The 56,175-nt window shown below is 72.6% G+C and carries 53 protein-coding genes (2 of these 53 running past the window's edge); 31 read left to right on the top strand and 22 right to left on the bottom strand.

Going from position 1 to position 56,175, the window contains the following annotated elements:
- The 4 genes from ABZ780_RS28660 to thiC all read left to right on the top strand — a co-directional run.
- On the top strand, window positions 1–232 hold the final stretch of the coding sequence (locus ABZ780_RS28660) for a thiazole synthase (protein WP_357488050.1). The gene continues 548 nt to the left of window position 1, outside the view; only the last 232 of its 780 coding nucleotides appear in the window; its start codon lies off the left edge, out of view; the stop codon is at window positions 230–232.
- Window positions 233–312: 80 nt separating this feature from the next.
- Window positions 313–954, top strand: a complete 642-nt coding sequence (locus ABZ780_RS28655; RefSeq protein WP_357488054.1) for a thiamine phosphate synthase — start codon at window positions 313–315, stop codon at window positions 952–954.
- Entirely contained in the window at window positions 951–1,736 is a 786-nt protein-coding gene (gene thiD / locus ABZ780_RS28650; RefSeq protein WP_357488049.1) for a bifunctional hydroxymethylpyrimidine kinase/phosphomethylpyrimidine kinase, read from the top strand. Before ABZ780_RS28655 ends, thiD begins: the two co-directional genes overlap by 4 nt.
- A 17-nt stretch (window positions 1,737–1,753) precedes the next feature.
- Window positions 1,754–3,346, top strand: a complete 1,593-nt coding sequence (gene thiC / locus ABZ780_RS28645) for a phosphomethylpyrimidine synthase ThiC (RefSeq protein ID WP_357488048.1) — start codon at window positions 1,754–1,756, stop codon at window positions 3,344–3,346.
- 5 nt (window positions 3,347–3,351) lie between these two features.
- Here the strand turns inward: thiC and ABZ780_RS28640 are convergent, their stop codons facing one another.
- From ABZ780_RS28640 to ABZ780_RS28625, 4 genes are all read right to left on the bottom strand, one after another.
- Entirely contained in the window at window positions 3,352–6,357 is a 3,006-nt protein-coding gene (locus tag ABZ780_RS28640; protein ID WP_357006937.1) for a hypothetical protein, read from the bottom strand.
- A 78-nt stretch (window positions 6,358–6,435) separates the two neighbouring features.
- On the bottom strand, window positions 6,436–6,744 hold the full coding sequence (locus ABZ780_RS28635) for a cupin (RefSeq protein WP_053653894.1): 309 nt from the start codon (window positions 6,742–6,744) through the stop codon (window positions 6,436–6,438).
- Window positions 6,741–7,691: an LLM class F420-dependent oxidoreductase gene (locus tag ABZ780_RS28630; protein ID WP_357008171.1), complete on the bottom strand. Its 951-nt coding sequence runs from the start codon at window positions 7,689–7,691 to the stop codon at window positions 6,741–6,743. Before ABZ780_RS28630 ends, ABZ780_RS28635 begins: the two co-directional genes overlap by 4 nt.
- A gap of 2 nt (window positions 7,692–7,693) precedes the next feature.
- Window positions 7,694–8,479: an ABC transporter ATP-binding protein gene (locus ABZ780_RS28625; protein WP_357006940.1), complete on the bottom strand. Its 786-nt coding sequence runs from the start codon at window positions 8,477–8,479 to the stop codon at window positions 7,694–7,696.
- A gap of 270 nt (window positions 8,480–8,749) precedes the next feature.
- Between ABZ780_RS28625 and ABZ780_RS28620 the strand changes: the two genes are divergently transcribed.
- Window positions 8,750–9,781, top strand: coding sequence for an ABC transporter substrate-binding protein (locus tag ABZ780_RS28620; RefSeq protein ID WP_357006942.1), 1,032 nt, complete (start codon window positions 8,750–8,752; stop codon window positions 9,779–9,781).
- A gap of 100 nt (window positions 9,782–9,881) precedes the next feature.
- Window positions 9,882–10,742, top strand: coding sequence for an ABC transporter permease (locus ABZ780_RS28615; RefSeq protein WP_357006945.1), 861 nt, complete (start codon window positions 9,882–9,884; stop codon window positions 10,740–10,742).
- Between the two features lie 97 nt (window positions 10,743–10,839).
- On the opposite strand, the gene ABZ780_RS28610 is transcribed toward ABZ780_RS28615, so the two are convergent.
- Window positions 10,840–12,021 (bottom strand): ABC transporter substrate-binding protein, encoded by a 1,182-nt coding sequence (locus tag ABZ780_RS28610; protein ID WP_357006948.1) that lies wholly within the window; start codon window positions 12,019–12,021, stop codon window positions 10,840–10,842.
- Between the two features lie 446 nt (window positions 12,022–12,467).
- On the opposite strand from ABZ780_RS28610, the gene ABZ780_RS28605 reads away from it, so the two are divergent.
- The 4 genes from ABZ780_RS28605 (at window position 12,468) to ABZ780_RS28590 (ending at window position 17,095) form a co-directional block, all read left to right on the top strand.
- A complete protein-coding gene (locus ABZ780_RS28605) occupies window positions 12,468–15,635 on the top strand; it encodes a sensor histidine kinase (protein WP_357006951.1) in 3,168 nt (1,055 codons plus the stop codon).
- Window positions 15,632–16,039, top strand: a complete 408-nt coding sequence (locus tag ABZ780_RS28600; protein WP_007465177.1) for a roadblock/LC7 domain-containing protein — start codon at window positions 15,632–15,634, stop codon at window positions 16,037–16,039. The genes ABZ780_RS28605 and ABZ780_RS28600 overlap by 4 nt, the downstream gene beginning before the upstream one ends.
- A gap of 86 nt (window positions 16,040–16,125) precedes the next feature.
- Window positions 16,126–16,491 (top strand): DUF742 domain-containing protein, encoded by a 366-nt coding sequence (locus tag ABZ780_RS28595; protein WP_007465174.1) that lies wholly within the window; start codon window positions 16,126–16,128, stop codon window positions 16,489–16,491.
- On the top strand, window positions 16,472–17,095 hold the full coding sequence (locus ABZ780_RS28590) for an ATP/GTP-binding protein (RefSeq protein ID WP_357006954.1): 624 nt from the start codon (window positions 16,472–16,474) through the stop codon (window positions 17,093–17,095). Before ABZ780_RS28595 ends, ABZ780_RS28590 begins: the two co-directional genes overlap by 20 nt.
- A gap of 41 nt (window positions 17,096–17,136) precedes the next feature.
- Here ABZ780_RS28590 and ABZ780_RS28585 read toward each other — a convergent pair whose 3' ends face one another.
- Genes ABZ780_RS28585 through ABZ780_RS28565 form a run of 5 tightly spaced genes read right to left on the bottom strand, consistent with a single transcriptional unit; the run spans window position 17,137 to window position 24,689 of the window.
- Window positions 17,137–18,225: a uroporphyrinogen-III synthase gene (locus ABZ780_RS28585; RefSeq protein WP_357006957.1), complete on the bottom strand. Its 1,089-nt coding sequence runs from the start codon at window positions 18,223–18,225 to the stop codon at window positions 17,137–17,139.
- The gene (nirD, locus tag ABZ780_RS28580) at window positions 18,225–18,572 is read right to left on the bottom strand and encodes a nitrite reductase small subunit NirD (RefSeq protein ID WP_357006960.1); all 348 of its coding nucleotides are present in this window, start codon (window positions 18,570–18,572) and stop codon (window positions 18,225–18,227) included. The genes ABZ780_RS28585 and nirD overlap by 1 nt, the downstream gene beginning before the upstream one ends.
- Window positions 18,569–21,073: a nitrite reductase large subunit NirB gene (gene nirB, locus ABZ780_RS28575; protein ID WP_357006963.1), complete on the bottom strand. Its 2,505-nt coding sequence runs from the start codon at window positions 21,071–21,073 to the stop codon at window positions 18,569–18,571. Before nirB ends, nirD begins: the two co-directional genes overlap by 4 nt.
- Window positions 21,070–22,509: an FAD-dependent oxidoreductase gene (locus ABZ780_RS28570; protein WP_357006965.1), complete on the bottom strand. Its 1,440-nt coding sequence runs from the start codon at window positions 22,507–22,509 to the stop codon at window positions 21,070–21,072. Before ABZ780_RS28570 ends, nirB begins: the two co-directional genes overlap by 4 nt.
- The gene (locus tag ABZ780_RS28565; protein ID WP_357006968.1) at window positions 22,506–24,689 is read right to left on the bottom strand and encodes a molybdopterin oxidoreductase family protein; all 2,184 of its coding nucleotides are present in this window, start codon (window positions 24,687–24,689) and stop codon (window positions 22,506–22,508) included. Before ABZ780_RS28565 ends, ABZ780_RS28570 begins: the two co-directional genes overlap by 4 nt.
- Before the next feature lie 236 nt (window positions 24,690–24,925).
- On the opposite strand from ABZ780_RS28565, the gene ABZ780_RS28560 reads away from it, so the two are divergent.
- The 7 genes from ABZ780_RS28560 (at window position 24,926) to glmM (ending at window position 30,385) form a co-directional block, all read left to right on the top strand.
- A complete protein-coding gene (locus ABZ780_RS28560) occupies window positions 24,926–25,633 on the top strand; it encodes a methyltransferase domain-containing protein (RefSeq protein WP_357006972.1) in 708 nt (235 codons plus the stop codon).
- Between the two features lie 80 nt (window positions 25,634–25,713).
- A complete protein-coding gene (locus tag ABZ780_RS28555) occupies window positions 25,714–25,971 on the top strand; it encodes a DUF6364 family protein (RefSeq protein ID WP_357006975.1) in 258 nt (85 codons plus the stop codon).
- Entirely contained in the window at window positions 25,961–26,254 is a 294-nt protein-coding gene (locus ABZ780_RS28550) for a hypothetical protein (protein WP_151488090.1), read from the top strand. The genes ABZ780_RS28555 and ABZ780_RS28550 overlap by 11 nt, the downstream gene beginning before the upstream one ends.
- Before the next feature lie 126 nt (window positions 26,255–26,380).
- Entirely contained in the window at window positions 26,381–27,763 is a 1,383-nt protein-coding gene (locus ABZ780_RS28545; RefSeq protein WP_357006978.1) for a nitrate/nitrite transporter, read from the top strand.
- Between the two features lie 209 nt (window positions 27,764–27,972).
- Window positions 27,973–28,416: a 50S ribosomal protein L13 gene (gene rplM / locus ABZ780_RS28540; RefSeq protein ID WP_007465158.1), complete on the top strand. Its 444-nt coding sequence runs from the start codon at window positions 27,973–27,975 to the stop codon at window positions 28,414–28,416.
- Window positions 28,417–28,436: 20 nt separating this feature from the next.
- On the top strand, window positions 28,437–28,910 hold the full coding sequence (rpsI, locus tag ABZ780_RS28535) for a 30S ribosomal protein S9 (protein ID WP_357006981.1): 474 nt from the start codon (window positions 28,437–28,439) through the stop codon (window positions 28,908–28,910).
- Between the two features lie 116 nt (window positions 28,911–29,026).
- On the top strand, window positions 29,027–30,385 hold the full coding sequence (glmM, locus tag ABZ780_RS28530) for a phosphoglucosamine mutase (RefSeq protein ID WP_357006983.1): 1,359 nt from the start codon (window positions 29,027–29,029) through the stop codon (window positions 30,383–30,385).
- A 150-nt stretch (window positions 30,386–30,535) separates the two neighbouring features.
- Here glmM and ABZ780_RS28525 read toward each other — a convergent pair whose 3' ends face one another.
- Entirely contained in the window at window positions 30,536–31,732 is a 1,197-nt protein-coding gene (locus ABZ780_RS28525) for a pyridoxal phosphate-dependent aminotransferase (RefSeq protein WP_357006986.1), read from the bottom strand.
- Window positions 31,733–32,470: 738 nt separating this feature from the next.
- On the opposite strand from ABZ780_RS28525, the gene glmS reads away from it, so the two are divergent.
- The gene (gene glmS / locus ABZ780_RS28520; RefSeq protein WP_357006989.1) at window positions 32,471–34,384 is read left to right on the top strand and encodes a glutamine--fructose-6-phosphate transaminase (isomerizing); all 1,914 of its coding nucleotides are present in this window, start codon (window positions 32,471–32,473) and stop codon (window positions 34,382–34,384) included.
- Window positions 34,385–34,387: 3 nt separating this feature from the next.
- On the opposite strand, the gene ABZ780_RS28515 is transcribed toward glmS, so the two are convergent.
- Both ABZ780_RS28515 and ABZ780_RS28510 read right to left on the bottom strand, forming a co-directional pair.
- Window positions 34,388–35,980: an alpha/beta hydrolase gene (locus ABZ780_RS28515; RefSeq protein ID WP_357006992.1), complete on the bottom strand. Its 1,593-nt coding sequence runs from the start codon at window positions 35,978–35,980 to the stop codon at window positions 34,388–34,390.
- Window positions 35,977–36,273, bottom strand: coding sequence for a type VII secretion target (locus ABZ780_RS28510; RefSeq protein WP_357006996.1), 297 nt, complete (start codon window positions 36,271–36,273; stop codon window positions 35,977–35,979). The genes ABZ780_RS28515 and ABZ780_RS28510 overlap by 4 nt, the downstream gene beginning before the upstream one ends.
- A 174-nt stretch (window positions 36,274–36,447) precedes the next feature.
- Between ABZ780_RS28510 and ABZ780_RS28505 the strand changes: the two genes are divergently transcribed.
- From ABZ780_RS28505 to ung, 6 genes are all read left to right on the top strand, one after another.
- Window positions 36,448–36,816: a holo-ACP synthase gene (locus ABZ780_RS28505; RefSeq protein WP_357006999.1), complete on the top strand. Its 369-nt coding sequence runs from the start codon at window positions 36,448–36,450 to the stop codon at window positions 36,814–36,816.
- A 55-nt stretch (window positions 36,817–36,871) separates the two neighbouring features.
- Window positions 36,872–38,347 (top strand): NAD(P)H-hydrate dehydratase, encoded by a 1,476-nt coding sequence (locus tag ABZ780_RS28500; RefSeq protein ID WP_357488047.1) that lies wholly within the window; start codon window positions 36,872–36,874, stop codon window positions 38,345–38,347.
- Window positions 38,348–38,431: 84 nt separating this feature from the next.
- Window positions 38,432–39,550: an alanine racemase gene (gene alr / locus ABZ780_RS28495; protein ID WP_357488046.1), complete on the top strand. Its 1,119-nt coding sequence runs from the start codon at window positions 38,432–38,434 to the stop codon at window positions 39,548–39,550.
- Window positions 39,547–40,650 carry an alpha/beta hydrolase gene (locus ABZ780_RS28490; RefSeq protein ID WP_357488045.1) on the top strand — a complete coding sequence of 368 codons (1,104 nt, stop codon included), beginning with the start codon at window positions 39,547–39,549 and terminating at the stop codon, window positions 40,648–40,650. The genes alr and ABZ780_RS28490 overlap by 4 nt, the downstream gene beginning before the upstream one ends.
- The gene (gene tsaE / locus ABZ780_RS28485) at window positions 40,647–41,129 is read left to right on the top strand and encodes a tRNA (adenosine(37)-N6)-threonylcarbamoyltransferase complex ATPase subunit type 1 TsaE (RefSeq protein ID WP_357007013.1); all 483 of its coding nucleotides are present in this window, start codon (window positions 40,647–40,649) and stop codon (window positions 41,127–41,129) included. The genes ABZ780_RS28490 and tsaE overlap by 4 nt, the downstream gene beginning before the upstream one ends.
- 69 nt (window positions 41,130–41,198) lie before the next feature.
- Window positions 41,199–41,900 (top strand): uracil-DNA glycosylase, encoded by a 702-nt coding sequence (ung, locus tag ABZ780_RS28480; RefSeq protein WP_357007016.1) that lies wholly within the window; start codon window positions 41,199–41,201, stop codon window positions 41,898–41,900.
- A 118-nt stretch (window positions 41,901–42,018) separates the two neighbouring features.
- Here ung and ABZ780_RS28475 read toward each other — a convergent pair whose 3' ends face one another.
- Window positions 42,019–42,723: a helix-turn-helix transcriptional regulator gene (locus ABZ780_RS28475; RefSeq protein ID WP_357488044.1), complete on the bottom strand. Its 705-nt coding sequence runs from the start codon at window positions 42,721–42,723 to the stop codon at window positions 42,019–42,021.
- 390 nt (window positions 42,724–43,113) lie between these two features.
- Here ABZ780_RS28475 and tsaB point away from each other — a divergent pair, with 390 nt between their 5' ends.
- Genes tsaB through ABZ780_RS28455 form a run of 4 tightly spaced genes read left to right on the top strand, consistent with a single transcriptional unit; the run spans window position 43,114 to window position 45,581 of the window.
- The gene (tsaB, locus tag ABZ780_RS28470) at window positions 43,114–43,791 is read left to right on the top strand and encodes a tRNA (adenosine(37)-N6)-threonylcarbamoyltransferase complex dimerization subunit type 1 TsaB (RefSeq protein ID WP_357008174.1); all 678 of its coding nucleotides are present in this window, start codon (window positions 43,114–43,116) and stop codon (window positions 43,789–43,791) included.
- Window positions 43,788–44,273 carry a ribosomal protein S18-alanine N-acetyltransferase gene (gene rimI / locus ABZ780_RS28465; RefSeq protein WP_357007022.1) on the top strand — a complete coding sequence of 162 codons (486 nt, stop codon included), beginning with the start codon at window positions 43,788–43,790 and terminating at the stop codon, window positions 44,271–44,273. The genes tsaB and rimI overlap by 4 nt, the downstream gene beginning before the upstream one ends.
- Window positions 44,266–45,312: a tRNA (adenosine(37)-N6)-threonylcarbamoyltransferase complex transferase subunit TsaD gene (gene tsaD, locus ABZ780_RS28460; RefSeq protein WP_357007025.1), complete on the top strand. Its 1,047-nt coding sequence runs from the start codon at window positions 44,266–44,268 to the stop codon at window positions 45,310–45,312. Before rimI ends, tsaD begins: the two co-directional genes overlap by 8 nt.
- A 14-nt stretch (window positions 45,313–45,326) precedes the next feature.
- Complete coding sequence (locus ABZ780_RS28455) at window positions 45,327–45,581, top strand: hypothetical protein (protein ID WP_053660576.1); 255 nt, start codon at window positions 45,327–45,329, stop codon at window positions 45,579–45,581.
- A 28-nt stretch (window positions 45,582–45,609) separates the two neighbouring features.
- On the opposite strand, the gene ABZ780_RS28450 is transcribed toward ABZ780_RS28455, so the two are convergent.
- The 8 genes from ABZ780_RS28450 to ABZ780_RS28415 form a co-directional block, all read right to left on the bottom strand.
- Window positions 45,610–46,350, bottom strand: coding sequence for a DUF4142 domain-containing protein (locus ABZ780_RS28450; protein WP_357007028.1), 741 nt, complete (start codon window positions 46,348–46,350; stop codon window positions 45,610–45,612).
- A gap of 123 nt (window positions 46,351–46,473) precedes the next feature.
- Window positions 46,474–46,782, bottom strand: a complete 309-nt coding sequence (locus ABZ780_RS28445; RefSeq protein WP_357007031.1) for a DUF1707 domain-containing protein — start codon at window positions 46,780–46,782, stop codon at window positions 46,474–46,476.
- Between the two features lie 19 nt (window positions 46,783–46,801).
- Window positions 46,802–47,983 carry an ROK family protein gene (locus ABZ780_RS28440; protein WP_357007034.1) on the bottom strand — a complete coding sequence of 394 codons (1,182 nt, stop codon included), beginning with the start codon at window positions 47,981–47,983 and terminating at the stop codon, window positions 46,802–46,804.
- Window positions 47,984–48,006: 23 nt separating this feature from the next.
- The gene (locus ABZ780_RS28435) at window positions 48,007–49,269 is read right to left on the bottom strand and encodes an ABC transporter permease (RefSeq protein ID WP_357007037.1); all 1,263 of its coding nucleotides are present in this window, start codon (window positions 49,267–49,269) and stop codon (window positions 48,007–48,009) included.
- On the bottom strand, window positions 49,266–50,090 hold the full coding sequence (locus tag ABZ780_RS28430; protein WP_357007040.1) for an ATP-binding cassette domain-containing protein: 825 nt from the start codon (window positions 50,088–50,090) through the stop codon (window positions 49,266–49,268). Before ABZ780_RS28430 ends, ABZ780_RS28435 begins: the two co-directional genes overlap by 4 nt.
- A gap of 110 nt (window positions 50,091–50,200) precedes the next feature.
- Window positions 50,201–51,295 carry a substrate-binding domain-containing protein gene (locus ABZ780_RS28425; RefSeq protein WP_357007043.1) on the bottom strand — a complete coding sequence of 365 codons (1,095 nt, stop codon included), beginning with the start codon at window positions 51,293–51,295 and terminating at the stop codon, window positions 50,201–50,203.
- Between the two features lie 179 nt (window positions 51,296–51,474).
- Window positions 51,475–51,954, bottom strand: coding sequence for a Cys-tRNA(Pro) deacylase (gene ybaK / locus ABZ780_RS28420; RefSeq protein ID WP_357007045.1), 480 nt, complete (start codon window positions 51,952–51,954; stop codon window positions 51,475–51,477).
- A gap of 10 nt (window positions 51,955–51,964) precedes the next feature.
- Window positions 51,965–53,161, bottom strand: a complete 1,197-nt coding sequence (locus tag ABZ780_RS28415; protein ID WP_357007047.1) for a methyltransferase domain-containing protein — start codon at window positions 53,159–53,161, stop codon at window positions 51,965–51,967.
- A gap of 258 nt (window positions 53,162–53,419) precedes the next feature.
- On the opposite strand from ABZ780_RS28415, the gene groES reads away from it, so the two are divergent.
- The 3 genes from groES to ABZ780_RS28400 form a co-directional block, all read left to right on the top strand.
- Window positions 53,420–53,734, top strand: coding sequence for a co-chaperone GroES (gene groES / locus ABZ780_RS28410; protein ID WP_030330046.1), 315 nt, complete (start codon window positions 53,420–53,422; stop codon window positions 53,732–53,734).
- 70 nt (window positions 53,735–53,804) lie between these two features.
- On the top strand, window positions 53,805–55,445 hold the full coding sequence (gene groL, locus ABZ780_RS28405) for a chaperonin GroEL (protein WP_357007049.1): 1,641 nt from the start codon (window positions 53,805–53,807) through the stop codon (window positions 55,443–55,445).
- Between the two features lie 123 nt (window positions 55,446–55,568).
- A protein-coding gene (locus ABZ780_RS28400) for a molybdopterin-dependent oxidoreductase (protein WP_357488043.1) crosses the window boundary here: on the top strand, window positions 55,569–56,175 show its beginning. 977 nt of this gene lie beyond the right edge of the window; the window shows 607 of its 1,584 coding nt (coding positions 1–607); its start codon is at window positions 55,569–55,571; its stop codon lies off the right edge, out of view.

Raw genomic sequence — 56,175 nt, 5'->3', positions numbered from 1 at the left:
CATCCTCGACGCGGGCATCGGCACCGCCTCGGACGCGGCCCTGGCGATGGAGTTGGGCTGCGACGCGGTGCTGCTGGCCAGCGCGGTGACCCGGGCCGCCGATCCGGTGGCGATGGCGACCGCGATGCGGTACGCGGTCGAGGCGGGCCGGCTGGCCGCCGGGGCGGGCCGGATCGCCCGTCGCTTCCACGCGCTCGCCTCCACCCCTGACGAGGGAAGACCCGACCTGTGAACCCGACGTCTCGGGCCACTGATCACCGTCGGGCAGACCTTGGAAGCAAACTGCCCCTCAAGGGGCCGAATCCTTCGAAGATCTCGGCGGGGAGCGTGCCGTCGGGTGTTGTTTTGCTTACCGATCGGCTGGTCGCGTCGGGACCACTCGACCTGGTTGTCGCTCGGGCGGTGGCTGGGGGAGTGCGCTGGGTGGTGCTGCGGGAGAAGGACCTGCCGCGCGCCGAGCGCGCCGCCCTCGCCGCCGACCTGCGGGCGATCCTCGCCGACGTCGGCGGAACCCTGATCGTGGCCGGCCCCGACCCGCTCGGCGGTGACGCCGTGCACCTGCCCGCCGCCGGCCCGTACCCGCCGCCGGCCCACCCGCTGGTCGGCCGCTCCTGCCACAACCAGGCCGAGCTGGACCGGCTGACCACCGAGCACTACGTCACCCTCTCTCCCGTCCATCCGACCAGGACAAAGCCCGGCTACGGCCCGCCGCTGGGCGTTTCGGGGCTGCGCACGCTGGCCCGCGACAGCCCGGTGCCCGTGCTGGCCCTGGGTGGAGTGGAGACCCCGGAACAGGTGACCGCGTGCGTCCAGGCGGGAGCCGTCGGGGTGGCAGTGCTGGGCGGGCTCATACGAGCCGAGAACCCGACCGACGCGGCAGTCGCTCTGACCCGGGTCTTCCACGAGGCCGTCACCCCGGAGCCCTCAACCGCGACGAGCGGAGACCAGACGTGACACCGAGCACCGTGCTCACCATCGCCGGCTCCGACTCCGGCGGCGGTGCCGGCATCCAGGCCGACCTCAAGGTCTTCGCGGCCCTCGGCGCGTACGGCACCAGTGTCCTCACGGCCATCACCGCACAGAACACCCGTGGCGTCGACGCCGTACTGCCGCTGCCCCCGAGCACGATCACCGAGCAGTTGGACAGCGTGCTGGCCGACTTCACCGTCCGAGCGGTCAAGACGGGAATGCTCGGCACCCCCGCCGTCGCGGACGCGGTGGCCGAGGCCGCTCGGAACGGCCGGTTGCCGCAGCTCGTCGTCGATCCGGTGCTTGTCGCCACCAGTGGACACCGGCTCGGTGTGGTGGAGGCGGTGGAGCGGCTGCTCCCGTACGCCCGGGTGGCGACGCCGAACTGCGCGGAGGCCGCGGCGATCACCGGGCGCCCGGTGGACGACGTGGCCGCGATGGTCGTGGCAGCCGAGGCCCTCGCGGCGGGCGGCCCGGAGTGCGTCGTGGTCACCGGCGGTGACCTGGACGGTGACGAGGCGGTCGACGTGCTGCACGGCGACGGCGTAACCACCCTGCTGCGCGGGCCGCGGGTGGACACCCGGCACACCCACGGCACCGGGTGCTCGTTTTCGGCGGCGATCGCCGTGCGGCTCGCGCTGGGCGATCCGGTGCCGGTGGCGGTGGGGACCGCGAAGGAGTACGTGCTCCGCGCGCTGACCGGCGGGCGGGGTTGGGAGCTGGGCGCGGGGCGCGGGCCGCTGGATCACTTCGGCTGGTCCGCTTGATCACCAGGGAGGCTGTCATGCAGGCACGAGGCAAGGTGTACGTCGAGGGTTCTCGGCCGGATGTCCGGGTGCCGTTCGCCGAGGTGGGGTTGTCCGGGGACAACCCGCCGGTGCGGCTCTACGACACGTCCGGTCCCGGTTCCGATCCCGAGGTGGGGCTGCCGCCGCTGCGGGGGCCGTGGATCGCGGAGCGGGGTGACGTGGCGCCGGTGCGGGGTGCGGGTACGCCGCTCGCCGGTGCGGACGGTCGCCGGCCCACGCAGCTCGCCTACGCGCGGGCCGGGGTGGTGACGCCGGAGATGGAGTTCGTGGCGATCCGGGAGAACGTCGACCCGGAGCTGGTCCGGACGGAGATCGCCGCCGGGCGGGCGGTGCTGCCCCTCAACGTCAACCACCCGGAGTGCGAGCCGGCGATCATCGGCAAGGCGTTCCTGGTCAAGGTGAACGCCAACATCGGTACGTCGGCGGTCAGCTCGTCGGTGGCCGAGGAGGTGGAGAAGCTGACCTGGGCCACCCGGTGGGGTGCGGACACCGTGATGGACCTGTCCACCGGCAAGCGGATCCACGAGACCCGCGAGGCGATCGTGCGCAACTCGCCGGTCCCGATCGGCACGGTGCCGATCTACCAGGCCCTCGAAAAGGTCGGCGGCGACCCGGTGAAGCTGAGCTGGGACGTGTTCCGGGACACCGTGATCGAGCAGGCCGAGCAGGGCGTGGACTACATGACGGTGCACGCGGGGGTGCTGCTGCCGTACGTGCCGCTGGCCGTGGACCGGGTCACCGGGATCGTCTCCCGAGGTGGCTCGATCATGGCGGCCTGGTGCCTGGCGCACCACGAGGAGAACTTCCTCTACACGAACTTCGCGGAGCTGTGCCAGATCCTGGCGCGCTACGACGTGACGTTCTCCCTCGGTGACGGGCTGCGCCCCGGCTCCATCGCGGACGCCAACGACGAGGCGCAGTTCGCCGAGCTGCGCACCCTCGGCGAGCTGACGACTGTCGCCTGGGAGCACGACGTACAGGTGATGATCGAGGGCCCGGGGCACGTACCCATGCACAAGATCAAGGAGAACGTGGACCTCCAGCAGGAGTGGTGCCACGAGGCGCCGTTCTACACGCTCGGCCCGCTGACCACGGACATCGCGCCGGCCTACGACCACATCACCTCGGCCATCGGCGCCGCGATGATCGGCATGTTCGGCACGGCGATGCTCTGCTACGTCACCCCGAAGGAGCACCTCGGCCTGCCGGACCGCGACGACGTCAAGGCGGGCGTGATCGCGTACAAGATCGCGGCCCACGCGGCGGACCTGGCCAAGGGACACCCGGGCGCGCAGGCGTGGGACGACGCGCTGTCGAAGGCGCGGTTCGAGTTCCGCTGGGAGGACCAGTTCAACCTCTCGCTGGACCCGGAGACGGCGCGCTCGTACCACGACGCGACGCTGCCCGCCGAGCCGGCGAAGACGGCGCACTTCTGCTCGATGTGCGGCCCGAAGTTCTGCTCCATGAAGATCACCCAGGAACTCAAGGAGTACGCGGCACGCGGCATGAAGGACAAGTCGGAGGAGTTCGTCTCCGGCGGTGGGCGGGTCTACCTCCCGCTGGCCTGATCGGCTCAGTCGCGATGGTGGCGGCCGGTGGAGCGCAGCGAGCGACGGCCGCTCTCCTGCTCCGGCTCGTTGTCCACGACCGGCTTGCTCAGGCCGGCGACCCAGTCGACGAACTCCTCGTCCTGCGTGGGTAGCGGTTCCGTCGCATCCGTTTCGGGTCGGTTCTCCTCGTCGGCCCGGGACCGGTTGCGACGGAACAGACCGCCGAGCCGTCCCCGCCGGGAGGGCTGCTGCTCCGCGTCGTCGGTGGACGTCGACGCGACCGGCTGGGCGTCGCCGCCGGCCGGCCCGTCGACGGGGACGTCGGGAGCGCCCGCCTGCTCCGGCACGACCGTGGACGGCGCGGCCGGCTCCGCCTCGGCGCGACCTCGGCCCCAGCGGCGGCCCTTGGCGCGGGGTTCACGCGAACCCGGGTCGGCGGCGGCACCCTCGTCGGGACCTGCCGGGGTGCCGACGGTCTGTTCCGGGGTGCCGGCCGAGTTGGTCGGCGTCGTCCAGAGGGCCGCCGTCGAGTCGGCCTGCGCCGGGCCGGTACGGCGGGCGGTGTTGAAGGCGTCCCAGGTGCTGGCGCGGCTCAGGTCCGGCAGCGGTGCCCGGTGCCGGGACCGGGGCGTCCACTCGGTCGAATCCCCGGCAGCGACCGGAGCGCCCAAAGTGGACGGCCCGGTGTCAGCGGCCTGTGACGTCGTCCACGCCGGGGTCGACGGCCAGGCCGGCGGGGCCGGCGTCCACCGGTCGGTCTCCGTGTCGCCAGCGGCTGGCACACCGAACAGCGGGCCGCCGGCACCATCCTCGGTCGCGGGCGGCTCGGTGCGGCCGGTCCCGGACGCGTCGGCGACCGCGGACTCACCGGCCGAGCCGGCCGTGGCACGTGGCTGCGTGGTCGTCCCGGTGGTGGAGGCAGCGGCGGTGCTGGAGACGGCCTTGCCGCGCTGACTCTTCCGACCGGTCGCGCTGTCCTGACCGCCGGGGGGCGGCGTGGCCTGGCTCTCGTCGGCCGGGCGCGGTGTCGGGTCGGCCTCTTCGCCCGGCCGGGGCGTGCTGTCGGTGGCCTTGCCGGGCCGCGCGGACTTGCGGGCGCGACCGGCGGTCGGTGCCGCCGTGACATCGGTTTCGGCCTGCGTGGCGCTGTCGGCGACGCCCACCTCCGGGCTGCCGGACGCGGGTCGGGCAGTGCCCGGGGCAGAGGAGTGGGACGCCCGCACTGTCGCGTCCGAGGTGCTGGCACCGCTGGTCGGGTCGGCGGCGGCAGCCCGCTCGAACGGTGCCGCGCTGTCGGCCGGACCCTCGGTGCTGCCGGCCGTGGCGGCCTTCGGCTTGCGGGTCCGGCGCGGCTTGGGGGCCGGCCCGTCGCCCGCGCCCGCCGTCTCCGCGCCCGCGCCTGCGCCCGCCGTGTCCGTGTCCGCGCCTGCCGTGCTTGTGCCAGCGCCTGCCGTGTCCGCGCCAGCGCCCGCTGTGTTCGTGCCCGCGCTCGTGCCTGTCGTGCCGGTGCCCGCCGTGGTCGTGCTTGCCGTGCTCGTGCGTGCCGTGCCCGCGCTTGCTGTGCTCGTGCCCGCCACGGTGCTTGCCGTGCCCGTGTCTGCCGTATCCGTGCCTGCCGTGCCCGCACGGGTCGGTGTGGCCGTGTCTGCCGTGGCCGTGCTGGCTGGGTCGCTGGTCGTCGCGCGGTCGACGGTCGAGTGGGCCGCGCCGCTCGTGGTCGTCGCCGTGCTGGCGGTCGGGTCGCTGCCGCCCAGGTTGTCTGCTGGGGTGCCGACGGTGCGACCCGCCGGAACGCTGGCCGTCCAGGCCGCGCCAGCCGAGCCGATGATCTCGGTGGTGGCCGCTCGGCCCGTCCCGGGGGAGTCGTCGCCGGCCGGTGCGGCGGACGCGCTCGCTCGGGACCGGTCGGAGGGAACCGGCCCATGCTGACCGCTCGCCGTGGTCGACGGCCAGTCCCAGTGGGCGGGGACGGTGCGTACGGCGGCGAGGTCGTCGTTGGCGCGCGAGCCCGGCCCGGCCCCGACCAGCTCCGCGCCGGAGGTGGCCGCGCTGGTGGGCTCGGTGTCGTCCCCGGCGCCCGCCGGACCCGCCGACGGCGCGGCGCCCGGCAGGGCCGGGCCGGCGGGCAGCGGGCGCAGGATGTCGGTGGGCTCGATCGCCGCCGGAGCGGCGGTGCCGGCACGGAGGGGCCAGCGCAACAGGGCGGCGGCAGCGGCCCCGAGCGCGCCAGCGAGAACCGCGATCAACGCGCCGTAGTAGGGAGTGGTCTGGTAGCGATCCACCGCGTCGCCGGGGCCGGCGGTCAAATAGGCGAACGCCACCAGGACCGGACCGGCCACGCCGGTGGCTCCGCTGACCAGCGGGACCTGGCCGCGCCAGCGGGCGAGCCCGGCCGTCGCCGCCCCCGCGAGCAGCGCCACGATGGGCAGCAGGAGCAGCGCCAGCCGCTGCGCGGCGGCGTCGGCCAGCCAGCTCGGTTCGAGTACGCCGAGCCGGACCGTGGGCAGCGGGCCGACCGTGCCGAGCGACGGCAGGACGGAGATCAGCGCCAGCAACCAGACCGCGCCGGCCACGGCCGCCATGTTCCAGCCCAGCTCGGGCCGGAGCAGGACGGCGATCGCCGCACCGGCCCCGATCACCGCGCCGAGCACGGCGCAGATGCCGACCGCCCAGACCGGGTCGATGGAGATCAGCTCGGCCGCTCGCGCGGGCTGCATGCAGAGCGGGGCGACGGCGGTGGCACCGAGCGCTGCCGCGCCGCCGATGGCCAGTTGCCGACCGGTGCTGGCAGCCGGGGCGTCCCGGCGGGCCAGGCGTCCGGTCAGGACGGCACCGGCCACGGCCGCGTTCGCGGCGAACCAGCCGACCCAGACGAGCTGGGCCGGCCACTGGTTGACGGTCGTGCCGGAGAAGGCGCCGGTGAGTCGGACGATGCCGAAGCCGTACGCGACGCCGAGCTGGCCCGCTCCGGCCAGCACGCTCACCCCGAGCGCCGTGAGCAGGAGCTTGCCCCAGGTCCGAAAGGCCATGTCGGGCACGTTACGCACCCGGTACACCCGATCGCCACCGGCGCGCCGCGCGGCGCGCCGGGGCACACCCCGGCGGGTCTACTTGAGTTCGACCAACCGGGCCAGGTATGTCGTGTCCCCGACATTGGTGAGCATGTGTACCGCTCCGGGGTCGCGGTAGACGACTCCGCCGGTGGGCTCGTCGGCGTCGATTCGGGTGCCGTCGATGGTCTGCACGATGTTCTTGGCGCCCTGGACCGCGATCACCAGATATGGGTGGTCGTGCCGGTGCAGGGGCTGCCGCTCGCCCGGTTCGAGCCGGATGTGCCAGACCCGGACCCTGTCGTTCTCGTACACGATCTCCTGGCCCACCGGCCCGAGTTCGGTCGCGTCGATCGTTTCGCTCATCGTGCACCGTCCAGTTGCGGGAGTACCTCGGCGGCAATCAGCTCGAGGTGGTCGAGGTCAATGAGGTCGGTTATGCGCAGGTGCACCCGGGTGGCGCCGATCTCGGCGAACTCGCCGATCCGCTGCACGAGCTGTGCGGGCGAGCCGACCACCGGGTCCTCCGGCGGAAGCGCGCTCTTCTCGTGCAGTGGCGCGGCTCGCCGCTGCGCCTCCGCGTCGGTCCGGCCGATGGCCACCACGATCCCGGCGGAGAGCACCAGCGGCGCATGCCCGGATTCGGTGCGTCCGGCGCGGTCGCACGCCTCGCGTACGCGGTCGTACGCGCCCGCGGTCTCCGCCACGGACTTGAACGGCATGTTGAACTCGTCGGCGTAGCGGGCGGCCAGATCGGGGGTGCGCTTCGGGCCGCGCCCGCCCACGATGATCGGCGGCCCGGGCACCTGCACCGGCTTGGGCAGGGCGGGCGCGTCCACCAGCCGGTAGTGGTCGCCGGTGAAGCTGTACGTCTCGCCCGGCGGCGTGGTCCACAGGCCGGTGAGGACCTCAAGTTGCTCGGCCAGCCGGTCGAAGCGCTCACCGACGGCCGGGAACGGGATGCCGTACGCGGTGTGTTCGCGCTCGTACCAGCCGGCGCCGATGCCCAGCTCGACCCGGCCGCCGCTCATCTGGTCGACCTGCGCGACCATCACCGCCAGCGGGCCGGGCAGGCGGAACGTGGCGGACGTCACCAGGGTGCCGAGCCGGATCCGTTCGGTCTCGCGGGCCAGCGCGGCGAGGGTCAGCCAGGCGTCCGTCGGGCCGGGCAGACCTGGGTCGTCGCCCATCGCCCGGTAGTGGTCGGCGCGGAGGAAGCCCTCGTAGCCACCGGCCTCCACGAGGCGTGCGAACCGGAGCTGGTCGTCGTAGCTGGCGCCCCGGTGCGGCTCGGTGAACACCGACACCCGCATGGTCATCGTCCTTCCGCGCCGGCCGTGGCCGGCTGGTCGCGTTCCATCAACAGTTCGTGCAGGTCGGCGCTGACCTGGGCGACGTCGGCGAGGTGCGCGTTGCGGCCCAGGGTGCGGGGTCGGGGGATGTTCACCTCGACGACCTTGCGGATCCGGCCGGGGCGCGGGCTCAGCACGACCACCCGGTCGGCGAGCAGCACCGCCTCGTCGATCGAGTGGGTGACGAAGACGATGGTGGGCTTGTTCTCCATGTGCACGCGCTGGAGTTCGCCGGAGAGTTCCTCGCGGGTGAGCGCGTCCAGCGCGGAGAACGGCTCGTCCATCAGCATCACCCGGGGTTCGCCGATCAGTGACCGGCACAGCGACACCCGCTGCTGCATGCCGCCGGAGAGTTCGTGCGGCAGCCGCTTCTCGAAGCCGGACAGCCCGGCCACGTCGAGCAGTTGCCGGGCCCTCTCGCGGTGCTTGGCGCGGCTCCACCCGAAGATCTCCACCGGCAACATGACGTTGTCCAGCACGGTGCGCCACGGCAGCAGGGCCGGCTTCTGGAACAGCATGGCGATGTCGCGGCGGGGCCGGGTGATCGGCGTGCCGGCCACGGTGATCTCGCCGGAGGTCAGTGGAAGCAGCCCGGCGATCAGCCGCAGCAGCGTGGACTTGCCGCACCCGGAGCGCCCGAGCACGGCGACGAACTCGCCCTCGGCGACGTCGAGGTCGATGCCGCGTAGCGCCTCTACCCGGCCGGACCGGCCCTCGAAGGTACGCGACACCCCGGACAGTCGGATCATCTCCGGTGGACCTCCGCTGAGTGGACGGTCAGGAATCCGACAAAGGCTAGCCGTCTCGTCCCCGTGTCGCACCGTCCGGGGTGGGTCGTCAGGTTGTTTCCGTTCCGCAACCCGATATGCCTGGCGTCGCAAAGGTGGGTTTCTCGTACGCTGTGCCCGCGAAGAGTCCCCTCACGACGGCGGTGCCCGGCTTCCACCCCTCCTGCCGGTCCCGTCGCGACAACCCCTCCGTGGCCTGCGGCCCCGGTCGGAAAGGACATGGTGCTACTGATGAGAAGGCTGACCCGTACGGTCGCTACGGCCGCGTTGGCCACTGCCCTCGCCCTCGTCTCCGCCTGCAGCAGCGGGTCGGACTCGTCGGACGACGCCAAGGGCGGCAACGGCGGGACGCTGGAGAAGGTGACCTACCTCACCTCCTTCGGTAACTTCGGCCGCGACTCCTACGCCTGGGTGGCGAAGGAGAAGGGCTTCTTCAAGGAGGCCGGTTTCGACGTCGAGATCAAGGCTGGTCAGGGCACCGGCGGCGTGATCCAGACCGTCGTGGGTGGCCAGGCCGACTTCGGACCGATCGACCTCACCGGCGGTCTGCTCCAGCTCGGCAACGGTCAGGCGAAGGACTTCGTGGCGGTGGCCGCGATCCAGCAGCGCACGATGGCGGGCATCGCCACCGTCGAGGGCAAGAACATCAACTCTCCGAAGGACCTGGAGGGCAAGAAGCTCGCCGACACCCCCGGCTCCGTGGTCCGCAACCTGTTCCCGACGTACGCCCGGCTCGCCGGTGTGGACGCCAGCAAGGTGACCTGGGTCAACGGTGAGGCGCAGACGCTGATCACCACGCTTGCCAACGGCTCGGTGGACGGCATCGGCCAGTTCGTCGTCGGTCAGCCGACCATCGAGGCGGCGGCCAAGAAGAAGGCCGTCATGCTGCCGTACAGCAACGTGATGCAGGACCTCTACGGCAACGTCCTGATCACCTCTTCGAAGATCGCCAAGGAGAAGCCCGAGATGGTGAAGCGGTTCACCGCGGCGCTGCTCAAGGGCCTGGAGTACAGCCTGGCGAACTCCAAGGAGGCCGGCGAGATCCTGAAGAAGAACGTGGAGGCCGCGAACCCGGCTTCGGCTTCGGCCGAGCTGGACCTGATGGCCGCGTATGTCCGCTCCGGCAACTCGGGCACGGCGATCGGCACGCTGGACAGCGGCCGGGTCGCGAAGAGCATCGCGATCCTGCAGGGCGCGGGCGCGCTCAAGCAGAACATCACCCCCGAGCAGATCATCGACTTCAGCCTCGCGCCGAAGGCCTGATCGCCCGGTCGTCACATGGGGGTACGTCGCGCCGGTTCCGGCGCGGCGTACCCCCGTCGCCCGTCGGCCCCCGGGATCGACGGATATCGAGGAGGACAAGATGACCGACGTCCGGTCAGCGGAGCCGGCGGCGACGGCGGCCCCATCCCCGGGCGGCGCGCCGGCGGCGGAGCCAGCGGGTCGGGGTGTCCACCTGCGTGCCGGGACCGGGGTGGCGCTGTTGCCCGTGGCCGGCATCCTGGTCGCGTTGGCGGCGTGGTGGCTGATCGCCCGGCTGGAACTGGTGCACCCGGCCGCCCTGCCACCGCCGGGAGAGGTGCTCACCGCGTTCGTCGACAAGCCCGCCCAGATGCTGGAGCACACCTGGGCCACCCTGCTGGAGATCCTGATCGGCTTCGCCCTCTCGGCGGTCGCCGGTGTCCTGATCGGACTCTCCCTGGCCAGCTCCCGAACGGTGGAGCGGATGTTCACGCCACTGCTGGTCGCGATCAACGCCGTACCCAAGATCACGTTGGGTCCGCTGTTGGTGGTGGCGCTGGGTTGGGGTCAGAAGCCGATCCTGACCATGGTGTTCCTGCTCTGCTTCTTTCCGATCGTGCTCTCCACGGCGACCGGCCTGACCACCACGCCGGCCGACCTGGCCGAGCTGGTCCGCTCCTGGAACGCCTCCCGCTGGCAGGCGTTCCGCAAGGTACGGTTCCCGGCCGCGCTGCCGCAGATCTTCGTCGGGCTCAAGGTGGCCATGCCGTTGGCCGCGATCGGCGCGGTGATCGGTGAGTTCCAGGCCGGCGAGGACGGCCTGGGCTACGTCATCCTCCAGTACTCGGGCGTCGGCGACACCGCCACCGCTTGGGCGGCGATCATGCTGATCGCGCTGGTGAGCATCCTGCTGTATTCGGCGCTGCTGCTCATCGAGCGGATCGCCCTACCCTGGGTGCGGGAGACCACCAGCAGCCGCTGACACGCAGGGCCGGCCCCAACCCGGGGCCGGCCCTTTTGTTCGACCGTTGCCACACCCACCCGACACGCGACGAATCCCGCGCGGAGGGCCAGGGGTGTTACCCCGCCAACCGCCACCGGCCGTTGCGGGCGACGAGCGTGGTGAGCGCCTGCGGCATCAGCCCGGAGTGGTTGTCGGGCGTCATCCGGATCGGGCCGGACAGGCCGTCCATCTGGGACGTCTCCAGCACGTCACGGATGCCGTCGCGGTCGACCTGACCGATCGGGCCACCGGCCCGCAGCTCGGCGTCGGCGATGAGCTGGATCGCGTCGGCGGCGAAGGACGAGGAGCCGTTGTACCCGCCGAAACGCGCGGTGTAGTCCTGGAACCACTGGCGCCGGGCGGCCTTCGCCGGTGTGGTGGCGATCACGTCGTCAATCACCATGGTCTGGGTGAAGACCATCGTGGCCCGCTCGGTGGCCCGGGCCGCCGCACCGAGGAAGAGGTCGCCGGCCGCCCCGGCGTCGAAGAAGAGCGCCCCCCGGAAATTGGCCTGCTGGGCGGTGGTCGCGGTGAGGGTGGCCTGCTCCGGCGGGGTCCAGACAACCAGCGCGTCGGGCTTGAGCTGGGTGAGCTTGCCAACCTGCTGGCTCACCTCGGTGTCGGTGGTCTTCACCGACTCCTCACCGGCGACCTTGATGTTGACCTTGGTCAGTTCGCGACGCAACGCGACCACGCCCTCCCGGCCGTAATCGTCGTCGCTGTAGAGCAGACCCACCTTGCGGATGTTCTTGCGGCGCAGTTCGGTGGTGAGCGCCGCGGCGCTGTCCGCGGCGTTCGGGCCCAGCTTGAACACGTAACGCCGCTGGGCGACAGGGTTGGCGACCGCCCCGGAAGCGGCGAGCGCAATGGTGGGAATCTTCTTCTCGTTGATGACGCCGACCGCGCCGACCGCGCATTCGTTGCAGCCACCCATGACGATGGCACTGACCCGGGAATCGCTGCTGAAGTCGGCGATGTTGCGAAGTGACTCGGCGGCGTCGGAACGGTTGTCCTTCACCTTCAGCTCGATCTTCCGGCCGTTCAGTGCTCCGGAGGAGTTCAACTGTTCGACCTTGAGTTCGATGGCCCGCTGGTATGTCCGGCCGACGGTGGCGGCGGCGCCGGACAGTTCGAGGTCGGCGGCGATCACGATCGGACTCGTGTCCTGCTCCGCTCCGCCGAACTGGCAGCCGGTGAGCGTGGTGGCCACTACGGCCGATGCGAGCGCCGCGATGGTCGCGGAGCGGATGGGGCTCAACTCAGTCCTCCAGGTGCGGGCGCGGGCGCTGCCCGGTCACCGCCGATAGTCCGTCCTCAGTGGAGGACGGGATCTTCTCTGCCGTACGGTGTGTGCGCGAAGCGTGCAAAACCTTGCCAATGGCCGGCGCTGTGGTCAAGCGCGGACCCCGGTTGCATTTTCGGGACGGCCATCCCACATGCTGGGGTAACGCAATGTTTGCAAAAGCTCACTTTGCATACACGCGTGACCACTCTGGAGTTACATGCCCTGTTCAGGGGCTTGCGGAAATGAAGGTATCAGTTGACCGGATCACGGGTTCCGCGCCGTCCGACCGTTTCCTACCGCCCTGCGGCTTCCCAAACAGGATCTTCTCTGATGAAATCGCGGCCGTGCCGCGCGTGGTCCCCTCCGCTTTCGGCATGGTTCGGTGGGTCAGGCGGGGAAGAAACGACGGAGGCGATGTCGTGAGCACCGGACCGACGACCCTGCCCGCACCCGGCGACGCCGCTGGGCGTACGCGTCGACGGCTGCCGAGACTGCGGGACGCCCGGATCCGGTCCAAGCTGGCGCTGATCCTGGTCGTTCCGGTGGCCGCGGTGATCGCGCTGGCCACCGTCCGACTCATCTCGGTGGGCGAGGGCGCCTTCGACGCCACCCGGGCGCGGTCGCTCACCGCGCTCTCCATCGACGTCAGCGCGCTGACCCAGGACCTTCAGTCCGAGCGGATGGCCGCGGCCGCCTACCTGGCCGCCCCGCAGCAGCCGGCCGACACCTACAACCTGCGGGTGCGCCAGACGCAGCAGCGGGTCGACGAGTACCGCGCCGAGCGGGCCCGGATCGGCGAGGTGCCGGCGGTCCTGCGGGGCCGGCTCGCGGCCATCGACGAGCACCTGTCCACGCTGGACGGCACGCGCCAGGAGGTGCTGGACCGCCGGCAGATGGCGGTGGCCGAGGCGGTGCTGCGCTACGGCGTCATCCTCACCGACCTGGTCGCCTACGGCGACGGGCTGGCCCAGCTCCCCGGCGAGGAGGGCCTGTCGGACAGCCGTCGGGCGGTCGCCGCGTTCGCACGCGCCAAGTCGTCCGTCGCGGAGGAGCAGGCGGTCGCCTTCACGGCGCTGACCGCCGGCCAGCTCGACCCGGAGCAGTTCTCCTCCTTCGTGGCCACGCTGACGAGCCAGCAGGAGGCCCTGGTCGCCTTCGCGCTCGCCGCCGACCCCGGGCAGCGTGCCCTGGTCAACAACACCGTCTCCGGTGACGCGGTCGGCCTGGCCGACCGGGTGGCCGCCGACATCACCCGCTCGGTCGGGCAGCGCCCGCTGGTCAGCGCGCAGGACGCCACCGCCGCCATCGGCGCGGTCAACGACCTGATGCGCTGGGCGGAGATCCAACTACAGGACCGGCTGCTCGCCCAGGCCGACGAGGCGCGCTCCGACGTCATCCAGCAGGCCGTGGTCGAGTCGATCCTGGTGCTGCTCACCCTGATCATCGCCATCTCGCTGGCCGTGGTGCTGGCCCGTTCGCTCAACCACTCGCTGCGTCGTCTTCGCGAGGGTGCGCTGTCGGTGGCCAACCACGACCTCCCCGACGCCGTGAAGCGACTGCAGAACATGGGCAGCGTCGGCGACGGCGGCGTGGAGGAGATCGTCCGGCAGGTCCGGGACCCGATCCAGCTCAACAACCGCGACGAGGTCGGCCAGGTGGCGTTGGCCTTCAACGTCGTCCACCGGGAGGCGGTACGCGTCGCGGCCGAGCAGGCCGCACTGCGTACCAGCGTCTCGGCGATGTTCCTCAACCTGGCCCGCCGCAGTCAGACCCTGGTCGACCGGATGATCGGCGAGCTGGACGCGATCGAGCGCGGCGAGGAGGACCCGAAGAGGCTGGCGCAGCTCTTCGAGCTGGACCACCTGGCCACCCGAATGCGCCGCAACGACGAGAACCTGCTGGTCCTGGCCGGCGCCGACTCCGCCGTACCGCGCCGCGACGACGCGTTGGTCGTGGACGTGCTGCGCGCCGCCCAGTCCGAGGTGGAGCTCTACAACCGCATCGAGTTCGGCACCGTCGACACCGACATCTCGGTGGCCGCGCACGCCGTCAACGACGTGGTGCGGCTCGTCGCCGAACTGCTCGACAACGCCACCCGGTTCTCGCCGCCGAACACCACGGTGGTCGCCGACGGTCGCCGCATCCGCGACTACGTGCTGATCCAGATCGAGGACCGCGGGCTCGGCCTCAGCGACGAGCAGCTCGACTCGCTCAACCGGCGGCTGGCCGCGCCGCCCAGCGTGGACGTCGCCGCGTTCCGGCTGATGGGTCTGGCCGTGGTGAGCCGGCTCGCCGCCCGCTACGGCATCCGGGTGGAGCTGCGCCGCAACGTGGAGGGCGGCACCGTCGCCCAGGTGACGCTTCCCGCCGCCACCGTGGTGCTGCCCGTCAACCGGGGCCGCGACCAGGCGCTCACCCGGCCGCGCCAGCCGATGGCCGTCGAGCAGGCGCCACTCACCCCGGTTGGTCACGCCGAGTCGTACGCCGGAGCGACCACCGCGGCGGCGACGCTGCCCGACCAGTGGCGGACCAACGCCCCGACGCCGACGCAGTGGCAGTCGCCGCTCGACACGCGGGACACCACCCCCGCCGTGCAGGCCGGCGGCTTCTCCGGAGCACGCCCGACGGTGCCACCGGCCGCGGCGCCCGCCGTCCCGGTTCCGCCGTCCCGGCCCGCGTACAGCAACGGCGCGGGCGCCTCGCTGGGCGGCCCGACGGTGGCGTACCCGACCATCGACCCGCTGCCCCGGCGCGGCTCGACGGCCGACACCACCGACGGTCGGACCGCGCCGGTGCTGCCGGTCGGGCCGGTCGCCGGCCCCGGCGCGGTCGCGCCGCCCGCCGCACCGCCGGTCGCGCCGCCGGTGCCGGCCGCTCCGGTCAGCACCCGGCCCGATTTCCCGGCCGAGGCGCCGATCTTCCGGGAGATGGAGGCGGTCTGGTTCCGGTCCCACGGGGACGACGCCACCGCGATCTTCACCCGACCGCAGTTCGACGAGCCGCCGGCACCCGCCGACGCCGGCCTGGCCAGCACCGTGCGGCCGGGCAATGGCGGTCAACCGGCCGCCGCGCCCGCGCCGACCGTGACACCGGCCCGACCGCCGCTGCCGACGCGCACCCCGGGTAGCTCCGGCGACGGCACCGGTTTGGCAGGCGGGGGAAGCATGGACGGGTTCAGCAGCGGAAGCAACGGCGGTCGCGAGGCCGCGACGCCCTCGGCGCCACCGTCGTACTCGCCGCCGCCGCCGGCCGCCCGGCCGGTGCCGGCCGCGGCCACCGCCCCGAGCGCGCCCCCACCGCCCGCAGTCGACCCGGACGCCTGGCGGACCGCGGCGGACGAGGGCTGGTCCCGGGCCAGCCGTGCCGCCGAGCCGGCCCCCGCGGGCACCACCCGCTCGGGTCTGCCCAAGCGGGTGCCGCAGGCGCAGCTCGTGCCGGGCGGCATCGAGCCCAAGGCTGGCCGGGACCGCAGCCGGCGGACTCCCGATGAAGTACGCGGCCTGTTGTCGGCCTACCACCGCGGCGTGCAGCGCGGCCGGACGGCCGGGACGGATCTGAACAGCACCTCGACCAAGGAGAGCCGATGAACAGGCCAGCTGCCATGCAGGACATGGGTTGGCTGCTCACCAACTTCGCCGACAGCGTGGCGGGGATCGCCCACGTGGTGGCGGTGTCCGCCGACGGACTGCTGCTCGCCTCCTCCCGGGACCTGCCGGGGGACCGGGCGGATCAGCTCGCCGCCATCACCTCCGGCGTGGTGAGCCTGACCGAGGGCGCGGCCCGCATGTTCAGCGCGGGTGGGGTGTTGCAGACCGTCATCGAGATGGACAGCGGCTACCTGTTCCTCATGTCGATCAGCGACGGCTCGTCGATGGCCGTGCTCGCGGCGCGAAGCTGCGACGTGGGCCAGGTGGGCTACGAGATGGCGCTGCTGGTGGAGCGGGTGGGTGCCGCGCTGGTGCCGCTGCCGCGTGACGCGGTGCGCTCGTAGCGCCGAGACCCGGCGCGGACCACGCGCCGGAACAGGGATGGGAGGCGGTGTGAGCCGGCTCCGCAGGGACGAGGAGGTGATCGAGGATGGACCAACGACGCGCTGACCCGCGCGGCGCTCTGGTGCGTCCGTACGCGGTCACCCGCGGTCGTACCGAGCCACGGCAGGACATCGCCCTCGAGGCGGTCCTCACGGCCTCTCCCACCCAGGTTGCCGAGTCCCGCTTCGCGGGGCACGACAAGCACCGCATCGCCACGGTCTGCGAGGGCCGGGCACAGTCGCTGGCGGAGATCGCCGCGTACACCCGGATGCCGCTAGGCGTCGCCCGGGTGCTGGTCGCCGACATGGTGGCCGAGAGCCTGCTGACGTTACACACTGCTGCTCCCGCCGAGGGGTTCGAGGAGCGGATGGAACTGCTTGGAAGGGTGCTAAGTGGACTTCGCAGGCTATGACCCCGCTGGGGGGCGGCCGGGCCGGGGAATCGTCTCCGCGAAGATCGTCGTCGCGGGCGGGTTCGGCGTCGGTAAGACGACCCTGGTCGGTTCGATCTCCGAGATCACACCGCTGACGACAGAGGCGTTGATGACCGCGGCCGGCGTCGGCATCGACGACCCGTCCAAGGTGCCGGGCAAGGAGACCACCACGGTCGCCATGGACTTCGGCCGGATCACCATGGCCCAGGACCTGATCCTGTACCTCTTCGGTACACCGGGTCAGACCCGCTTCTGGTTCATGTGGGACGAGATCATCCGGGGTGCGGTGGGTGCCGCCGTGCTGGTGGACACCCGTCGGATCACCGACGCGTTCGCCCCGCTCGACTACTTCGAGAACCGCAACCTGCCGTACGTGGTGGCGCTGAACCGGTTCGACGGCGCTCCCCAGTACGAGCTGGACGAGGTCCGCGAGGCGTTGGCCATCTCGCCGCAGGTGCCGCTGGTGATGACCGACGCCCGGCACCGGGACTCGGTCAAGCAGGTGCTGGTGACGGTGGTCGAGCACGCCATGCTCCGGCTGCAGGCCGAGCAGGGTCGAGGGTTCCCGACGCCGGTCGGCTGACCGCCACGGCCGGCCGGCGTACACCGGCCGGCCGTGACAGCTCAGTCGACCCGGAGCCGGTAGCCGCGCTTGACCACGGTCTGCACCACGCGCGGCGCCCGGAGGCCGGCCCGCAGGCGGGCCACCGCCATCTCGACAGCGTGCTCGTCCGCGCCCCGGGGCAGCGTGCGCAGCAGCGCCGTACGCGACAGCACCCGGCCGGGGGACTGGGCCAGCGCCCGCAGCACCGCCATCGGGGCGGGAGCCAGCGGGCGCAGCTCGCCGTCGATCACCGCGGCGTGCCCGCGCAGGGTGAGCAGGTGCCCGCCGGCCTTGAACGTCATGGTCCGACGGGGTAACTCGTCGACGATGGTCCGCACCAGCGCGCCCAGCCGTGCCCGGCCCGGTGCGCTGACCGGCACCCCGTGCCGCAGCAGGGGCTCGGCGGTCACCGCGCCGACGCAGCTGGCCAGCACGTCGCTGCGGAACGCGGACACCACCGCATCGGTACGGTCTCCGGCCGCGCGGAGCAGCGCCTCGGTCGCCGGTGCCGAGGTGAACGTCACCGCGTCCACCAGCCGGCCGGCGATCAGGTCGATCAGCCGGTGCAGCGGTGCCAGATCGGTCGGCGGCGCCCAGCGGTAGACCGGCACCTCGATCACCTTGGCACCGGCCGCCTCCAACGCGAGCGTGCACTCCGGCTGCCGCTCACCGTGCAGCTGCATGGCGATCACCTGCCCGGCCACACCGCGCCGGCGCAGGTGGTCGACCACCTCCTCGCAGCTCTCCGAGGCCGGCGACCACTGGTCGTGCAGCCCGGCCGCACGGATCGCGCCCCGCGCCTTCGGGCCCCGGGCCACCACGTACGTGCTGGCCAGCACCGAGCGCAGCGGCTCGGCCAACCCCCAGCCCTCGGCCGCCTCCAACCACCCGCGCATGCCGATGCCGGTGTTGGCCATCAGGATGTCCGGCGGCTGGTCCAGGCAGGCGCGCGTCGCCTCGCGCAACTCGGTGTCGTCGGACAGCGGCACGATCCGCAGCGCCGGGGCGAGCACCACACGAGCGCCCCTACGTTCGAGCAGCGCGGCCAACTCGTCGCGCCGCCGGTCGGCGGTCACCCCGATGGTGAAGCCGGCCAGTTCCTCCCGCATCAGCCCTCCCGTCGCAGCCGCACCTCGACCAGCCCGTCACGGCAGCGCGCGTCGTGCCGGGCCACGGTTACCCCGGGCAGGTCGAGGCAGGCGCCGGTGCGCAGGTCGTACACCTGCTTGTGCAGCGGCGACGCGACCGTCGGCACCCCGGCGCGGCTGCCCACGATGCCCCGGGACAGCACGTACGCCCCGGCGACCGGATCGCGGTTGTCGAGCGCGAACAGCCCGTCGGCGGTGCGGAAGAGGGCGACCTGCACCCCGTCGACCAGGGCGGCGACACCACGGTCGGGCTCCAGCCGGTCGAGGGGGCAGACCGCAGTCCAGTCCAGTGTGCTGTGCTGGCTCATCGCCGTACCTCCGGTAGGCCCAGCGCCACCGGCTGCCGGCGGTGACCGTGCGCCGGCACCGGTTGGCCGCGTTCCTGGGTGAAGGTGATCGACGGGTCGGGCACGTCGGGGGCGTTGACGAAGGACGTGTAGCGGCGCAGCCGGTCCGGATCGTCCAGCACGTCGCGCCACTCGTCGGAGTACGAGGCCACGTGCCGGGCCATCGCCGCGTCGAGGTCGGCGCAGAGCCCCAGCGAGTCGTCGACGATCACCGCGCGCAGGTGGTCCAGGCCGCCGTCCATCGACTCGATCCAGCCGGCCGTGCGTTGCAGGCGGTCGGCGGTGCGGATGTAGTAGATGAGGAACCGGTCGATCAGGGTGATCAGTTCCGACGTGCTCAGGTCGGTGGCGAACAGGTCGGCGTGCCGGGGCCGGAAACCGCCGTTGCCGCCGACGTAGAGGTTCCAGCCGGTCTCGGTGGCGATGATGCCGAAGTCCTTGCTGCGGGCCTCGGCGCACTCCCGGGCACAACCGGAGACCGCCGACTTGAGCTTGTGCGGGGCGCGCAGCCCGCGGTAGCGCAACTCCAGTGCCACGGCCAGCCCCACCGAGTCCTGTACGCCGTACCGGCACCACGTTTCGCCCACACACGACTTCACCGTGCGCAGCGCCTTGCCGTACGCGTGGCCGGACTCGAAGCCGGCGTCCACCAGTCGCTGCCAGATCTGCGGCAACTGCTCCACCCGTGCCCCGAACAGGTCGATCCGCTGGCCGCCGGTGATCTTCGTGTAGAGCTGGAAGTCCCGGGCGACCTCGCCGATCACGATCAGCTTCTCCGGGGTGATCTCGCCGCCGGGGATCCGGGGCACCACCGAGTAGCTGCCGTCGCGTTGCAGGTTGGCCAGGAAGTGGTCGTTGGTGTCCTGCAACGAGGCCTGCTCGCCGTCGAGCACGTGCCCGCTGCCCAGCGACGCGAGGATCGAGGCCACCACCGGCTTGCAGATGTCGCAGCCCCGCCCCCGACCGTGCTCGGCGACCAGTCGCGAGAACGTGCGGATGCCGCGCACCTGGACGATCTCGAACAGCTCCCGCCGGCCGACATCGAAGTGCTCGCACAGCGCGGTGGACTGCGCCACCCCGGCCGCGTCCAGCAGTTGCTTGAGCATCGGCACGCAGGAGCCGCAGCTCGTGCCGGCCCGGGTGCACGCCTTCAGCGCCGCCACGTCCGCGCAACCATCGGCGATGGCCGCGTCCACGTCGCCGCGGGTCACCGCATTGCAGGAGCAGACCTGTGCGGCGGCGGGCAGCGCGCCGGCGTCCGCGCCGCCGCCGTCCGGCGCGAGCAACGCCAGCGGCGCGGCCGGCAGCGGGCCGCCCACACTGGCCCGCAATGTCGGGTACGCGCTGGCGTCGCCCACCAGCACCCCGCCGAGCAGGGTGTGCGCGTCGTCGGAGAGGACCAGCTTCGCGTAGACCCGGGTGGCCGGGTCGGTGAACGTGACGTCCAGGCAGCCCTCGGTGGTGCCGTGCGCGTCGCCGAACGAGGCCACGTCGACGCCGAGCAGCTTCAGCTTGGTGGCGGTGTCCGCGCCCGGGAAGGTCGCCGCGCCGCCCACCAGCCGGTCGGCCACCACCTCGGCCGTCGCGTACCCCGGGGCGACCAGGCCGTGGCAGGTGCCGTCGACCGCCGCGCACTCACCGACCGCCCAGATGCGCTCGTCGGCGCTGCGGCAGGTCGCGTCGACAAGCACCCCGCCGCGCGGACCAAGCGGCAGGCCGGCGGCCCGAGCCAGCTCGTCCCGGGGCCGGATACCGGCGGCCACCACCACCAGGTCGGCGTCGACGCTGCGGCCGTCGGAGAGTTCCAGAGCCTCGACCGCGCCGTCCGCGCCGGCCCGGATCGCCGTGGTGGCCACCCCGAGGTGGGTACGCACACCCAACTCCTCGACGTAGCGGCGGAGCATCGCCCCGCCGGCCTGGTCGACCTGCACCGGCATCAGGCGGGGCGCGAACTCGACCACGTCGGTGCTCAGACCCAGCAGCCGCAGCGCGTTCGCGGCCTCCAGCCCGAGCAACCCACCGCCGATCACCGCGCCGACCCGCCGGCCCTCCGCGTACGCCCGGATCGCCGCCAGGTCGTCCAGGGTCCGGTAGACGAAGACTCCGGGCAGGTCGGCGCCGGGCACCGGCGGCACGAACGGGTACGACCCGGTGGCCAGCACCAGCGCGTCGTAGGGGTATTCGCCTGCGGCGGTGGTTACCACCCGCCGACCACGGTCGATGGCGGTGGCCGGCTCACCGAGGCGCAGCCGCACCCCGTCGTGCGGGGTGTGCACGTTGAGTTCGTCCTCGCTCACCCCGTCGAAGAACGCCGACAGCCGCACCCGGTCGTACGCCGGACGTCGCTCCTCGGCCAGCACGGTCACCCGCCAGCGCCCCTCGGGGTCGCGGGCCCGCAGCGCGTCGACGAAGCGCTGCCCCACCATGCCGTTGCCGATGACGACCAGGTCACCGCCGCTCATCGCGTCACCTCCACCGATTCCGCTTGGGACAGCCAGTCGACGATGCCGCCGACGGCGTCCCGGCATCCGCCGCATCCGGTGCCGGCCCGGGTCGCCACCACCACCGCGTCGACCGTCCGGGCGCCGGAGCGCCAACAGCGCACCAGCGCGCCCTTGGTCACCGTGTTGCACTGGCAGACGGTGGCCGCGTCCGGCATCAGCGCCGGTGACGCGGCCGGAGCCACCGCGGCACCGCCCAGGGCCCGGCCCAGCAGCAGCGTCCGCCGGTCGGCCGGCACCGGGTGACCACGGTCGAAGAGCTGGATCACCGTGCCGACGGCCGGGTTGTCACCGAGCAGGATCGCGCCGGTCAGCCGCTCGTCGTGGATCCGCAGCCGGGCGTACGTGCCCCGGGTCGGGTCGGTGAAGGTCAGCTCCTCGCCCGGCCCGCCGCCCGCCGGGTCGCCCATCGCGGCCAGGTCGATCCCGGCCGCCTTGAGTCGGGTCACCACCGGTCGGGGCCGGTACCGGGCCAGCGGGTCCGTCCCGGTCAGCACGTCGGCGAGCACCCGGGCCTGGGCCCAGGCGGGTGCGACAAGCCCGGTGAGCACGCCGTCGTGTTCGGCGCAGTCGCCGATCGCCGAGACGCGCCGGTCGTTGGTGCGCAGCCGGTCGTCCACCACCACCCCGCGCCGCACGGTCAGCCCGGCGGCCGTCGCGAGGGCGGTGTCGGGGCGTACCCCGCAGCAGAGCACCAGCAGGTCGGCGGTGAGCGACCGACCGTCGGCCAGGTCGAGGCGGACACCGTCGGCGTCCGCGACGACCCCGGTCGCTCCGACCGCGAGCTCGATGGTGACGCCGAGGCCTGCGAGCGTGCCGGCGAGCACCGCGCCGGCCGCCGGGTCGAGCTGCCGTTCCATCAGGTGCCCGCGCGGGTGCACCACGGTGCTGGCCAGGCCTCGGGCGGCAAGCCCTCGGGCTGCCTCCAGGCCGAGCAGGCCGCCGCCGAGCACGAGCGCGCTGCGGGCGCCGTCGGCCAGGGCGAGGATCCGGCGGCAGTCGTCAAGGGTCCGGAAGGGGACGACCCGTTCCGGCAGTTGGGCCAGGTCGAGGCCGGGTAGCGGCGGCACCACCGCTTCGCTGCCGGTGGCCAGCACCAGGTGGTCGTAGGAGATGCGTTCACCGTCGGCGGTGTGGACCTCGCGGGCCTGGCGATCCACAGTGGTCACCGGCACGCCCGTCCGCAGGTCGATGCCGTGCCCGGCGGCCTCGGTCAGCTCCACGTCCGGCTCGTCGATCCGGCCCGTCAGCAGGGTGGAGAGCATGATCCGGTTGTACGCGCGGTGGGGCTCCGCCCCGAGCACGGTGACCTTCCGGTCGCCCTCGCGGGTGTGCAGTTCGCTCGCGAGACGGGCGCCGGCCATGCCGTTGCCGACGATCACCACGCGGGTGGTCATGCCTTCTCCGCCCGGACCGCGCAGATCTTGAACTCGGGCATCCCGGAGATCGGGTCCACCGCGTCGTTGGTGACCGAGTTGGCCCGGGCCGCCCCGGGCCAGTGGAACGGGGCGAAGATCGTGTCCGGTCGGATCCCCGGGCTGAGCCGGGCCGGGGCGCACAGCTCACCCCGGCGGGACGTGACCCGCACCGGGTCGCCGTCGTCGATGCCGAGCCGGGCGGCCAGATCGGGGTGCAGCTCGACGAACGCCTCACCGGCGGCGCGACGTAGCGCGGCCACCCGTCGGGTCTGGGTGCCGGACTGGTACTGGGCCAGCACCCGGCCGGTCGTGAAGTGCAGCGGGTACGCCTCGCAGACCTCCTCGGCCGCCGGCCGGTGGTCCACCGGGTGGAACCGGGCGCGCCCGTCCGGGGTGCCGAACCGGTCGGCGAAGAGCCGTGGGGTGTCCGGCCCGTCCTCGGTCGGGCAGGGCCAGAAGACACCGTCGGCGGCGTCGATGCGGGCCCAACTGATGCCGGCGTAGTCGGCGGTGCCTCCGGCAGAGGCGCGACGCAGCTCGGCGAAGACGGCGGCCGGGTCGGTGGGGAACCGCGCCACCGCGCCGTCCGCCCGTGCGACGGCCGTTTCGGCGGCGGACCGACCGGCGGACGGTTCGGTGCCGGCCGTTTCGGTGGCGGCCAGCCTCGCGGCCAGGTCGGAGATGATCGCCAGGTCGGTTCGGACACCCGGCGGAGGTGGGCGCAGCGCGCGTCGGCGCAGCACCCGACCCTCCAGGTTGGTCATCGTGCCGTCCTCCTCGGCCCACTGCGCGGTGGGCAGCACCACGTCGGCCAGCGCCGCCGTCTCGGAGAGCAGCAGGTCGGCGACGACCAGCAGGTCAAGATCGCGCAGCCGGCGCTCGATCCGGGTCGCGCGGGGAGCGGAGACCACCGGGTTCGAGCCGAACACCAGCAGTGCCCGGGGGCCGCCGGGAGTGCCGAGCGAGTCGAGCAGTTGGTAGGCCGGCACGCCCGGGCCGGGCAGGTCGTCGGCCGGCACGCCCCAGACACCGGCCACGTGCTCCCGGGCCGCCGGGTCGTCGATGCGCCGGTAGCCGGGGAGCTGGTCGGCCTTCTGCCCGTGCTCCCGCCCGCCCTGGCCGTTGCCCTGGCCGGTGAGGCAGCCGTACCCCGAGCCTTCCCGGCCGGGCAGACCGAGGGCGAGGGCCAGATTGACGTACGCGGTGACCGTGTCGACGCCCTTGGCGTGCTGCTCGGCGCCGCGGGCGGTCAGGATGATCACCCGTCGGCCGGTGCCCAACGCGCGGGCGGTCGCCTCCAGGTCGGCCACCGGCACCCCGGAGAGCTGCTCGGCGCGGGCCGGCCACCAGCCGGCGACACCGCGGCGGACCGCGTCGAAGCCGGTCGTACGGTCGGCCACGTACGCCTGGTCGACCCAGCCCTCGGTGAGCGCGATGTGCAGCAGCGCGTTGGCCACCGCGAGGTCGGTGCCGGGCAGCGGTTGCAGGTGCAGGTCGGCCTGGCGGGCGGTGGCGGTGACCCGGGGGTCGACGACGATCAGCTGGCCGCCGCCGCGCCGTTGCTCGGTCAGCCAGCGCACCAGCGGCGGCATGGTCTCCGCCGGGTTCGCGCCGACCAGCAGCAGGGTGTCGGCCCGCCCGAGGTCGGCCAGCGGGAACGGCAGCCCCCGGTCGACACCGAACGCGCGCAGCCCGGCGGCTGCCGCCGAGGACATGCAGAACCGTCCGTTGTAGTCGATGTGCCGGGTGCGCAACGCGACCCGGGCGAACTTCCCCAGCGCGTACGCCTTCTCGTTGGTCAGCCCTCCGCCGCCGAAGACGGCGACCGCGTCCCGGCCGGCGCTGTCCTGGATGGCGTGGATGCCGGTGACGATCCGCTCCAGTGCGGCGTCCCAGCTCGCCGGTCGCAACTCGCCGGTGGCCGGGTCACGCACCAGCGGGCTGGTCAAACGCTCCGGGTGGTCGAGCAGGTCGGCGGCCGTCCAGCCCTTCTGGCAGAGGCCGCCCCGGTTGGTGAGGAACTGGCGGGGGAGCACGGTCACCCCGTCGTCGTCCGCACGCAGCGTCATCCCGCACTGGAGTGCGCAGTACGGGCAGTGGGTCGCCACCTCCCGGGGCGCCCGCCCCGGTCGAGTTGCCGGCCATGCACCGTCTGTCATGTCGGGAAAGCGTGCCGCCGGGCGGTTTCCGGTCAGCGTCTCTTCTGTTTCGGTCCTGTCAAGTAGGGCTCACACCGCACGGTGGCATCGGACGTGACGGTTGGGTCGGTCCGCCGACCTGCCGGCCACCATCCCCGGCCGGCGAGGCCGGTGTCCCACGGTGCGGTCGGTGGTGGGCCGGCCCCGCGCAGGAGGTCTATTATTTGGGAAACTCGTCTCAACTTATGGGAGATGCGATGAGCGTGGCAGACGCCTTCGACGCGGTGGCCGGCAGCTACGACGAGGCGCGCCGGCGGCTGGTGCCCTGCTTCGACGCCTTCTACGGCACCGCCGTCCAGGTGGCCGCGCCCCCGCTTCGCGCCGCGCTGGCGACCGGTCGTACCCCGGAGGTGTTGGATCTGGGCGCGGGCACCGGCCTGCTCTCGCTGCTGCTGGCCGCCGCGGTGCCGGGGGTGCGGTTGACCCTGGTGGACGCCGCGCCGGCCATGCTGTCCCGCGCCGCCGACCAGTTGCGCGCCCGCGCCGTGCCGCACCGGACCGTCCAGGCCGACCTGGCCGACGCGCTGCCGGACGGCCGGTACGACGCCGTGGTCAGCGCGCTGGCGATCCACCACCTGGACGATGCCGGCAAGCGGGCGCTCTACCGGCGGGCCGCCGCCGCGCTGGCGCCCGGTGGGGTGTTCGTCAACGCCGAGCAGGTGGCCGGGCCGACCCCGGCGCTGGATCGGCGCTACGACGAGGTGTGGACGGCGCGGATCACCGAGTTGGGCTCACCACCCGACGAGATCGCCGCCGCCCGGGAGCGGATGCGACACGACCGGCCGGCCACCGTCGCCGACCAGTGCCGATGGCTGGCCGAGGCGGGGCTGGTCGACGTCGACTGCTTCTTCAAGGAGTGGCGTTTCGCGGTGTTCGGCGGTCGGGCCGGCGAGCAGGCCCGGTGAAATGCGCCTTTCGGTCACCGGCGGCAAGCCGGTCGGCGTGCGGATGACTGATAGTCATACCGCTGGGTAGTCTCATCCGCATGACTGCCAAGGTGACGTTGTCGTTCACGGACGAGACGATCGAGGAGGCCCGACGCTTCGCCAAGCGTGAAGGGCTCTCGCTCTCGGCCTGGATGGACCAGGCCGCCCGGGAGAAGGCGCTGCGCGAGGTCTTCACCGCGCATGCCGCCGCCGTGGGCCGCGCCAGCCTCGACCTGGAGTCCGCCGCCCTCGCCGACGCCCGCGAGGTGGGCATGGTCAACGATCTCCTCGGCGACGGACGGCCGCGTGCTGCGTAGGGGTGAGGTCTGGCGCATCGAGGGCGCCCGGGAACGCCTCGGCCTGGTGATCAGCTCGGACGTCTACAACTCCACCGACGTGCCCATCGTGATCGTCGTCGAGGTGGTGGAGGAGTCGTTGCTGCGGGATTCTCCGCTCGCCGTGTCGATGGGCCGTTACGTGGTGATGCCCGACCGGATCTCCTCACCGATGAAGAAGTGGTTCACCGACTGCGTGGACGTCGCCGACACCGACACGATGCTGCGGGTCGGCCGCGCGCTGCGCATCCTCCAGCAGCTCTGACCGCGCTCACCATCGTCGGCGGCCCGTGGTGCGGTCCCCGTATCCCGGCCGACCCGCGACGGGCACCGCCAGGTAATCGGGTGTTCCTAGCGTTTCCCCTCGTCACATTGACGAGGAGGAGCCGCCGTGAGCACGCTCACCAGCACCGCAGTCACCGCCGGGCCACCGGCCGCCACCGCGACCCGGCGCCGGCTCGACGACTGGAGACCCGAGGACCCCGACTTCTGGCGTACGACGGGCGCGCCGATCGCTCGCCGCAACCTCTGGGTCTCGATCTTCGCCGAGCACGTCGGCTTCTCCGTGTGGAGCCTCTGGTCGGTGACCGTGCTCTTCCTCGGTCCCGAGTACGGCATCGACCCGGCCGGTAAGTTCCTGCTCACCGCCGTGCCCGCCGCGCTGGGCGCGGTGCTGAGGCTGCCGTACACCCTGGCGGTGGCCCGCTTCGGCGGGCGGCGCTGGACGATCATCAGCGCGCTGCTGCTGCTCGTCCCGGCGGTGCCGATGACGGTGCTGCTGGAACCCGGTGTGTCCTACTCCACGCTGATGGTGCTCGCCTGCCTCACCGGCGTCGGCGGTGGCAACTTCGCCTCCTCGATGGCGAACATCAACCTGTTCTATCCGCAGCGGCTCAAGGGCCGGGCCCTCGGGCTCAACGCGGGCGGCGGCAACCTGGGCGTACCCGCCGTGCAGTTGGTCGGGCTGGCGGTGCTCGCCACCGTCGGTGCCGCGTACCCCCGGCTGGTGCCGGCGGTCTACCTGCCGCTGATCGTGCTGGCCGCGCTGGCGGCGGCACGCTGGTTGGACACCGTGCCCGGGGCGCGCAACGAGCCGGGCGCGCTGCGCGAGGCCGCCCGCGACCCGCACACCTGGGTCATGTCGCTGCTGTACGTCGGCACTTTCGGCTCGTTCATCGGGTTCGGCTTCGCCTTCGGCCAGGTGCTGCAACTCCAGTTCGCCGAGCGGTTCCCCACCCCCGTCGACGCCGCCTGGCTGACCTTCCTCGGCCCGCTGGTGGGTTCGCTGATCCGGCCGCTGGGCGGGCACCTCGCCGACCGGCTGGGGGGCGCCCGGGTGACCTTCTGGAACTTCGTGGCGATGGCGGCCGGCGCCGGCACCGTGCTGTACGCGGCCCGGGAGCGCTCGTTCGGGCTCTACCTGGCCGGTTTCCTCGCACTCTTCGTCTTCTCCGGCATCGGCAACGGCTCGACGTACAAGATGATCCCGGCCATCTTCCGGGCCCGGGCGGCGGACGCGGTGGCCGCCGGCCGGCGCGACCCGGAGGCCGCGACCCGGTGGGCGCGCCGGATGACCGGCTCGTTGATCGGCATCGCGGGTGCGATCGGCGCCTTCGGTGGGGTGCTGGTCAACATCTCGTTCCGCCAGTCGTTTCTCGCCTCCGGCAACGCCGACGCCGCCTACCTGGTCTTCATCGGCTGGTACGCGCTGTGCTTCGCGGTCACCTGGGTCGTCTATCGTCGTCCGAGAGCCGAACGGCTCGCTGGAGTGTGAGCTGAGACACGGTCGGCGCGTCGGCGCGCGAGACCGCACCCCCGTTTTGACCTGCGGACAGGGCGCCGGGTATCGTTGCCTGCTGTTGTACGACATCCAGAGGCGTGCCCTATCAGGTACGCTTGGTCGTTCGTGCGCGCTGGTCCGGCCTGCTAGATCTGGTCACCTCGGCGCGCGACCCCAGACCGACGACGAGACAAGGTAGACCTGTGCGTACGTACAGCCCGAAGCCGGGTGAGATCGAGCGTCAGTGGCACGTCATCGACGCCTCTGATGTCGTGCTGGGCCGCCTGGCCACCCACGCCGCCACGTTGCTGCGTGGTAAGCACAAGCCGACTTTCGCGCCGCACGTCGACACGGGCGACTTTGTCGTCATCGTGAACGCGGGCAAGGTTGCGTTGACCGGCAACAAGCGCCAGACCAAGGTCGCTTACCGCCACTCCGGTTACCCGGGTGGTCTGAAGCAGGTTGGCTACGACGAGCTGCTGACCAAGCGCCCCGAGCGGGCCATCGAGCTGGCCGTGAAGGGGATGCTCCCGCACAACAAGCTCGGCCGTCAGCTGATCAAGAAGCTGAAGGTCTACGCCGGTGCCGAGCACCCGCACCTCGCGCAGCAGCCGGTGCCGTTCGAGATCAAGCAGATCGCGCAGTGAGCGCGGGCGAAGGAAGCAGCATGACCGACATCACCGAGACCGAGGTTGCCCCGGAAGCCCCTGAGGCCACCGAGGCGCCTGCGCCCGTCGCCCGCGCGCCTCGTGGTGACCGGCCGATCCAGACCGTGGGCCGCCGCAAGCAGGCCATCGTCCGGGTTCGTATCGTCCCGGGCACCGGCAAGATCACCTGCAATGGCCAGGAGCTCGAGGCCTACTTCCCGAGCAAGGTGCACCAGCAGCTCATCAAGGACCCGCTGGTCACCGCCGAGAAGCTCGAGCAGTTCGACGTCATCGCCAACCTGCGTGGCGGCGGCACCACCGGCCAGGCCGGTGCGCTGCGGCTGGGCATCGCCCGTGCGCTGATCGTCAGCGAGCCGGACGACCGCCCGGCCCTCAAGAAGGCCGGCTTCCTCACCCGGGACGCCCGGGTCAAGGAGAGCAAGAAGTACGGCCTCAAGAAGGCCCGTAAGGCTCCCCAGTACTCGAAGCGCTGATCTTCACCAGCGCGTTGTACTTCTGACGAACGGTCGGTCCGCCTCCCTCATCCGGGGAGGCGGACCGACCGTTCCGCTTTCTCCTCATCTGCAGTGCTCATCGGAGGTTGGCGGGTATGGGTCGGTTGTTCGGCACGGACGGCGTACGCGGGCGGGCGAACGCGGATCTCACCCCCGAGTTGGCGCTCGCGCTCGCCGTGGCCGCGGCGCACACGCTTGCCGAGACAGATCGCAGCCATCCGCCGCTCGCCGTGGTCGGCCGGGACACCCGGGCCAGTGGCGAGATGCTGGAGGCGGCCGTGGTGGCCGGGCTGACCAGCGCCGGCGCGAACGTGGTGCGGGTGGGCGTGCTGCCCACCCCCGCCGTGGCGTTCCTCACCGCGGAGGCCAAGGCCGACCTCGGGGTGATGCTCTCCGCCTCGCACAACCCGATGCCGGACAACGGCATCAAGCTCTTCGCCGCCGGCGGGCACAAGCTGCCCGACGAGATCGAAATGCGGATCGAGGCGGCGATCGAGACGAACGCCACCACCGCCTGGGACCGGCCGACCGGCGCGGGCGTCGGCCGCGTGCACGACCTGCTCGACGGCGCGGACCACTACGTCCAGCACCTGGTCGGCACCGTGTCGCACCGGCTCGACGGGATCAAGGTCGTGGTCGACTGCGCCAACGGCGCGGCCGCCGACGTCGCCCCGGTCGCCTACCGGGAGGCCGGCGCGGAGGTCATCGCGATCCACGCCCAGCCCGACGGGCTCAACATCAACGACGACTGCGGCTCCAACCACATCGAGGCGCTGCGCGAGGCCGTGGTCGAGCACGGCGCCCACCTGGGCATCGCCCACGACGGCGACGCCGACCGCTGCCTGGCGGTCACCGCCGACGGCGACGAGGTCGACGGCGACCAGGTGATGGCCATCCTCGCCCTGGCCATGCGGGACGCTGGCACGCTCACCCAGGACACCCTGGTGGCCACCGTGATGAGCAACCTCGGCCTGCGGCTCGCGATGTCCGCGCAGGGCATCCGGCTGATCGAAACCAAGGTCGGTGACCGGTACGTCCTGGAGGAACTGCGCGCCTCGAACCTGGCGCTCGGTGGCGAGCAGAGCGGCCACATCGTCATGCCCGCGCACGCCACCACCGGCGACGGGGTGCTGACCGGCCTGCACCTGATGGCCCGGATGGCCGCCACCGGTCAGTCCCTCGCCGAGTTGGCGTCGGTGGTCACCAAGCTGCCGCAGGTGCTCATCAACGTCCCGGTCGGCGACCGGACCGTCGGCGCCAACGCGCCGGCAGTCCGCGCCGAGGTCGAGCGCGCCGAGGCGGAGCTGGGCGAGACCGGCCGGGTGCTGCTGCGCCCGTCGGGCACCGAGCCGCTGGTCCGCGTCATGGTCGAGGCGGCCACCGAGGCGACCGCACGCGAGGTCGCCGAGCGGATCGCCGCCCTGGTCCGCACCGCCAGCCCCGCCGTCCAGTAGCAGGCCGCGCCCTGGGCCGTTGCGCCCTGGGCCGGGTGCGCCCTGGGTCGTTGCGTCCCGGGCCGGGTGCGCCCCACGCTGGGCACGTCCTTTGGAGCTGAACCGTTTACGACATCGGCTCCACAACGATCACACGGTGGCCCGGCCGCGTCAGCGGCCGGGGGCCAGCGCGCGCAGCCGGGTGACCGCCTCGGTCAGCACCTCCGGGCGCTTGCAGAAGGCGAAGCGGACCAGCCGCCGGCCAGCGTCGGCGTCGTCGTAGAAGACCTGCGTCGGCACCGCCACCACGCCGCAGCGCTCCGGCAGTGACCGGCAGAACTCCACCCCGTCCGAGCCGCCGAGCGGGGTGATGTCGGCGGTGACGAAGTACGTCCCCTCCGGCACCAGCACCTCGAACCCGGCGTCGGTGAGCCCGCCCACGAGCTGGTCGCGCCCCCGCTGGAGCCCGTCGCGGAAGCCGGTGAAGTAGTCGTCCGGCAGGGCCAGCGCCACAGCGACCGCCGGTTGCAGCGGGGCGGCGTTCACGAAGGTGAGGAACTGCTTCACCCGCAGCACAGCTGACACCAGGGCGGCCGGCCCACTCGCCCAGCCAACCTTCCAGCCCGTACACGAGAAGGTCTTGCCGGCCGACGAGATCCGCAACGTCCGCTCCCGCATCCCGGGCAGGGTGGCCAACGGCACGTGCGGGTTCGACGCGTCGGTGAATACCAGGTGCTCGTACACCTCGTCGGTGACCGCGTACGCGTCGTACTCCTGGCACAGCTCCGCGACCAGCGCCAGCTCGGCCGGCGTGAAGACCTTGCCGGTCGGGTTGTGCGGCGAGTTGAGCAGCACCAGCCGGGTGTGCGGGCCGAACGCCGCGCGCAGTGCCGCCGGGTCGAAGGCGTACCGACCGTCGTCGGCGGGACGCAACGTGACCGGCCGCCGGACCGCGCCGGCCAGTGCGATCGAGGCGGCGTACGAGTCGTAGTACGGCTCGAAGCAGACCACCTCGTCGCCCGGCTCGCAGAGAGCGAGGATGCTCGCCGCCACCGCCTCGGTCGCGCCCGCCGTGATCACGATCTCGCCGTCGGGGTCGTACTCCAGTTCGTAGAACCGCCGCTGGTGGGCCGCGACCGCCGCGCGCAGGGCGGGAATCCCCGGACCGGGCGGGTACTGGTTCTGCCCGCCGCGCAGCGCCTCGGCCGCGGCGGCCAGCATCTCCGGTGGGCCGTCGGTGTCCGGGAAGCCCTGGCCCAGGTTGACCGCGCCGGTACGCACGGCGAGGGCGGACATCTCGGCGAAGATCGTCGTGCCGAACGGCCGCATCCGGGCCACCAGCGGGTCGACATCGGTGCTCGTCGTCACCTGCGCCAGCCTACGTCCACCCCAGCCTCACGGGTACAAGGGCGGACGCGTCGTCGACCGAACCCAACCAGCCCGCCCCAGCCCGTCGCGCCCGGCCCCGGCCGGTCGCGCCCGGCCCCGGCCGGTCGCGCCCGGCCCTGGTTCGCCCGGCCCTGGTCCGGCTCGAGCCCGCTCCCGCTTCCGCCCGTCGATCATGGAGTTGTGGTGGGGGACAAGGCGGTCAATGAATCACTAATCGGGCACCATAGCTCGATGATCGACGGCGGGAGCCCGTGTGACCAGGCGCCTCCCGCGCTCCGTCTTGGCGATCTTGCACTCTCTGCCTTGGCATAAGGGGCATTCCACGCATGAGGGCGACGGAAACTGCAAGATCGCCGGGTCGGGTCGGTCGGGGCTGAGTCGGCTAGGTCGGGGCAGGTCGGGGCAGGACGGGCGCGGCACGGCAGGGCGGGGCAGAGGGCGGGGCGGGGCGGGCGAGCAGGGCAGGTGGGGCGGGGGTGGGGTGGGCGTACAGGTGGGGCGGGGTGGTGCTGTGTGGGCGGGGCTGCGGGCGAGGGTGGGGTAACGCGGCTGGGTGGGGTGGGAACGGGTATGGCGCGTCGAGGCTGTGGGCCGGCTCTGTTTCGGCGGTCGGCTTGTCCTGGTCTGGACACTCAACCACTCATCGCTCAGATTCGGTGATTGATAACCCGGCTTTCGAGCAACCGCGATGAGCGAAACTGGGTTAGGCTGCGGGCCATGTGTGGAATCGTGGGATACGCGGGCGCGCGCCCCGCACTGGGCATCGTGCTCGACGGGCTGCGGCGGCTGGAATACCGCGGCTACGACTCGGCGGGCGTCGCGATCGTCTGCGACGACCAACTGCTGACCGAGAAGAAGGCCGGCAAGCTCGCCAACCTGGAGAAGGTGCTCTCCGAGCGGGCCGCCGACGACCCGACCTCCTGCGCGGCCAGCCCGATCGGCATCGGTGACGGCATGACCGGCATCGGGCACACCCGCTGGGCCACCCACGGCGGCCCGACCGACCGCAACGCCCACCCGCACACCGCCCCTGACGGCCGGGTCGCGGTCATCCACAACGGCATCATCGAGAATTTCGCCAAGCTCCGCGCCGAGCTGGAGGCCGACGGCGTCCAGTTCACCAGCGACACCGACACCGAGTGCGCCGCGCACCTGCTCTCCGCCGCGCTGGCCGACCTGCGTGCCGCTGGCCAGCCGGACAGCCCGCAGCTGCTCGCCGCCGCCATGCGGGTGGTCTGCCAGCGGCTGGAGGGCGCGTTCACCCTGCTCGCGGTCGACGCCGCGGTGCCCGGCGCGGTCGTCGGTGCCCGGCGTAGCTCGCCGTTGGTGGTCGGCCGGGGCGACGGGGAGAACTACCTGGCCAGCGACGTGGCCGCGTTCATCGAGCACACCCGGGACGCGGTGGAGCTGGGCCAGGACCAGATCGTCCTGATCACCGGCGACAGCATCGAGATCACCGACTTCGACGGCCAGCCCGCCGCCGGCAAGGACTTCCACATCGACTGGGACTCGTCGGCTGCCGAGAAGGGTGGCTACGACTGGTTCATGCTCAAGGAGATCGAGGAGCAGCCGCAGGCCATCGCCGACACACTGCTCGGCCGGCTCACCGAGACCGGTGAGATCGCCCTGGACGAGGTCCGCCTCAGCGACCAGGATCTGCGCGACGTCGACAAGATCTTCATCGTGGCCTGCGGCACGGCGTACCACTCCGGCATGGTCGCCAAGTACGCCATCGAGCACTGGACCCGGATCCCCTGCGAGGTGGAGCTGGCCAGCGAGTTCCGCTACCGCGACCCGGTGCTCGACCGGTCCACGCTGATCGTGGTGATCTCGCAGTCCGGCGAGACGATGGACACCCTGATGGCGCTGCGGCACGCCAAGGAGCAGAAGGCCCGGGTGCTGGCCATCTGCAACACCAACGGCTCGACGATTCCCCGCGAGTCCGACGCCGTGCTCTACACCCACGGCGGGCCGGAGATCGCCGTCGCCTCCACAAAGGCGTTCCTCACCCAGCTCGTCGCCTGCTATCTGATCGGGCTGCACCTGGCCCAGGTACGCGGCATCAAGTTCGCCGACGAGGTAGGCGCGGTCGTCGCCCAGTTGCAGGAGATGCCGGGCAAGCTGCGTGAGCTGCTGGACCGGATCGAGCCCGTCCGCGAGCTGGCCCGCGAGCTGAAGTCCGAGCCCACCATCCTGTTCATCGGCCGGCACGTCGGCTACCCGGTCGCGCTGGAAGGCGCACTCAAGCTCAAGGAACTGGCGTACATGCACGCCGAGGGCTTCGCGGCCGGCGAGCTGAAGCACGGCCCGATCGCTCTGATCGACAAGGGCACCCCGGTGATCTGCGTGGTGCCGTCGCCGGTCGGCCGGGGGATGCTGCACGACAAGGTCGTCTCCAACATCCAGGAGGTACGGGCGCGCGGCGCCCGCACCATCGTGATCGCCGAAGAGGGCGACGAGGCTGTCGTCCGGTACGCCGACCACCTGATCTACGTGCCGCGTACGCCGACCCTGCTGGCGCCCCTGGTCACCACGGTGCCGCTCCAGGTGCTCGCCGCCGAGATCGCCGCCGCCCGGGGGCACGACGTGGACCAGCCCCGCAACCTGGCCAAGTCGGTCACCGTCGAGTAGCCCTCAGCGGCCCAGCACGACCCGGGCCATCCCGTCCAGTGCGGGGTTGCCCGGGTCCCAGTAACCGGAGTGCCCGCCCGGGCCACTGCGGAAGACCCGACCGCCGAACCCGGGATCGGATGGATCGTGACCGAACCACAGCTCGTGGCCGGTGCGGTCGGGCCAGCCCAGCACGGCGGCGAGTGGCGCCGTGCCGAGCAGGGCCCGCCGGCCCAGCTCGTCCACCGGCTGGGCCAGGCGGATCACGTCGTCGGGGGCCTGGCTGGCCCAGACTTGCGCCGGTGGCACGCCCAACTCGCCGGCGTGTGCCGCACCGACCCCGGGTGAGCCGACGAACACCAGCGCGTCGGCGGCCAACCCGTGCTCCCGGGCGGCCACACCCACCACGAGCGACCCGTAGCTGTGCCCGAGCACGGTCTGCCGCGCAGGAGGTCCCTCGTGGCTGGCGCGCAGCCCTTCCTGGAAGCGGTGCAGCGCCGGGCCCGCATCCCGGGCCTGGCCGGCCGACGCCGCCTCGTGGAGGAAATCCGGCGCGTCGTAGTCCAGCCAGAGCACCGCCGCGCTGCGCTCACCCGGGGCGAGCGCAGCGCACCGGTCCAGGACCCGCGCCGCCCGACCCAGCTCGCCGGGGGCGTCGTCCAGACCGGAGCCCGTCCCCGGCACGTACGTCAACACCCGGTCGGCCTGGTCCGGGTCGCCGAGCGCCACCACCACCCGGCCCTCGCCTGCGGGATCCAGCCCCAGCAGGTACGCCCGCGGTTCCCCGGCCACCGTCAGGCGCTCGGCCAGCGCGTCCAGGCCGGCCAGCCGCGCCGCCACCGCCCGCAGCCGAACCGAGGCGACCGGCCCCGGAGGAACCCGTGCCAGCAACCGTCGCCGCTCGGCGAGCAACTCCGCACGCCGGGACCCGAGCAGCAGCCGGTTGGCCTGGTCACGGGCGGCCACCGGCACCCCGTCCAGGCGGCCGACCAGGGCCGGCTCGCGCAGGACCAGCCATCGCCGCTGGGCTGGGGTCAACCCGGACCACCAGGCGCGCACCAGGGCCGGCGAGGCCCCGGAATCGGGTCGACCGGGCGGCGGCGGGGAAGCCCAGCCGGACGCGGCGGCGCGGGCCAGCTCGTCCAACCGGGCGGCGGCTGCCCGGTCCGCCGCCCCGGCCCGGTCGAGCGCGTCCCGCAGCGCCGCCGCCACCCGTGCCGCCGCCAGGCCGGTCCGCTCGGTGGGCCGCACTCGGGCCGGATCGACGTGCACCCCGCCCGCCCGGTCCACCGCCAGACCGGCCGCATCGGCCAGGGCGACCGCCTCGCCAAGCCGGGCCTTCGCCGCCACCAGCCGTCCGGCCAGATCGGCCAGCACCTGGTCGGCCTCGATCAGCGCGGGCGTCACCGACACCAGCTCGTCGCGCAGACCGCCGAGCCGGGCGTCGGCCGCCGTGGCCGCCGCACCGGACCAACCGCCCCGCAACCGCCCGGCAGCACCGCCCAACCCGTCGACGCGCCCCTGCACCGGCCCGGTCAGCCCGGCCCAGGCCGCGCCGGCGGCCCGCCACCCGCCGGGGTCGGCCTCCCAGAGCTGCCGGTAGCCGACGCCGGTCACCGGGGCAGGGAGGTGAACCGGCCGGCGGCCCGGTCGTCCACCGTCTCGTACGCCTCGGCCGACGCCCGCACTCCACCGGCGGCCGCCGCCACCCGGGCACCCAGCCGGCGGAACCAGGCGTGCCCGGCCGCCTCCAGCCCGGCCAGAGCCGCGGCAGCCCGCCAACCGGCCGCCGGCACCAGCAGGCCGGGCACCCTGGCCAGGCCCAGCGCCAACCCGTACGCCTCGTCGTCGAGCGCGCCGGCCACAGCGCGCAACTCCTGCGGCCGGACGGTGAACGGCTCCTCGGTCATGACCCCACCCCCGTGGACGATCGGCATCGACGCGCTGACGCTAGACGGGCCTGGGGCGCTCCCGCGGTGCCCTGTGGACAGCCGCTCAGCGCCGTACCCCGTGGTGTCCACAGGCGTTGCCCACGGCGTGCCCGACGGCTAATCTGCGGCCCGCGCCGCCGGTAGGGTGGTCTGGTGATCGTCGCTGTCGGCATCGACGTCGTGCTGGTGGACCGGTTCGCGCGGTCCCTGGCGCGGACGCCGCTGCTCGCCGACCGGCTCTTCACCCACGCCGAGCGCGCCACCCGATCCGGCAGCCCGCGCTCGCCTGAGTCGCTCGCCGCCCGCTTCGCCGCGAAGGAGGCCGTCGCCAAGGCGCTCGGCGCCCCGGCCGGGCTGAGCTGGCACGACTGCGAGATCGTGCCCGACCCGGACGGCCGTCCCTGGCTGACGGTCTCCGGCACCGTCGCGGCGGCGGCCGTCGCGCGGGGGATCAACAATTGGCATCTCTCGCTGTCGCACGACGGCGGGATCGCGTCGGCCATGGTGGTCGCGGAACGGTGACGTCGATCGGGTGGGCCCGGCCGGCCCGCCCGCGAACCGGATGGGACACGGTGACATGAGACCGGTGTGGCGGGTGGCCGACGTACGGGCGGCCGAGGCGGGGCTGATGGGCACGCTGCCGGAGGGCACGCTGATGCAGCGCGCCGCCGCCGGGCTGGCCCGCCGGGCCGCGCTTCTGCTCGCCGAGCGGGGCGGGGTGTACGGCGGTCGGGTGCTGCTGCTGGTCGGCTCCGGTGACAACGGCGGCGACGCGCTCTACGCCGGGGAACGGCTGGCCCGCCGGGGCGTCGAGGTGTCCGCCCTGCTGATCACCCCCGGACGGGCGCACGCCGAGGGCCTGGCCGCGCTGCGGGCCGCCGGTGGCCGACTGGTCGACCGCCCGGACGGCCCGGTCGACCTGGTCCTCGACGGCATCGTCGGCATCGGTGGCACGGGCGGGCTGCGGGCGAGCGCCGACGAGATGGTCCAGCGCCTCGGCGCGCTGCGCGGCCGGGACGGCCACCGGGCCACCGTGCTGGCCGTCGACGTGCCGAGCGGGGTTGCGGTGGACACCGGGCACGTCCCGCTGGCCGCGTCCGGCCGGCCCACCGCGGTACGCGCCGACGTGACGGTGACGTTCGGCGCGCTGAAGCCCGCCCTGGTGGTCGGGCCGGCAGCCGCGTTGGCCGGGCAGGTGGAACTTGTCGACATCGGGCTGCGGTCGTGGCTGCGGGGCACACCCGCGCTGCGGGTCACCGAGTGGTCCGACGTCGTGCAGTGGTGGCCGGAGCTGGGCGCGGCGTCGGAGAAGTACACCCGGGGCGTGGTCGGGGTGGCGACCGGCTCGGCGACGTACCCGGGTGCGGCGGTGCTCTCCGTCGGCGGGGCCCTCGCGGGGCCGACCGGGCTGGTCCGCTACGCCGGCGGTGCCCGGGTCGAGGTGCTGCACCAGCACCCCTCGGTGATCGCCACCGATCGGGTCGCCGAGGCCGGCCGGGTGCAGGCCTGGGTGTGCGGCTCCGGGTTGGGCACCGGCGACGACGCGGCGGCCGAACTGCGAGCCGTCCTGGCCGCCCCGGTGCCGGTGGTGCTCGACGCCGACGCGCTGACCCTGCTGGTGGACGGCTCCCTCGCCGACCGGCTGCGCGGCCGGGACGCGCCGATCGTGGTCACCCCGCACGACCGGGAGTTCACCCGGCTCTGCGGGGAGGAGCCCGGCGCCGACCGGGTCGGGGCCGCACTGCGGCTGGCCGCCTGGATGAACGCGGTGGTGCTGCTCAAGGGGGACCGCACGGTCATCGGCACGCCGGACGGCCGGGCGTACGTCAACCCGACCGGCACTCCGGCGTTGGCCACCGGCGGCACGGGTGACGTGCTGGCCGGGCTGCTCGGCTCGTTCCTGGCGGCCGGGGTACCGGCGGACCGCGCCGCCGCCGCTGCCGCGTACCTGCACGGGCTGGCCGGTCGGGAGGCGGCCCGGGGCGGCCCGGTGACGGCGCCCGACGTGGCGGCCGCGCTGCGTCCGGTCATCGCCCGGCTGGACGGATCATGATGGTTTCGGGTCAGCTGGTCGGATCGGCGGGTCGGGCCGTGCGTCGCCGCCCGCAGTGATCAGGGCGGAAAGTAGGCTGGGTGCATGTGGCAGGCCGAGGTACGCGTTGATCTCGACGCGATCCGCGAGAACGTGAGCCGGCTCCGCTCCGGCACCACCGCCGAGGTGATGGCGGTGGTCAAGGGCGACGGGTACGGCCACGGCATGCTCCCGGTCGCCCGCGCGGCCCTCGACGCGGGAGCCGACTGGCTCGGCGTCTGCACCCTCGACGAGGCGCTCACGCTGCGTCGAGCCGGGATCACCGCGCCGGTGCTGGCCTGGCTGCTCGCACCCGGGTTGCCGCTGCACGAGGGGGTCAGTGCCGGTGTGGACCTGAGCGCGGCCAGCCTGTCCCAGCTGGACGAGATGGTTGAGGCGAGCCGGCGTGCCGAGCGTCCGGCCCGACTGCACCTGAAGATCGACACGGGGTTGTCCCGGGGTGGCGCGACAGTCGCCGACTGGCCGGCGCTGCTGGACGCCGCCGCCAAGGCGCAGGCCGACGGCCTCGTCGAGGTGGTCGGTGTGTGGAGCCACTTCGTGTACGCGGACATGCCCGGCCACCCGACCACCGATCGGCAGCTCGCCGTCTTCCACGAGGGCCTGGCCATGGTCGAGCAGGCCGGCCTGCGGCCGCGCTGGCGGCACCTGGCCAACTCGGCGGCCACCCTGACCCGCCCCGACACCCACTTCGACCTGGTCCGCCCGGGGCTGGCCGTCTACGGTCTCTCCCCGGTGGCCGGCGACACGTACGGGCTGCGGCCGGCGATGACCGCACGGGCCCGGGTGATGCTCACCAAGCGGGTGCCCGCCGGCACCGGCGTCTCCTACGGGCACACCTACACCACGGCGGCGGACGCGAACCTGGCCGTGGTGCCCCTCGGGTACGCCGACGGCGTGCCCCGGCACGCGTCCAACACCGGGCCCGTGCAGCTCGCCGGCGCGCGGCGGACCATCTCCGGGCGGGTCTGCATGGACCAGTTCGTGATCGACTGCGGGGACGACCCGGTGGTCGACGGCGACGTGGCGACGCTGTTCGGTGACGGCACCGACGGCGCACCGACCGCCGACGACTGGGCCGAGGCGGTCGGCACGATCAACTACGAGATCGTCACCCGGTTCGGCAGTACGCGCGTACCCCGGCTGTATGACGGCGAACGACCATGAGTTATCGGATTCCGCGTCCTCGGACGGCGGCCGGCCGGGTCGCCGGCCTGCTGGGCGCCGCGGTGGGGGTGGCCGCGGCCGGCCTGGCCGCCGGCGTCGCGACCGAACGCACCCTGGTGCGCCGGCTCAAGGCCGACCCGACCGACCGCTACGCGCACGAGACGTTCGACGAGCAGCCGTGTGACGAGGCGTTCCGGCTGGAGTTGCCGGACGGCACCGACATCCACGTCGAGGTGGTCGAGCCGACCCGCCCGGTGGCCGGGCACCCCACGGTGGTGCTGGTGCACGGCTTCTGCCTGGACATGGGCACGTTCCACTTCCAGCGCCAGATGCTCGCCGCGCGCGGCGACTACCGGATCGTCGCGTACGACCAGCCCGGTCACGGCCGGTCCGGCCGATTGGAGACCGGCGAGTACGACCTCGCGGTGCTGGGTCGAACGCTGCGCGAGGTGATCGACCGGACCACCCCGGACGGGCCGCTGGTGCTGGTGGGCCACTCGATGGGCGGCATGACCATCATGGCGTTCGCCGAGCTGTTCCCGGAGCTGTTCGGTGACCGGGTGGTGGGCACCGTGCTGATGGCCACCTCGGGCGGCCTGATCGCGGAGACCAAGCTTGTCGCACCGGCGCTGCTCGGCAGGGTCGGCGCCCCGGTGCTGTACATGGCCAGCAACGCCACCCGGTACGGCGGCCAGGTCATCGACAAGGCCCGCAGGTCCACCTCGAACGTGGCCTGGCTGCTCACGCGCAGGTACGGCTTCGGCACGCGCAAGCCCAGCCCGGCGCTGGTGTCGTACGTGGAGATGATGAACTCACGGACGTCGGCCGACACGGTGACCCGTTACCTGCGGACCATCGCCACGCACTCGCGATTCCCGGCGCTGGCCGCGCTGGCGAACGCCCCGGTGCTGGTGGTCGTCGGCGACAAGGACATGATCACTCCGGTGACCCACTCCGAGGAGATCGTCCGGCGGTTGCCGCACGCCGAGTTCGTCAAAATCGAGGACAGCGGGCACGTGGTGATGCTGGAGCACGCCGACGAGGTCAACGCCGCCCTGGAGCGGTTTCTCGGGTCACTGGAGAACGTGGAGGACCGGTGAGTCACGTCGTCAAACTGCCGACCGTCGAGGACACCCGGGAGTTCGGCCGTCGGCTGGCCGGGCTGCTGCGGGCCGGTGACCTGGTGCTGTTGACCGGCCCGCTGGGTGCCGGAAAGACCGCGCTCACCCAGGGCGTCGGTGCGGGGCTCGGCGTACTCGGGGACATCACCTCCCCGACGTTCGTGATCGCCCGGGTGCACCGGCCCGACCCGGCACGGGGCGGCCGGGTGTCGTTGGTGCACGCCGACGCGTACCGGCTGGGCGACGCCAGCGATCCGCGTGCCGAGATCGACGACCTGGACCTGGACGCCTCGGTGGACGAGTCGGTGACCGTGGTGGAGTGGGGCGAGGGCCTGGTGGAGCAGTTGGTCGACGCGCACCTTCGCGTCCGCATCGACCGCCGCGACGACGACACCCGGATCATCGAGCTGGACCCGGTGGGTGGTGACTGGGCCCGGCGGCTGGCCGATCTGGGTTAGGCCGGCGGGCCACTGTCGTACGCGATGCCTAGAGTGCGGGGGACCGACCCGCGCTGTGAGAGGTTCCTGATGCCCGACGACGCCCCCGCCCTGGATCTGTTGGCCCTGTTGCCGGAGCAGTGGCGTGCCGTGCTCACCCCACACCTGGACCCGGCCCGCACGGCCGCGCTGGCCGAGTTCGTCGCCCGGGAGTACGCGACACACACCGTCTTCCCGCCGCTGGCGGACCTGTTCTCGGCATACCAGCTCTGCCCGCCGCAGGGCACCCGCGTGTTGATCCTCGGGCAGGATCCCTACCACCGGGCCGGGCAGGCCCACGGGCTGAGCTTCAGCGTCCGGGACGGGGTGGCGGTGCCGCCGTCGCTGCGCAACGTCTTCAAGGAGTTGGGCGAGGACCTGGGCGTGCCCAAGCCGCCCAACGGCAACCTCGCCGGCTGGGCCGCCCAGGGCGTGCTGCTGCTCAACGCGGTGCTGACCGTGCGCCAGGCCACGCCGGGCTCGCACGCCAACGCCGGCTGGGAAGAGTTCACCGACGCCACCATCCGGGCGCTGGACGCGTCGCCGGACCGGGTGGTCTTCCTGCTCTGGGGCGGCTACGCCCGTAAGAAGGCCGCCCTGGTCACCAACCCGCAGCACGTGGTGCTGGAGGCCGGTCACCCCAGCCCGATGAACCCGCGCGGCTTTCTCGGGAGCCGTCCGTTCAGCGCGGCCAACAAGGCCCTCGCCGACGCTGGCCTGCCCACCATCGACTGGGAACGCACCACCGGCTGACCGCGCCGGCCGTCTGCTGACCGTGCCGGCCGTCTGCTGACCGCGCCCGTGCGCTGGGCGTGGTGCGCCGTTCGTCTGGCCGGTCGTGCCGGTGCGGCCCCCGCTGCCGGCCGGTGGGTCAAGCCTCGCTGGCCAGCTGCCGGGCCCGATAGCGGCGCAGCAGCTCGGCGGCCCGCGGTTCGGTCAATTCCAGCTCGACCAGTGGCACCACCTGGTAACCCCGCCCGTCGTGGCGTACCTCGATCGTTTCGGGCAGTTCATCGCACATCGTGGCCTTGATTTCGCCGTAGCGGGTCGACCAGCGGTGCTCGCCCTGCTCCTCGGGGTCCAACCACACCCCGCCGAACTCGCCCCAGCGGGCGTTCCACCGCTGGCCGTAGTTCGCCTCCAGCCAGCGGGTGAACTGTTTCGAGTCCTGCCATCGCAGGGCGATCTCCAGCGCGTCGACCGGCACCGGCGCGCCCTGCAACAGCGCAGCGGTGCTTCCGGTGATCACCTGCGGGAGATCGGGGAGCCGGTCGAGCAACCGATCCAGACCCAGCTCATCGATCCGCTCGGCGATCGGTCGGGCGGCCAGGTCGTCGATCCGGGCGTCGAGGTGCGCGTCCAGCGGCTCAACCCCCACGACCAACTGCACGTCCATCGCGGCGAGCAATCGCTCCAGCAGCGGGATGCTCGGCGGGCGCTCGCCGCGTTCGATGTGGGCCACCGCCCCCTGGCTGACCCCAGCCAGCGCGGCCAACTGACGCTGGCTCAACTCGCGCAGTTGTCGTTGCTGCCGCACTGCGGCGCCGAGGAGGGAGGCAAGGCGAGTGGAAGACATCCCGGCATGGTGGACCAGGCCGAGATGCCCGCGAAACCAGTACGGCGTATTGACGACTCGGCGTCGCTCCGGCCGAGGGCTGCTCCGGCCGATGACCTGTGGGCGGGCGGCGGGCCCTGTCCCGATGAGCGTGATGTCTGTGAGACATCAAAATGTCTCACAGACATCACGCTCGTTGAGGGATGCGCCTCCCGTCACCGTCGAGTGGCTGACCAGGCCGCAGACGGTGGCCGCGAGGGGTGGGCCGGAACGGCGGCCGCTGGCGGTGGCAACCGGTAGGGCCCGAGCGACGCCTATGCGGCGGGTGGCGAGGCTGTGGGCGTGGGCGGGAGCTTGACCGGGGCGGGGCGTGACCGGGTGGTGGCGGTGGGGCGGCTAGGCTGGCTTACCGTGCTCGTACTCGTGGTGGACAGCTCAACCCCCGCGGTGACCGCAGCGTTGGTGGAGATCTCGGCTGCCGGCCTGACGTCCCGTGCGTACCGGTGCACGGTCGACGCCCGCGCGCACGGTGAACTGCTCGCGCCCCAGATCGACGCGGTCCTCGCCGACGTCGACGCGCGCCCGCGTGACCTGACCGCCATCGTCGCCGGGCTCGGCCCGGGGCCGTTCACCGGGCTGCGGGTTGGCCTGGTCACCGCCGCCACGATGGGTCAGGTGCTCGGCATCCCCACGTACGGCGTCTGTTCCCTGGATGGGATCGGCCACCCGGCAGCCGCCGGCGAGCCGGTGCTGGCTGCCAGCGACGCGCGCCGCCGGGAACTGTACTGGGCCGTCTACGACGGCGCCGGCCAGCGCATCCTCGGCCCCGAGGTGTCCACGCCGGTGGTGGCCGCCGCGCACGCCCGGGAGTTGGGTGCGACGGTCGCGGTGGGCGACGGTGCGCACCGGTACGCCGAGGTCCTGGAGCTGCCGGTCCGGGTCGAGCCCCGCTACCCGGATGCCACCGTGCTGGCGCGGCTCGCCGCCGAGCGGATCCGGGCCGGCGCCCCCGGTGAGCGACTCACCCCGCTCTATCTGCGCCGTCCGGACGCCGTGGCAGCGACCGGGCGCAAACCGGTCCTTCCGTGAGCACGACCGTCCGGCTGGACCCGTTCCGCTGGTGGCACGTCGAGCAGGCGATGCCGATCGAGGCGGACCTGTTCGGCGCCGAACAGTGGTCGCCCGCCATGTTCTGGAACGAGCTGGCCAACGGGCACTACTACCGGGTCGCCGCCGACACCGACGGGACCGTCCTCGGCTACGCCGGGCTCGCCGGAGCCCCGCCGGACGAGGTGTGGGTGCAGAACATCGCCGTCCGACGGGACGTCCAGAGGCGCGGCGTGGGACGTGCCCTGCTGGAGGACCTTCTCGCCGAGGCCGCCCGGCGAGGCGCCCGCAACACCCTGCTGGAGGTCGCCGTGGACAACGCCGCCGCGCAGCGGCTCTACGCGATGTACGGGTTCGAGCCGATCGGGGTGCGGCGCGGCTACTACCAACCGAGCAACACCGACGCGCTGGTCATGCAGCGCGTCGCCGAGCCGACCGGAGATGGACCACACGACGATGGCTGACGAACCGCTGATCCTGGGCATCGAGACCTCCTGCGACGAGACCGGCGTCGGCATCGTGCGGGGGCACACCCTGCTGGCCGACGCGCTCGCGTCAAGCGTCGAGGAGCACGCCCGCTTCGGTGGCGTGGTGCCCGAGGTGGCCAGCCGGGCCCACCTGGAGGCCATCGTGCCGACCATGCAGCGGGCCCTGACGGAGGCCGGGGTCACCCTCGCCGACATCGACGCCATCGCGGTCACCTCCGGGCCGGGGCTCGCCGGCGCCCTGCTGGTCGGCGTGGCCGCCGCCAAGGGGTACGCGCTGGCCGCCGAGAAGCCGGTGTACGGCGTCAACCACCTCGCCGCCCACGTCGCGGTGGACACCCTGGAGCACGGGCCGCTGCCGGAACCCGCCATCGCGTTGCTCGTCTCCGGCGGGCACTCGTCCCTGCTGCTCGTCGACGACCTGGCGAGGGGAGTCACCCCGCTCGGGGCCACCATCGACGACGCGGCCGGTGAGGCGTTCGACAAGGTCGCCCGACTGCTCGGGTTGCCGTTCCCGGGCGGGCCGCCCATCGACCGGGAGGCCCGGGCCGGCGACGCCGCCTCGATCGCCTTCCCGCGCGGCCTGACCGCCGCGAAGGACCTCGCCGCCCACCGGTACGACTTCTCGTTCTCGGGGCTGAAGACGGCGGTGGCCCGTTGGGTCGAGGCGCGGCAGCGCGCCGGCGAGCCGGTGCCGGTGGCGGACGTGTCCGCGTCCTTCCAGGAGGCGGTCTGTGACGTGCTGACCAGCAAGGCGCTCGCCGCCTGCCGGGCGAACGGGATCGACACGCTGGTGATCGGCGGGGGAGTTGCGGCGAACTCGCGGCTGCGGGCGCTGGCCGAGCAGCGGGCCGAGAAGTACGGCATCCGGGTCCGGGTGCCCCGGCCGAAGCTGTGCACCGACAACGGGGCGATGGTGGCCGCGCTCGGTTCGCACCTGGTCGCCGCCGGGGTCGCGCCGAGCCGGCTGGACCTGCCGGCCGACTCGGCGCTGCCGCTGACCACGGTCAGCGTGTGACGGGGGCACCGGAGATGATCGTGCGGATGTGGGAGGCGCGTGCCGAGGCGTACGGTGTCGCCGACCTGATCACGTGGGTGTGCGACACCGCCCTGCCCGAGTTGGAGCACGACCCGCTGCACGTGTCCAGCGAGGTCTTCTCCTCCACCGACCACCGGGTGGTGGTCATCTCCAAATGGCGCAGCAACCCGCGTCCGCTGCCCGATCCGCCCGCCCTGTTGGTGGCCCGCGCCCCGCACTCCTGGGATTTCACCCAGGTCGACCGCTGACGGGGGCCACCAGCGCCGCCGCCGCCGATCAGTTGCGGCGCAGCATCCGGTAGGTGGCGATTCCGCCGGTGCCCAGAGCGGCGAGGAAGACCAGCCAGACGACGGTGCTGCTGACCCCGACCTGTGGACCGGTGTTGGCCGCGGCGGCGGCCAGCAGCCCGTCACTGCCGGGAGCGGGCAGCGCGGCCGGCGGCAGCTCCGGCCAGCGGACCAGCCCGGTGCTCTCCAGCATCTGCATGTGGTGCATGACGAAGCCGTTGGCGTCGTCGCAGAGCTTGCGGACGGTCGCGTCGCGGGTGCTGGCCCGCACCGCGCCGATCACCGGGAAGATCTTGCCGTGGGCCACCCGGAGCCGGGTGACGAAGATCTGGTCGAACCGGGCGCCGGAGGCCTTCTGCATCTCCGCCAGCCAGCCCTTCTGCTCGGCGGTCGGCTCGCTGGGAATCGTCGCCCCGAGCTTGTTGGCGGCGTCCACGACGAGCTGGTCGAGCTGCTGGTGCTCGTTGGCGATGCCCGCGCCGATCTCCCGGACCTTGGCCGACTGCCCCTTCTCGGCCGCCATCTGACCGGCGGGCATCTCCCACAGCCCGGCCAGCCGCACCCCGTTGAGCAGCGTCATGTCGGCGGCGTTGAGCTGCTGGCCCCCGGCGGGAGCGGCGACGGCCACGCCGGGCAGCACACCGATCCCCGCGACGATCGCGATGAGCAGCATCGCCGCCCGGTGGGTCCGGTGGCCCGGCTGGCGACGGGCGGATCTGAGCGGTGCCATGTCTGGGGTGCCTCCTCGGTCCGGACCGAACGCGTCTGGACCGGGCAGCCGCTGTCTGCCGGCTGCCCGTCCGTCCACTGGTACGGACTGACCGCTCGATCAGTTCATCGGTCGGGGCGCGGATCAGCGGGTGATGGCGAGGAAACCACCGAGCAGCAGCAGGGTGAGCGCGGCGACGGCGAAGAGCACCAGCAACTCCCGGCGGCCATGCCCGACGGGGTCGCCGCTGCCGGAGGTTTCGGCGCCGGAGCCGGGCAGGGCCGGCAGGTCACGGGTCAGCACCGCCAGGTCACCGAGGGTGCGCGCTGTCCACACCGCAGCGGCCCGGTCGGAGAACTCGTCCAGCGTCAGCCGGCCCGCCGTGGTGTGCCGGTGCAGCTCGGCGACCACCCGGTGGCGGTCGTCGTCGGAGGCACGCAGCTCGACATCCACGCCGGACAGGGTACGCGGATCAGCCCACGTCGAGGGGGTCCGCGAGGAGCCGTTCGAAGGCCAGTTCGGCGGCGCCGATCAACGGTGCGTCCTCGCCCAGTTGCGGGGTGCGCAGCCGGACGTGCTCCAGGCACGCGCCGAGCGCGTTGGAGTTGAGCCGGCTGCGGACCTGGGCCGCCGCGGCGAGGTAGAGGTCCCGCATGGTGCCGCCGAAGATGACCATCTCCGGGTTGAAGACGTTCACCAGGTTGGCCACTCCGAAGCCGAGCCAGTCGCCGGCCTGGCGTACCGCCGACTGGGCTCGGGCGTCACCGCGGTCGGCGGCGTCGAAGACGGCCAGCAGCGCCTCACGGCCGCGGGCGTCGGAGCGTCCGGCGGCGCGGAGCAGGCCGTGCTCGCCGATCTCGGTCTCCCAGCAGCCCCGGGACCCGCACTCGCAGGGCCTGCCGTCGCGGACCACCTTCATGTGGCCCACCTCGCCGCCGTACCCGCCGTGCCCGGTCAGCCGGCGTCCTCCGGCGATGATGCCGGCGCCCACGCCGACGTCGCCGTACAGGTAGATGACGTTGTCGCAGCCGGCTGCGACGCCCCGCGCGTGTTCGGCGAACGCCGCCACGTCGGCCACGTTGCCGACCGTGACTGGAACGTCGATGCCCAGTTCGGCGCCGAGCGCCGCGCCGATCGGCTCGTCCACCCAGCCGGTGGCGGGGCCGAGCCGGACCAGGCCGTCGTCCCGGCGGACCATGCCGCAGACGGCCACGCCGGCGCCGACACAGATCGCGTCGGCGGGTATCGCCTGCTGCATGTCCTTGACCGCGCCGGCCAGCAGCGGCGCGGCCTCTGCGGCCAGCAGGCCGCGCGGTCGGTCCAGGTCCCGGCGGTCCAGCACCGCGCCGCCCAGACCGACGCGGGCGGCGCGCAGTCGGTCCACCTCAACGGAGTACGCGTATGCGTACACCCGGTCCGATTCGGGCCGGACGACCAGCGACGGACGTCCGGCCCGGCCGGTCTCCTTCGGAGTGCCCTCGCTGACCAGCCCCACCGCGGTCAGGTCGGCGGTGAGCGCGCCGATGGTGCTGCGGTTCAGCCTCAGGGTGGTGGTCAGTTCGGCCCGCGTGGTCGCCCCGTGGACGTGGACGTGTCGCAGCAGAGCCCCGAGGTTCTGCCGCCGGACCTCGTCCTGGCTTGGTGCCGGGCGCATGTGGTGTCACCTCCCCCGCGTGGTCAGCGGGTGCCGGTGGCGGCTGCCCGGCGGCGGGAGAAGGCGTCGACGCTGGCGGCGAGCATGAGCACCACGCCGGTGACCACGTACTTGACTCCCGCGCTGTAACCCATCAGGCCCATTCCGTTGTCGATGACCGCGACCACCGCTCCGCCGAGCACGGCGTCGAAGACCCGGCCCTTGCCACCGAAGAGGCTGGTGCCGCCGATCACCGCCGCGCCGACGGCGTAGAGCAGTACGTTACTGCCCCCGGTGTTGGGGTCCACAGAGTTGGCCCGGCTCGCGGCCACGATGCCCCCGACGGCGGCCATCGAGGAGCAGATCACGAAGACGGAGATCCGGATCCGGTCCACCTCGATGCCGGCGCGACGGGCCGCCTCCCGGTTGCCGCCGACGGCGTAGATGTGTCGGCCGTAGCTGGTGCGCTGGAGCACGAAGGTCCAGACGATCAGCAGTACCGCGATGACCGGCACCACGATCGGCACACCCTTGAGGGAGACGACCAGCACGTTGCGGCTGCGCTCCAGGTTGAGGATGAAGACCGCCGTGCCGAGCAGGACGGCGAGCCCGACGATCCGGGCGGCCACGACGGCCAGCGGATCGGTGATCAGGCCCCGGGCGATCCGGTTGCGGTGCCTCAGCAGTTGCACGGCCGCGTAACCGGCGACCGCCACGATGGCGAGCACCCAGCCCAGGATGGGGCCGAGGTTGCGGTTGGCGATGGCGACAAGCACGTCGTCGCGGACGGAGATGTTGGTGCCCTCCTTCATGAGCATCAGCACGATGCCCTGGAAGGCGAGGAACCCGGCGAGGGTGACCACGAAGGACGGAATGCCGATCTTCGCGACCAGCAGGCCGAGGGTGGTGCCGATGACCACGCCGGTGGCGACGGCGGCGAGCACGGCCACCCACCAGGGGTAGCCGAGCACGGTGACCACATTGGCGAGTACGGCGGCGCAGACGCCGCTGGCGAAGCCGGCGGACAGGTCGATCTCGCCGAGCAGCAGCACGAAGACCAGGCCCATCGCGATGAGCGTGACCGCCGCGCCCTGGGTGAAGAGGTTGGCGAAGTTGCCGGCCGACAGGAACGACGACGGCCGCATGACCGCGAAGACGGTGCAGAGCACGATCAGGCCCAGCACCGCGGGCAGCGCACCGACGTCGCCGCCGCGTACCCGACTCAGGTAGGTGCGGGCATGGCTCCCGACGGTCGGCGGCGGTGTGACGGCCGCTGGGCCGTCCTTCCGCACGGCGGTGGTGGTCATCGGTCGCCTCCTGAGGTCGAGTCGGCCAGCTGGTTGCCGTTGCCGTTGCCGCCCGTACCCGGGTCGGTGGCGAGGCCGAGCCCGCCCGAGCGCCCTGCGGTGATCAGCTCGACCACCTGGGAATGGGTGATGTCGGTGGTCTTCACCTGGGCGACCATCTGGCCGAGGTACAGCGCGGCGATGCGGTCGGAGACGGCGAAGACGTCGTTCATGTTGTGCGAGATGAGCACCACGGCAAGGCCGTTGTCGGCGAGCCGGCGGACCAGTTCGAGCACCTGGGCGGTCTGCGCGACGCCGAGGGCGGCGGTCGGCTCGTCCAGGATGACCAGCTTGCTGTTCCACAGCACCGCCTTGGCGATGGCCACGGTCTGTCGCTGGCCGCCGGAGAGGCTGGAGACGTGCTGGCGCAGCGAGGTGACGGTGCGCACGGAGAGCCCGGCGAGTGTCTCGGCGGCGAGCTGCTCCATGGTCGGTTCGTCGAGGACGATGCCGCTGCGCTTCTCCCGGCCGAGGAACATGTTCTGCACGATGTCGAGGTTGTCGCAGAGCGCGAGGTCCTGGTAGACGACCTCGATGCCGAGCGCGGCGGCGTCGCGGGGGCTGCTGATGTGGACCTGTTCGCCGTTGAACAGGACCTCACCGGCATCGGTGGGGTGGATGCCGCTGATGCACTTGACCAGGGTCGACTTGCCGGCGCCGTTGTCGCCGACCAGCGCGGTGACTTCGCCGGGGTGGACGGTCAAGGCGACGTCACGGAGCACCTGGACGGGACCGAAGCTCTTGTCGATCCCACGTAGTTCCAGCAGGGGGGTCGCGGTCACGAGGTCTCCTTAGGGGAGTGTGGGGGCCCGCCCGGCGGACGCCGCCCGGCACGGGAGGGTGCTCCCGTGCCGGGCGGCGGGTGTCGTCCCGGCGGGTACTGCGTCGTCGGTCAGCTGATGCCGGCGTCGGCGCAGAGCTTGGCGTACGTCCCGGCGCAGACCTCTTCCTTGGTCACGTACCCGTCGGCGATGACGTCCTTGACGTTCTCCTTGTAGATGGCCTTCGGGGTGAGCAGCACCGAGGGGACGTCGCGGCCGCCCTCGGGGTCCTTCACCGTCTGGCCGGTGTCCTTCTTCTCGCCCTTGGCCAGCGCGATGGCCAGGTCGGAGGCGGCCTTGGCCTCTTCCCGGACGGCCTTGTAGACGGTCATGCACTGGTCACCGTTGAGGATGTTCTGCAGGCCCTCGGTGCTGGCGTCCTGCCCGGTGACCGGGACCTTGCCGTTGAGCTTGTTCTTCTTCAGCACGGAGATGGCCGCGTTGCCGAGGCCGTCGTTGGCGGCGAGCACGCCGTCGATCTTGCCGTTGGCCTTGGTGAGCTGCTGCTCGAAGATCGTCGTGGCCTGCGCGTTGTCCCAGGCCGGTACGGCGTCCTCGGGGCCCTTGACGTATTCCTTGGCGTCGAACTTCGGCTTGAGCACCGAGTCGTAGCCGTTCTTGAAGAGGGTGGCGTTGTTGTCGGTGGGGGAGCCGTTCAGGTACGACACGACCGGGTTCTTGACGCCCTGGGCGGTCAGGCACTTCGCCAGGCCCTCGCCCTGGAGCTTGCCGACGGTCTCGTTGTCGAAGCTGACGTAGTACTGGGCCGAGCCGCCGAGGGTGAGCCGGTCGTAGTCGATGGTGGCGACGCCCTGCGACTTGGCCTTGTCGAGGACTGCCTTACCGGTGCCGGAGTCGAGGTTGACGATCATCAGGACGGTGACGCCACTGGTGATCATCTGGTCGGCGATGGTCTGGAAGGCGGACTTGTCGTTCTGCGCGTTCTGGATGTCGTACTGGACGCCGGCGGCCTCGAACGCTTCCTTGAGGAACTTGCGGTCCGCGGTCTCCCAGCGGACGGACGACTTGCTGTCCGGGAGGATCACGCCGATCTTGGGAGTCTTGGCGGTGCTGGCCTGGTCGTCGCCGGAGTCGTTGCCGCAGGCGGTCATGCCGCCGGTCGCGAGCAGGCCCACGGCGGCGATGGTGAGGATCCCCTTACGCATGTGCAGGGTCCTTTCGGAAGGTGGGGGAGGTGTAGTTTTGTTGTGCCCGGCAACGTATTTCGCCACGCGCCGAGTCCACAAGACCGCGTAGGTGCCGAGTTTGTTGATAGCGATAACAATTCAGCAACGCGGCTGTTACGCCCCGGCCATCCGCCAGACGTCGACCGTCATGACGGTCCTCAGTGGCTCTGCAACACCGCGGTGCGGGCCTCGGTCAGCGCCACCAGATCGGCCGCCGCGAGTTCGAGTTGCAGACCCCGCCGGCCAGCGGAGACGTAGATCGTCGGCAGGTCCAATGCGGATTCGTCCAGCACGGTGGGCAGCCGCCGACGCTGCCCGAGCGGGCTGATGCCGCCGCGCACGTAGCCGGTGGCCCGCTCGGCGACCGCCCGATCGGCAAGGGCCGCCCGCTTGCCACCGACCGCCGCAGCGAGCGCCTTGAGGTCCAGCTCGCCGGTGACCGGGACGACGGCCACGGTGAGCGCGCCGTCGACCTCTGTCACAAGTGACTTGAACACCCGCTCCGGTGCCACGCCGAGCGCCTCCGCCACCAGCGCGCCGTAGTTGGGCACGTCCGGCGACACCCGGTACGGGTGCGTGCGGTGCGCGACCCCGCGCCTGACCAGCAGTGCCGTCGCCGGAGTGCCCTGTCCCGCCACAGCTGAGAACCTAGTCGACCGGCCGGCAGACCAACACGGTCGGTGCCCCGGCGACCCGGGTGAGCACCAGACTCGCCGCCTGGTCGCCAGCCAGCCGCAGGTCCCGCCGCAACTGCTCCGGGGTGAGCGCCGAACCTCGCTTGAGGATCTCGACCCGCCCCACCCGGCGGTCCCGCAGCAGTGCCCGCAGGCGCTTGAGCGAGAACGGCAGCACGTCGGTGATCTCCAGGCAGCGCGCGTACGGGGTGCGGGTCGGCTGGTCGGCGTAGAGGTAGGCGATGCTCGGGTCACCGAGGGTGGCGTCCAACTCCTCGGCCAGCTCGGCGACGAGGTGTGCGCGGACCACCGCCGCGTCCGGGTCGTACAGGTAGCGGCGCGGTGGCCCGACCGGGGCCTCGGCGGCACCCGAGCCGGTGAGCTGGTGGCGGCGGATCTCGGCGCCCTCCTGCCGGTAGAGGGTGGCGCGGCGGGTCGCCTGGGCCAGCTCGCCGCACCAGAGCGCAGCCTCGACGAGGTCGCCGTCGACGCTTACCCATTCCGCCTCCGCGCCGGGTGGGATGAGCGCGTGGTCCAGCCCCGGCGCCACCTTCACCACCGTGCGTGGCACCCGCTCGGCCAGCCCGGTCACGAAGTCCCACGGCGGCGAGTAGGAGCGCGGGTCGAAGATCCGCCGGCCGGTGCCGGCCCGGCGTCGGGCCGGGTCGCAGAAGACGCCGTCGACCCGGGACACGTCGAAGGAGGTGGCGTCGCCGCACTCGACCGTGAACCGCTCCGCCAGCCCTGCCGCGGCGGCGTTGGCGGCGGCCATCGCGGCGGTCACGGGGTCGGCCTCCACCCCGTACACCCGGATGCCGGCGCGGGCGGCGGCGAGCGCGTCGGCGCCCAGGCCGCAACCGAGGTCGGCCAGGGTGTGCACGCCGGCCGCCCGCAGCCGTTCGGCGCGGCGGTCCGCGACGACCCGGCGGGTGGCCTGCTCCAGTCCGGCGCGGGTGAGGAACATCCCAGCGGCGGCCGGGCCGAACTTGCCGACCGCCCGGTGGCGCAGTTCGGCCTGGGTGAGCGCCGCCGCGGCCAGCGCGGGCGGCACCCCGGTCGCGCGCAGCGCCGACGCCGCGGCCAGCGGGTCGCCGCCGGCCAGCCTGGCCGCCGCCGTGAGCGCGGCCGACCCCTCGGGGGTACGCAGCGCGGCCAGTTGGTCGAGATCCACCCGGTCATTGTCCGGGTGGATCCGGAAATCCAGGCTGGCGGGGCGCGACTCGCTGGCACTCTCCTTGACGGAGTGCTAGCCACGGAATAACCTGCGATTAGCACTCTCACCCCGAGGGTGCCAGCTCCCGGGTCTCGGCCCGGGTGCGCAACGCCAGGCGGACCGGCACCCGCGACGACGGCCCCGCCCGGTGGCATGAGGCAGATTGACGCTGGCCGGCCGCGCCGGCCGGTAACGAAACCAGTACCCCAGGAGGGTATGCCCGTGACTACCGCGACCAAGGTTGCGATCAAGCCGCTCGAGGACCGCATCGTGGTCCAGGCGAACGAGGCTGAGACCACCACGGCGTCGGGCATCGTGATCCCCGACACCGCCAAGGAGAAGCCGCAGGAGGGCACTGTCCTCGCTGTGGGCCCGGGGCGCGTCGACGACAACGGCAACCGGGTTCCGGTTGACGTTCAGGTCGGCGACACCGTCCTCTACTCGAAGTACGGCGGCACCGAGGTCAAGTACGCCGGCGAGGAGTACCTGGTGCTCTCCGCCCGCGACGTCCTCGCGGTCATCGAGAAGTAAGCAACCGATCAGTGTCGTTGCCCCGGTCCGGCTCGCCGGGCCGGGGCGACGTCGCTTCGAAGGGACATTTATGGCGAAGATCCTCAGCTTCTCGGACGACGCCCGGCACCTGCTGGAGCACGGTGTCAACGCCCTCGCTGACGCGGTCAAGGTCACCCTCGGCCCGCGCGGGCGCAACGTCGTCCTGGACAAGAAATTCGGTGCGCCGACGATCACCAACGATGGTGTGACCATCGCCAAGGAGATCGAGCTCACCAACCCCTACGAGAACCTCGGCGCGCAGCTGGTCAAGGAGGTGGCGACCAAGACCAACGACGTCGCCGGCGACGGGACCACCACCGCGACCGTGCTGGCGCAGGCGATGGTCCGTGAGGGCCTGCGCAACGTCACCGCCGGGACCAACCCGGCCGGCCTCAAGCGGGGCATCGACGCGGCGGCCGCCAAGATCTCCGAGGCGCTGCTCGGTCGGGCCGTCGAGGTCGCCGACAAGAAGTCGATCGCGAACGTGGCGACGATCTCCGCGCAGGACGCCACCATCGGCGAACTGATCGCCGAGGCGATGGAGCGGGTCGGCCGCGACGGTGTCATCACCGTCGAGGAGGGCTCGATGCTCACCACCGAGCTGGAGGTGACCGAGGGTCTCCAGTTCGACAAGGGCTTCATCTCGCCCAACTTCGTCACCGACCTGGAGGGCCAGGAGTCCGTCCTCGAGGACGCGTACATCCTGGTCACCACGCAGAAGATCTCCGCGATCGAGGAGCTGCTGCCGCTGCTGGAGAAGGTCCTGCAGAACAGCAAGCCGCTGCTGATCATCGCCGAGGACGTGGAGGGCCAGGCGCTCTCGACCCTCGTGGTCAACTCGCTGCGCAAGACTCTCAAGGTCTGCGCGGTCAAGGCCCCGGGCTTCGGCGACCGACGCAAGGCGATGCTCCAGGACATCGCCATCTCCACCGGCGCCGAACTGGTCGCCCCGGAGCTGGGCTACAAGATCGACCAGGTCGGCCTGGAGGTGCTGGGCACCGCCCGGCGCGTCGTGGTCGACAAGGAGAACACCACGATCGTCGACGGCGGCGGCCAGAAGGCCGACGTCGACGACCGGGTCTCCCAGATCCGCAAGGAGATCGAGGCCTCCGACTCCGACTGGGACAAGGAGAAGCTGGCCGAGCGGCTGGCGAAGCTCTCCGGTGGCATCGCCGTGATCAAGGTGGGTGCGGCGACCGAGGTCGAGATGAAGGAGCGCAAGCACCGCATCGAGGACGCCATCGCGGCGACCAAGGCTGCGGTCGAGGAGGGCACCGTGCCCGGCGGCGGCGCCGCCCTGGTGCAGATCCTTCCCGTGCTCGACGACGACCTGGGCTTCACCGGTGACGAGAAGGTCGGCGTCTCGATCGTGCGCAAGTCGCTGGTCGAGCCGCTGCGCTGGATCGCGCAGAACGCCGGCCACGACGGCTACGTCGTGACCCAGAAGGTCGCCGACATGGCGTGGGGCAACGGCCTCGACGCCGCCACCGGCGAGTACGGCGACCTGGTCAAGGCCGGCATCATCGACCCGGTGAAGGTGACCCGCAACGCGGTCACCAACGCCGCCTCGATCGCCGGCCTGCTGCTCACCACGGAGAGCCTCGTGGTGGAGAAGCCGGCGCAGGCCGAGCCGGCCGGCTCGGGCGGCCACGGCCACGGTCACGGCCACCAGCACGGCCCGGGCTTCTGACCCGTAGCACCACCGTTTCCGGGGCACACCGTCCATGGCGGTGTGCCCCGGTTCGTCTTCAAGGTGATCACTGAGCGTTGACGCCGTTGGCGACCCGGCGAGAGGACCGCGCACACTGGGCCGATGACCACCACGTCGCGCCGGTACGCCGCGCTGGCCGGAGTCACCGCCGCCGCCGCCACGATCGGGATCGCCGAGCCGGTGGCCGTGCTGACCGGCCCCCGGTCGGCGCCGCTGGTCGCGGTCGGCGGGGCGGTCGTCGACGCTGCCCCCGAGCCGCTGAAGCAGTTCGCCATCGACGTCTTCGGCACCGCCGACAAGATCGCCCTGCTGGTCGGCACCGCCCTGCTGCTGGGTGGGTTCGCCGCGCTGATCGGAGTGCTGGCGGTCCGCCGCCTGGCCCTCGGCCTGGCCGGCATCGCGGCGTTGGGCGCCGTCGGGGTGGCCGCCGCGTTGACCCGCCCCGGCGCGGACCTCGCCGACGCCCTACCGTCGCTGGTCGGCGGCGGGCTGGGCGCCCTGGTGCTCTGGCTGTTCATCGCGGGCCCGCTCGAACTGGACCCCTGGCCCTGGTCACCACCCACCCCACCCGCGCCGGCCACGGGCGGCCCGGCACCGGACCGGCCTGAGGGGGTCGACCCGGAGTCGCGCCGGCGGTTCCTCACCGGTACCGGGGTGCTGCTCGGTACGGCTGCGGTGGCCGGTCTGGGCGGGCGCTGGCTGGCCGGGC

It is taken from the genome of Micromonospora sp. NPDC047467 (assembly GCF_040643095.1).
Classification (GTDB): domain Bacteria; phylum Actinomycetota; class Actinomycetes; order Mycobacteriales; family Micromonosporaceae; genus Micromonospora.
This window is presented reverse-complemented; position numbering and strand designations above follow the sequence as displayed.

Excerpts from the sequence above, each read along its gene's own strand:
- thiC (WP_357488048.1), top strand. The coding sequence starts at position 1,754 with ATGCAGGCACGAGGCAAGGTGTACGTCGAGGGTTCTCGGCCGGATGTC.
- ABZ780_RS28640 (WP_357006937.1), bottom strand. The coding sequence starts at position 6,357 with ATGGCCTTTCGGACCTGGGGCAAGCTCCTGCTCACGGCGCTCGGGGTG.
- ABZ780_RS28635 (WP_053653894.1), bottom strand. The coding sequence starts at position 6,744 with ATGAGCGAAACGATCGACGCGACCGAACTCGGGCCGGTGGGCCAGGAG.
- ABZ780_RS28630 (WP_357008171.1), bottom strand. The coding sequence starts at position 7,691 with ATGCGGGTGTCGGTGTTCACCGAGCCGCACCGGGGCGCCAGCTACGAC.
- ABZ780_RS28625 (WP_357006940.1), bottom strand. The coding sequence starts at position 8,479 with ATGATCCGACTGTCCGGGGTGTCGCGTACCTTCGAGGGCCGGTCCGGC.
- ABZ780_RS28620 (WP_357006942.1), top strand. The coding sequence starts at position 8,750 with ATGAGAAGGCTGACCCGTACGGTCGCTACGGCCGCGTTGGCCACTGCC.
- ABZ780_RS28615 (WP_357006945.1), top strand. The coding sequence starts at position 9,882 with ATGACCGACGTCCGGTCAGCGGAGCCGGCGGCGACGGCGGCCCCATCC.
- ABZ780_RS28600 (WP_007465177.1), top strand. The coding sequence starts at position 15,632 with ATGAACAGGCCAGCTGCCATGCAGGACATGGGTTGGCTGCTCACCAAC.
- ABZ780_RS28595 (WP_007465174.1), top strand. The coding sequence starts at position 16,126 with ATGGACCAACGACGCGCTGACCCGCGCGGCGCTCTGGTGCGTCCGTAC.
- ABZ780_RS28585 (WP_357006957.1), bottom strand. The coding sequence starts at position 18,225 with ATGCGGGAGGAACTGGCCGGCTTCACCATCGGGGTGACCGCCGACCGG.
- nirD (WP_357006960.1), bottom strand. The coding sequence starts at position 18,572 with ATGAGCCAGCACAGCACACTGGACTGGACTGCGGTCTGCCCCCTCGAC.
- nirB (WP_357006963.1), bottom strand. The coding sequence starts at position 21,073 with ATGAGCGGCGGTGACCTGGTCGTCATCGGCAACGGCATGGTGGGGCAG.
- ABZ780_RS28570 (WP_357006965.1), bottom strand. The coding sequence starts at position 22,509 with ATGACCACCCGCGTGGTGATCGTCGGCAACGGCATGGCCGGCGCCCGT.
- ABZ780_RS28565 (WP_357006968.1), bottom strand. The coding sequence starts at position 24,689 with ATGACAGACGGTGCATGGCCGGCAACTCGACCGGGGCGGGCGCCCCGG.
- ABZ780_RS28560 (WP_357006972.1), top strand. The coding sequence starts at position 24,926 with ATGAGCGTGGCAGACGCCTTCGACGCGGTGGCCGGCAGCTACGACGAG.
- ABZ780_RS28555 (WP_357006975.1), top strand. The coding sequence starts at position 25,714 with ATGACTGCCAAGGTGACGTTGTCGTTCACGGACGAGACGATCGAGGAG.
- rpsI (WP_357006981.1), top strand. The coding sequence starts at position 28,437 with ATGACCGACATCACCGAGACCGAGGTTGCCCCGGAAGCCCCTGAGGCC.
- glmM (WP_357006983.1), top strand. The coding sequence starts at position 29,027 with ATGGGTCGGTTGTTCGGCACGGACGGCGTACGCGGGCGGGCGAACGCG.
- glmS (WP_357006989.1), top strand. The coding sequence starts at position 32,471 with ATGTGTGGAATCGTGGGATACGCGGGCGCGCGCCCCGCACTGGGCATC.
- ABZ780_RS28510 (WP_357006996.1), bottom strand. The coding sequence starts at position 36,273 with ATGACCGAGGAGCCGTTCACCGTCCGGCCGCAGGAGTTGCGCGCTGTG.
- ABZ780_RS28500 (WP_357488047.1), top strand. The coding sequence starts at position 36,872 with ATGAGACCGGTGTGGCGGGTGGCCGACGTACGGGCGGCCGAGGCGGGG.
- alr (WP_357488046.1), top strand. The coding sequence starts at position 38,432 with ATGTGGCAGGCCGAGGTACGCGTTGATCTCGACGCGATCCGCGAGAAC.
- ABZ780_RS28490 (WP_357488045.1), top strand. The coding sequence starts at position 39,547 with ATGAGTTATCGGATTCCGCGTCCTCGGACGGCGGCCGGCCGGGTCGCC.
- ung (WP_357007016.1), top strand. The coding sequence starts at position 41,199 with ATGCCCGACGACGCCCCCGCCCTGGATCTGTTGGCCCTGTTGCCGGAG.
- ABZ780_RS28475 (WP_357488044.1), bottom strand. The coding sequence starts at position 42,723 with ATGTCTTCCACTCGCCTTGCCTCCCTCCTCGGCGCCGCAGTGCGGCAG.
- tsaD (WP_357007025.1), top strand. The coding sequence starts at position 44,266 with ATGGCTGACGAACCGCTGATCCTGGGCATCGAGACCTCCTGCGACGAG.
- ABZ780_RS28455 (WP_053660576.1), top strand. The coding sequence starts at position 45,327 with ATGATCGTGCGGATGTGGGAGGCGCGTGCCGAGGCGTACGGTGTCGCC.
- ABZ780_RS28450 (WP_357007028.1), bottom strand. The coding sequence starts at position 46,350 with ATGGCACCGCTCAGATCCGCCCGTCGCCAGCCGGGCCACCGGACCCAC.
- ABZ780_RS28440 (WP_357007034.1), bottom strand. The coding sequence starts at position 47,983 with ATGCGCCCGGCACCAAGCCAGGACGAGGTCCGGCGGCAGAACCTCGGG.
- ABZ780_RS28435 (WP_357007037.1), bottom strand. The coding sequence starts at position 49,269 with ATGACCACCACCGCCGTGCGGAAGGACGGCCCAGCGGCCGTCACACCG.
- ABZ780_RS28425 (WP_357007043.1), bottom strand. The coding sequence starts at position 51,295 with ATGCGTAAGGGGATCCTCACCATCGCCGCCGTGGGCCTGCTCGCGACC.
- groES (WP_030330046.1), top strand. The coding sequence starts at position 53,420 with ATGCCCGTGACTACCGCGACCAAGGTTGCGATCAAGCCGCTCGAGGAC.
- groL (WP_357007049.1), top strand. The coding sequence starts at position 53,805 with ATGGCGAAGATCCTCAGCTTCTCGGACGACGCCCGGCACCTGCTGGAG.